54 protein-coding genes and 5 pseudogenes (1 of these 59 only partly in view) are annotated in these 56704 nt (G+C 59.5%); 28 read left to right on the plus strand and 31 right to left on the minus strand.

All coding sequences use genetic code 11. The features are described 5' to 3' along the window. A partial coding sequence (locus GSQ83_RS14175) for a plasmid pRiA4b ORF-3 family protein (protein WP_216850186.1) occupies positions 1 to 266 on the plus strand: 266 nt, incomplete at its 5' end. Positions 267 to 314: 48 nt separating this feature from the next. Here the strand turns inward: GSQ83_RS14175 and GSQ83_RS14180 are convergent. From GSQ83_RS14180 to GSQ83_RS14200, 6 genes are all read right to left on the minus strand, one after another. Then, positions 315 to 470, minus strand: a complete 156-nt coding sequence (locus GSQ83_RS14180) for a hypothetical protein (protein WP_158803532.1) — start codon at positions 468 to 470, stop codon at positions 315 to 317. Then, positions 471 to 1562: a tartrate dehydrogenase gene (locus GSQ83_RS14185; protein WP_158803533.1), complete on the minus strand. Its 1092-nt coding sequence runs from the start codon at positions 1560 to 1562 to the stop codon at positions 471 to 473. It lies immediately after the preceding gene. A 73-nt stretch (positions 1563 to 1635) separates the two neighbouring features. Continuing rightward, positions 1636 to 2532: an NAD(P)-dependent oxidoreductase gene (locus GSQ83_RS14190; protein ID WP_158803534.1), complete on the minus strand. Its 897-nt coding sequence runs from the start codon at positions 2530 to 2532 to the stop codon at positions 1636 to 1638. Positions 2533 to 2540: 8 nt separating this feature from the next. Beyond that, positions 2541 to 2675: a hypothetical protein gene (locus tag GSQ83_RS30895; RefSeq protein WP_256367098.1), complete on the minus strand. Its 135-nt coding sequence runs from the start codon at positions 2673 to 2675 to the stop codon at positions 2541 to 2543. Next, positions 2672 to 3592, minus strand: a complete 921-nt coding sequence (locus GSQ83_RS14195) for a substrate-binding domain-containing protein (protein ID WP_158803535.1) — start codon at positions 3590 to 3592, stop codon at positions 2672 to 2674. Before GSQ83_RS14195 ends, GSQ83_RS30895 begins: the two co-directional genes overlap by 4 nt. A 67-nt stretch (positions 3593 to 3659) precedes the next feature. Further along, positions 3660 to 3857 carry a hypothetical protein gene (locus GSQ83_RS14200; RefSeq protein ID WP_158803536.1) on the minus strand — a complete coding sequence of 66 codons (198 nt, stop codon included), beginning with the start codon at positions 3855 to 3857 and terminating at the stop codon, positions 3660 to 3662. Between GSQ83_RS14200 and GSQ83_RS14205 the strand changes: the two are divergent. Beyond that, positions 3857 to 4069, plus strand: a pseudogene (locus GSQ83_RS14205) (ATP-binding protein); the annotation flags it as partial. The gene GSQ83_RS14200 and the pseudogene GSQ83_RS14205 sit on opposite strands and share 1 nt — an antisense overlap. Positions 4070 to 4271: 202 nt before the next feature. Here GSQ83_RS14205 and GSQ83_RS14210 read toward each other — a convergent pair. The 10 genes from GSQ83_RS14210 to GSQ83_RS14255 form a co-directional block, all read right to left on the minus strand. Continuing rightward, positions 4272 to 4496 carry a hypothetical protein gene (locus GSQ83_RS14210; RefSeq protein WP_158803537.1) on the minus strand — a complete coding sequence of 75 codons (225 nt, stop codon included), beginning with the start codon at positions 4494 to 4496 and terminating at the stop codon, positions 4272 to 4274. Between the two features lie 136 nt (positions 4497 to 4632). Further along, entirely contained in the window at positions 4633 to 4893 is a 261-nt protein-coding gene (locus tag GSQ83_RS14215; RefSeq protein WP_371418024.1) for a GntR family transcriptional regulator, read from the minus strand. 321 nt (positions 4894 to 5214) lie between these two features. After that, positions 5215 to 6162 (minus strand): alpha/beta fold hydrolase, encoded by a 948-nt coding sequence (locus tag GSQ83_RS14220; protein ID WP_158803539.1) that lies wholly within the window; start codon positions 6160 to 6162, stop codon positions 5215 to 5217. Between the two features lie 82 nt (positions 6163 to 6244). Beyond that, complete coding sequence (locus tag GSQ83_RS14225; protein WP_158803540.1) at positions 6245 to 7264, minus strand: alpha/beta fold hydrolase; 1020 nt, start codon at positions 7262 to 7264, stop codon at positions 6245 to 6247. A gap of 718 nt (positions 7265 to 7982) precedes the next feature. Then, on the minus strand, positions 7983 to 8762 hold the full coding sequence (locus GSQ83_RS14230) for an SDR family NAD(P)-dependent oxidoreductase (RefSeq protein WP_158803541.1): 780 nt from the start codon (positions 8760 to 8762) through the stop codon (positions 7983 to 7985). 14 nt (positions 8763 to 8776) lie between these two features. Continuing rightward, positions 8777 to 9799 (minus strand): ABC transporter permease, encoded by a 1023-nt coding sequence (locus tag GSQ83_RS14235; protein WP_158803542.1) that lies wholly within the window; start codon positions 9797 to 9799, stop codon positions 8777 to 8779. Then, a complete protein-coding gene (locus tag GSQ83_RS14240; protein ID WP_158803543.1) occupies positions 9796 to 11343 on the minus strand; it encodes a sugar ABC transporter ATP-binding protein in 1548 nt (515 codons plus the stop codon). Before GSQ83_RS14240 ends, GSQ83_RS14235 begins: the two co-directional genes overlap by 4 nt. Before the next feature lie 63 nt (positions 11344 to 11406). Then, on the minus strand, positions 11407 to 12492 hold the full coding sequence (locus GSQ83_RS14245; RefSeq protein WP_158803544.1) for a sugar ABC transporter substrate-binding protein: 1086 nt from the start codon (positions 12490 to 12492) through the stop codon (positions 11407 to 11409). Positions 12493 to 12571: 79 nt separating this feature from the next. Further along, complete coding sequence (locus GSQ83_RS14250; protein ID WP_158803545.1) at positions 12572 to 13363, minus strand: iron-sulfur cluster assembly protein; 792 nt, start codon at positions 13361 to 13363, stop codon at positions 12572 to 12574. Then, positions 13350 to 14495 (minus strand): amidohydrolase family protein, encoded by a 1146-nt coding sequence (locus GSQ83_RS14255; RefSeq protein ID WP_254065690.1) that lies wholly within the window; start codon positions 14493 to 14495, stop codon positions 13350 to 13352. Before GSQ83_RS14255 ends, GSQ83_RS14250 begins: the two co-directional genes overlap by 14 nt. Positions 14496 to 14538: 43 nt before the next feature. Between GSQ83_RS14255 and GSQ83_RS14260 the strand changes: the two genes are divergently transcribed. After that, the gene (locus GSQ83_RS14260; RefSeq protein WP_216850190.1) at positions 14539 to 15930 is read left to right on the plus strand and encodes an FAD-binding oxidoreductase; all 1392 of its coding nucleotides are present in this window, start codon (positions 14539 to 14541) and stop codon (positions 15928 to 15930) included. Between the two features lie 22 nt (positions 15931 to 15952). Then, on the plus strand, positions 15953 to 16669 hold the full coding sequence (locus tag GSQ83_RS14265) for a FadR/GntR family transcriptional regulator (RefSeq protein ID WP_158803546.1): 717 nt from the start codon (positions 15953 to 15955) through the stop codon (positions 16667 to 16669). Between the two features lie 316 nt (positions 16670 to 16985). Here GSQ83_RS14265 and GSQ83_RS14270 read toward each other — a convergent pair whose 3' ends face one another. Continuing rightward, positions 16986 to 17870: an AraC family transcriptional regulator gene (locus GSQ83_RS14270; RefSeq protein WP_158803547.1), complete on the minus strand. Its 885-nt coding sequence runs from the start codon at positions 17868 to 17870 to the stop codon at positions 16986 to 16988. A gap of 109 nt (positions 17871 to 17979) precedes the next feature. Here GSQ83_RS14270 and GSQ83_RS14275 point away from each other — a divergent pair, with 109 nt between their 5' ends. The 13 genes from GSQ83_RS14275 to GSQ83_RS14335 all read left to right on the plus strand — a co-directional run bounded on the left by GSQ83_RS14275 (position 17980) and on the right by GSQ83_RS14335 (position 33089). After that, positions 17980 to 19404, plus strand: coding sequence for an arabinose isomerase (locus GSQ83_RS14275; RefSeq protein WP_158803548.1), 1425 nt, complete (start codon positions 17980 to 17982; stop codon positions 19402 to 19404). A gap of 37 nt (positions 19405 to 19441) precedes the next feature. Continuing rightward, entirely contained in the window at positions 19442 to 20833 is a 1392-nt protein-coding gene (locus tag GSQ83_RS14280; protein WP_158803549.1) for a sugar isomerase, read from the plus strand. A gap of 65 nt (positions 20834 to 20898) precedes the next feature. Then, complete coding sequence (locus tag GSQ83_RS14285; RefSeq protein ID WP_158803550.1) at positions 20899 to 21924, plus strand: alcohol dehydrogenase catalytic domain-containing protein; 1026 nt, start codon at positions 20899 to 20901, stop codon at positions 21922 to 21924. A gap of 160 nt (positions 21925 to 22084) precedes the next feature. Then, complete coding sequence (locus tag GSQ83_RS14290) at positions 22085 to 23050, plus strand: substrate-binding domain-containing protein (protein ID WP_158803551.1); 966 nt, start codon at positions 22085 to 22087, stop codon at positions 23048 to 23050. A 151-nt stretch (positions 23051 to 23201) separates the two neighbouring features. Beyond that, positions 23202 to 24770: a sugar ABC transporter ATP-binding protein gene (locus GSQ83_RS14295; RefSeq protein ID WP_158803552.1), complete on the plus strand. Its 1569-nt coding sequence runs from the start codon at positions 23202 to 23204 to the stop codon at positions 24768 to 24770. An 11-nt stretch (positions 24771 to 24781) separates the two neighbouring features. Beyond that, a complete protein-coding gene (locus GSQ83_RS14300) occupies positions 24782 to 25771 on the plus strand; it encodes an ABC transporter permease (protein ID WP_158803553.1) in 990 nt (329 codons plus the stop codon). A gap of 36 nt (positions 25772 to 25807) precedes the next feature. Beyond that, positions 25808 to 26866 (plus strand): zinc-binding dehydrogenase, encoded by a 1059-nt coding sequence (locus GSQ83_RS14305; protein WP_158803554.1) that lies wholly within the window; start codon positions 25808 to 25810, stop codon positions 26864 to 26866. A 35-nt stretch (positions 26867 to 26901) separates the two neighbouring features. Continuing rightward, on the plus strand, positions 26902 to 28089 hold the full coding sequence (locus GSQ83_RS14310) for an aldo/keto reductase (RefSeq protein WP_216850192.1): 1188 nt from the start codon (positions 26902 to 26904) through the stop codon (positions 28087 to 28089). After that, complete coding sequence (locus tag GSQ83_RS14315; protein WP_158803556.1) at positions 28086 to 29648, plus strand: sugar ABC transporter ATP-binding protein; 1563 nt, start codon at positions 28086 to 28088, stop codon at positions 29646 to 29648. Before GSQ83_RS14310 ends, GSQ83_RS14315 begins: the two co-directional genes overlap by 4 nt. Beyond that, entirely contained in the window at positions 29645 to 30631 is a 987-nt protein-coding gene (locus tag GSQ83_RS14320) for an ABC transporter permease (RefSeq protein WP_158803557.1), read from the plus strand. The genes GSQ83_RS14315 and GSQ83_RS14320 overlap by 4 nt, the downstream gene beginning before the upstream one ends. Before the next feature lie 80 nt (positions 30632 to 30711). Further along, entirely contained in the window at positions 30712 to 31620 is a 909-nt protein-coding gene (locus GSQ83_RS14325) for an ABC transporter permease (RefSeq protein WP_254065707.1), read from the plus strand. 39 nt (positions 31621 to 31659) lie between these two features. Beyond that, on the plus strand, positions 31660 to 32664 hold the full coding sequence (locus GSQ83_RS14330) for a substrate-binding domain-containing protein (protein ID WP_158803559.1): 1005 nt from the start codon (positions 31660 to 31662) through the stop codon (positions 32662 to 32664). A gap of 191 nt (positions 32665 to 32855) precedes the next feature. After that, on the plus strand, positions 32856 to 33089 hold the full coding sequence (locus GSQ83_RS14335) for a dihydroxy-acid dehydratase (protein WP_158803720.1): 234 nt from the start codon (positions 32856 to 32858) through the stop codon (positions 33087 to 33089). A gap of 48 nt (positions 33090 to 33137) precedes the next feature. Here the strand turns inward: GSQ83_RS14335 and GSQ83_RS14340 are convergent, their stop codons facing one another. The 3 genes from GSQ83_RS14340 to GSQ83_RS14350 form a co-directional block, all read right to left on the minus strand. Further along, entirely contained in the window at positions 33138 to 34076 is a 939-nt protein-coding gene (locus tag GSQ83_RS14340; protein WP_216850196.1) for a Gfo/Idh/MocA family protein, read from the minus strand. 308 nt (positions 34077 to 34384) lie between these two features. Further along, positions 34385 to 35356 (minus strand): substrate-binding domain-containing protein, encoded by a 972-nt coding sequence (locus GSQ83_RS14345; protein ID WP_254065691.1) that lies wholly within the window; start codon positions 35354 to 35356, stop codon positions 34385 to 34387. 163 nt (positions 35357 to 35519) lie between these two features. Then, the gene (locus GSQ83_RS14350; protein ID WP_158803560.1) at positions 35520 to 36614 is read right to left on the minus strand and encodes a fatty acid desaturase; all 1095 of its coding nucleotides are present in this window, start codon (positions 36612 to 36614) and stop codon (positions 35520 to 35522) included. A gap of 157 nt (positions 36615 to 36771) precedes the next feature. Here GSQ83_RS14350 and GSQ83_RS14355 point away from each other — a divergent pair, with 157 nt between their 5' ends. Beyond that, positions 36772 to 37812 (plus strand): LacI family DNA-binding transcriptional regulator, encoded by a 1041-nt coding sequence (locus GSQ83_RS14355; RefSeq protein ID WP_158803561.1) that lies wholly within the window; start codon positions 36772 to 36774, stop codon positions 37810 to 37812. On the opposite strand, the gene GSQ83_RS14360 is transcribed toward GSQ83_RS14355, so the two are convergent. After that, on the minus strand, positions 37809 to 38474 hold the full coding sequence (locus tag GSQ83_RS14360) for a tetratricopeptide repeat protein (protein WP_174246665.1): 666 nt from the start codon (positions 38472 to 38474) through the stop codon (positions 37809 to 37811). The two genes, GSQ83_RS14355 and GSQ83_RS14360, sit on opposite strands and share 4 nt — an antisense overlap. Before the next feature lie 452 nt (positions 38475 to 38926). Continuing rightward, positions 38927 to 39172: pseudogene (locus GSQ83_RS31350) on the minus strand (transcriptional regulator); the annotation flags it as partial. Positions 39173 to 40701: 1529 nt separating this feature from the next. Between GSQ83_RS31350 and GSQ83_RS14370 the strand changes: the two are divergent. The 7 genes and pseudogenes from GSQ83_RS14370 to GSQ83_RS29640 form a co-directional block, all read left to right on the plus strand. Beyond that, positions 40702 to 41091 (plus strand): hypothetical protein, encoded by a 390-nt coding sequence (locus GSQ83_RS14370; protein ID WP_158803564.1) that lies wholly within the window; start codon positions 40702 to 40704, stop codon positions 41089 to 41091. A 522-nt stretch (positions 41092 to 41613) separates the two neighbouring features. Continuing rightward, a complete protein-coding gene (locus tag GSQ83_RS31355; RefSeq protein WP_371418021.1) occupies positions 41614 to 42084 on the plus strand; it encodes an acyl-CoA dehydrogenase N-terminal domain-containing protein in 471 nt (156 codons plus the stop codon). A 13-nt stretch (positions 42085 to 42097) separates the two neighbouring features. After that, positions 42098 to 42361, plus strand: a pseudogene (locus GSQ83_RS31360) (acyl-CoA dehydrogenase family protein); the annotation flags it as partial. 289 nt (positions 42362 to 42650) lie between these two features. Next, positions 42651 to 43391, plus strand: coding sequence for an acyl-CoA dehydrogenase C-terminal domain-containing protein (locus tag GSQ83_RS31365; protein ID WP_371418025.1), 741 nt, complete (start codon positions 42651 to 42653; stop codon positions 43389 to 43391). Positions 43392 to 43454: 63 nt separating this feature from the next. Further along, a complete protein-coding gene (locus tag GSQ83_RS14380) occupies positions 43455 to 45086 on the plus strand; it encodes a long-chain fatty acid--CoA ligase (RefSeq protein WP_371418026.1) in 1632 nt (543 codons plus the stop codon). Positions 45087 to 45739: 653 nt separating this feature from the next. After that, entirely contained in the window at positions 45740 to 46672 is a 933-nt protein-coding gene (locus GSQ83_RS14385; RefSeq protein WP_158803566.1) for a Ku protein, read from the plus strand. A gap of 345 nt (positions 46673 to 47017) precedes the next feature. Continuing rightward, positions 47018 to 47301: pseudogene (locus GSQ83_RS29640) on the plus strand (IS21 family transposase); the annotation flags it as partial. 732 nt (positions 47302 to 48033) lie between these two features. Here the strand turns inward: GSQ83_RS29640 and GSQ83_RS14395 are convergent. Then, positions 48034 to 48249, minus strand: a complete 216-nt coding sequence (locus GSQ83_RS14395; RefSeq protein ID WP_158803568.1) for a hypothetical protein — start codon at positions 48247 to 48249, stop codon at positions 48034 to 48036. Between the two features lie 58 nt (positions 48250 to 48307). Continuing rightward, positions 48308 to 48916, minus strand: coding sequence for a hypothetical protein (locus tag GSQ83_RS14400; RefSeq protein ID WP_158803569.1), 609 nt, complete (start codon positions 48914 to 48916; stop codon positions 48308 to 48310). Positions 48917 to 49444: 528 nt separating this feature from the next. On the opposite strand from GSQ83_RS14400, the pseudogene GSQ83_RS14405 reads away from it, so the two are divergent. Beyond that, positions 49445 to 49630, plus strand: a pseudogene (locus GSQ83_RS14405) (transposase zinc-binding domain-containing protein); the annotation flags it as partial. Here GSQ83_RS14405 and GSQ83_RS14410 read toward each other — a convergent pair. From GSQ83_RS14410 to GSQ83_RS14435, 6 genes are all read right to left on the minus strand, one after another. After that, entirely contained in the window at positions 49624 to 49929 is a 306-nt protein-coding gene (locus GSQ83_RS14410) for a site-specific integrase (RefSeq protein ID WP_158803570.1), read from the minus strand. The pseudogene GSQ83_RS14405 and the gene GSQ83_RS14410 sit on opposite strands and share 7 nt — an antisense overlap. A gap of 314 nt (positions 49930 to 50243) precedes the next feature. Continuing rightward, positions 50244 to 50876: a class I SAM-dependent methyltransferase gene (locus GSQ83_RS14415; RefSeq protein WP_158803571.1), complete on the minus strand. Its 633-nt coding sequence runs from the start codon at positions 50874 to 50876 to the stop codon at positions 50244 to 50246. A gap of 107 nt (positions 50877 to 50983) precedes the next feature. Then, positions 50984 to 51397 (minus strand): nuclear transport factor 2 family protein, encoded by a 414-nt coding sequence (locus GSQ83_RS14420; RefSeq protein ID WP_158803572.1) that lies wholly within the window; start codon positions 51395 to 51397, stop codon positions 50984 to 50986. An 81-nt stretch (positions 51398 to 51478) separates the two neighbouring features. Then, on the minus strand, positions 51479 to 52081 hold the full coding sequence (locus tag GSQ83_RS14425) for an NADPH-dependent F420 reductase (RefSeq protein ID WP_158803573.1): 603 nt from the start codon (positions 52079 to 52081) through the stop codon (positions 51479 to 51481). Between the two features lie 31 nt (positions 52082 to 52112). Beyond that, positions 52113 to 52865: an SDR family NAD(P)-dependent oxidoreductase gene (locus GSQ83_RS14430; protein ID WP_158803574.1), complete on the minus strand. Its 753-nt coding sequence runs from the start codon at positions 52863 to 52865 to the stop codon at positions 52113 to 52115. 51 nt (positions 52866 to 52916) lie between these two features. Then, complete coding sequence (locus GSQ83_RS14435; protein ID WP_158803575.1) at positions 52917 to 53651, minus strand: SDR family NAD(P)-dependent oxidoreductase; 735 nt, start codon at positions 53649 to 53651, stop codon at positions 52917 to 52919. Positions 53652 to 53877: 226 nt separating this feature from the next. Between GSQ83_RS14435 and GSQ83_RS14440 the strand changes: the two genes are divergently transcribed. After that, the gene (locus tag GSQ83_RS14440; RefSeq protein ID WP_158803722.1) at positions 53878 to 54774 is read left to right on the plus strand and encodes a LysR family transcriptional regulator; all 897 of its coding nucleotides are present in this window, start codon (positions 53878 to 53880) and stop codon (positions 54772 to 54774) included. 836 nt (positions 54775 to 55610) lie between these two features. On the opposite strand, the gene GSQ83_RS14445 is transcribed toward GSQ83_RS14440, so the two are convergent. Next, positions 55611 to 55871 (minus strand): hypothetical protein, encoded by a 261-nt coding sequence (locus GSQ83_RS14445; protein WP_158803576.1) that lies wholly within the window; start codon positions 55869 to 55871, stop codon positions 55611 to 55613. Between the two features lie 601 nt (positions 55872 to 56472). On the opposite strand from GSQ83_RS14445, the gene GSQ83_RS14450 reads away from it, so the two are divergent. Further along, positions 56473 to 56704, plus strand: partial view of an SDR family oxidoreductase gene (locus GSQ83_RS14450; protein ID WP_158803577.1) — the beginning only. The gene runs 782 nt beyond the window's last position; the window shows 232 of its 1014 coding nt (coding positions 1–232); it begins with the start codon at positions 56473 to 56475; the stop codon falls past the right edge of the window.

Here is a 56704-nt window from a genome sequence, read left to right on the forward strand (position 1 = left end):
GACACCCAGGCCTGACTTCTCCATTTCTGGTCGACGCCGTCGGACGATGCCCTCCCGAAGACGTCGGTGGCCCTTCAGGCTACGAGGATTTCCTCGAGATCATGAGCAACACGGCGCACGACAGCTACGAAGAAACGCGGCGATGGATCGGCAACGACTTCGATCCCAGAACCGCCGATCTCACCCAGCTCTCGCACGCCGTTGACGCGCTTGCGACAAAATGGAGCCGAACGGCAACCAGCAGAAAGACCCGGTCTCGTATCTGATCCGCGGCGCTCGCCGAATGCATACCTCTCACCGACAAATGACCCATGCTATTTAAGCCGGTGCGAACCCCATTGCTCGGTAGGTTCGATCAACGCAGCAAACAGCGCGATGTCGCAAATCTCAGCCGTCGCCGAGCCAATGTCGCGGCGTTCAAGCTCGTTCGCACCCCGACAGATCGCCTTAGGCATGCCCAAGCCCAGCAATCATATCTCTCCTTGAGAGGCTTGATTGCGGCCAGCAATCGCCTGACAGACCGCAACTTTGACTTGCGCGGTGGTGGCCGTACCGCCGAGATCCGGCGTGACGATACCAGCCTGCGTTACCGCTTCTATGGCGGTCATCAGCCGGGAAGCGGCGGCCGGCTCCCCCAGATGCTCCAGCATCTGCACGGCGGTCCAGAAAGTGCCGATCGGATTGGCGATGCCCTTGCCGACGATGTCGAAGGCCGAGCCATGGATCGGCTCGAACATCGACGGATAGCGCCGCTCGGGATTGATGTTCGCCGTGGGAGCGACGCCGATCGACCCCGCAAGCGCGGCCGCGAGATCGGACAGGATGTCGGCGTGCAGATTGGTCGCGACGACCGTATCGATGCCAGCCGGCTGCAGCACCATGCGGGCGGCCATCGCATCGACCAGCATCTTCTCCCAAGTAACGCTGGGGAAAGAGCGGGCGACGGCAGCCGCGACCTCGTCCCACAGGACCATGCCGTGGCGTTGGGCGTTCGACTTAGTGACGACCGTGAGATGCCTTCGCGGTCGAGCTTCGGCTACCGCAAAGGCGAATCGCATGATCCGCTCGATGCCGCTTCGCGTGAAGATTGCAACCTCGGTCGCGACTTCCTCCGGATGTCCGCGATGGGTACGGCCGCCGTTTCCGGCGTATTCGCCTTCGCTGTTTTCGCGGACGATCACCCAGTCAAGCTCGCCGGGCGAACAATCGCGAAGCGGCGAGCGTAACCCGGCGAGAACGCGGGTGGGGCGGACATTCGCGTATTGGTCGAACCCCTGACAGATGGCGAGCCGCAGGCCCCAAAGCGTGACATGGTCGGGGATGGCCGAATCACCCACCGCGCCGAAATAGATCGCATCGAGGTCGCGCAGCCGATCCAGACCATCTGCGGGCATCATCACCCCGTGGCGACGGTAATAGTCCGACCCCCAATCGAAGGATGTAACCTCGACTTGGAAATTGCCATCGCGCGCGGCGATTGCTTGCAACACCTCAAGCCCGGCACCGATCACTTCAGGTCCGATGCCGTCACCGGGGATCGCGGCGATACGATGGGTCTTCATGGGAGCATCCCAAGGGTTCTCGGCAACAAGATGATGGCGCCTCTCCGGCTTGGGGACGTCGGGGGCGCGACGCCTATGTGCTGGGCTTGACGTATTTGCGCCAGTTTTGGGCTTCGCTGAAGCCGAGGACTTCGCGAGTTTTACGGTTCGACAAAAGCCCCTCGAACTCTCCCAGTTTTCCTCTTACCGCGACATTCGGGTAGTAGCGGCGCAACAATTCCGCCGTCGGCAGGTCCGATGAGGTGTCGTTGTTGACGGCATTGAAGACTTGGTAGCCGAGACCATCCTTTTCGATGCCGAGACGTATGATCTGTCCGAGATCGCGCGCGTCGATATAGCTCCATGCGATGCGGCGGCGGAAGTCGGGCTTGGCGAACCAGCCTGGGAAGAGCGCGTATTCATGCGGCTCGATGACATTGCCGATGCGGATCGCATAGATATCGGTGTCGGTGCGGCGGGCGAAGGCCTGGGCGGTCTTTTCGTTGACGATCTTCGACAGTGCATAGCTGTCCATAGGATCGACCGGATATTCCTCGTCGAGCGGGAAATATTCCGGATCACGATAGCCGTTGGCGAAGACGATACCGTAGGTGGTCTCGCTCGATGCGATGATGACCTTTGGGATGCCGAGCTTCACCGCCGCTTCGACGATATTGTACGTGCCCATGACGTTGACACGGTAGACCTCGTTATCCGGCGTGATCATGATGCGCGGAATCGCCGCGAAATGGACCACGGCGTCGATTTTCTCGGGGCGCAGGTCTGAGTCGAATTCGTGCAGGCCGGTGTAGCTCGACAAGGCGTTGAAGACCTGGCCGGAATCGGTGATGTCGGTAATGAGCGTGCGGACCTGGGGATTGGCGAGCGGCTTGGTATCCAGGTTGAGCACCCGATAGCCATGCTCGACCAGATGCTGCACCACATGACGGCCGGCCTTGCCGCTGCCGCCCGTAAAGATCACGCGCTTCATGCTCAATCCTAATTGCTGTGACACCGGGTGTTCCGGACACGCCGGAACACCCAGGCTTGGAGATAGTCTTTGAAGTGGTAGTTGTCGATGTTCTCGGCGTTGAAGATCAGCGGCTCGCTGAAGATAATTACGCCGTCGTTCACTTTGAACTCACCAAGGTCCCCGGCGTGAAGGTGGCATTGCGGGGCATGGCGCTATTGGCGGCGAGGCGCGCGACATACATGACGAGCTCGCCTTCCTTCACCTCATCCCAAAGCGGCGTCTCCTTGATCACACCGGCCTTGACGTATTGCCGGATCGCATCTGGGTCCGAGCAGCCGCCGACGATGACCTTGCCGGTCAGGCCGAGTTTCTGCACGGCGGCAGCGGCGCCGACGAGGGCCGCGGCGTCCGGGCCGATGATGCCCGTAACCTCGGGATGCGCTTGCAGAATGTTCAAGCCGGCGGTGAGGGACTGCGACACGCTGGACTGGCCGTATTGCGTGGTGACGATGGTCATCTTCGGATAGGCCGTCGCCATATAGGCCTTTAGAGCCTTGATCCACTCATTCTGGATCGTGGCGTCGGGCGTGGAAGACAGGATCGCGATCTTCGCAGCCGGCTGGATGTATTTCGCGACCGAATCCACGAGCGCCTTGCCGAACGCCGGATAGGCCGTGTTCTGGATGAAGAAGTCGCGGGCATTGGGCGCGACATCGCTGTCATAGGACACGACTTTGATGCCCTGCTTCATCGCGCGGCGCAGGCTGGGCGCAAGCTCGGTCGGGTTGTTGGACGTCGTGGTGATGACGTTGAAGCGCCGGGCGATCAGGCTGTTGAAGACATCGACCTGACCCTGCGCCGAGGCCGTCACTGGACCCGCGTAGAGAAAATCGATGTTGAGCTTGGCGGCGGCGGCCTTGGCGCCTTTCTCATTCGCCTTGAACACCGAGATCCCGATCAGCTTCGGAACCATGGCGACGTGAATGCGCTTGGAGATATCGATTTCCGCGGCAGGTGCGCTGAACGCCAGCCCGAGGAGAGCCGCCGCCAAGAAGCCAGTCGATCTTAAGTTTCTCATCGTCATTCCCTGAAGACATTGATTTTGATTGCCAAAAGTCCGGCTGACCGTGCGCGAGCTTCGTCCGTCACTCGGGGGCCTCCGTCATCTTGTCCCGGCCGGCACCCCGGATGCGCCGCAGCAGCAGCGCCAGGCCCGTTCCACGGCCGGACAGAAGATTGCGGATCGTGATGGCGGCCAGCAGGATGGCGCCGGTCACCATGGTCGTCACCATGTCGAAAAAGCCCGCGATCAGCATGCCCTGGCGGAGGAAGCCGAGGAACACGTCACGACTTGCTGGAGATCCTCGAAGAGCGTTACGGCCGGCGCTTCACGATCGTGACCAGCCAGGTCCCCGTGGAAAACTGGCATCAGCTTATTGGGGATCCGACCTACGCGGACGCCATTCTCGATCGGCTAGTACACAATGCGACACGTATCGATCTGGACGGGGAGAGCATGCGGAAAAAGCGCGGCGGTCGCGCACAAACGGCTTGACCATCAAGGGCGTCACGGAGCACGAGTTTTAAGGCCACAGTGGCTCAGGACTGGGCGACATCATCTCGGAATAGTGGGCGAGATCAAATCGGAACGATGGGCGACATCAATCCTGAATCCTGGGCGACTTCATCGGAATGCGCAGATAGGGCATTCGCGGCGCGTGGCATGGCTTGCCTCCAGGAGAACGGCTCTGCCTTACCTACGTGCGACTAATGCTTTTGGATGAGCTTTCGCCATGAAGCGGTTCGGCGCCGCCCTTGATCCTGCCAACGTGGCGGATGCCCTCCCACACTTCAGCCGTCTCTTGCGGTGCTAAAGACAGCGCGACCACCTCACGCGCGGAAGCATCATTGGCGCACGCGACTTCCCCGGTGCTCACAAGCTCGCCAGCTTCAGCAAGACGGTAAAAGCTATACACGGCCATTGAGTGACACCCCTGTATCAACGGGCGGGGTAGAGCGGGTAAATCTGTCCCTCCTGCGGCCCTTCCGGGGCAACTGTGTGAATGTCAGACAACCTTCGCGCGGCCTCGCCACGTTGTGGTCTAGCCAGCCGACAGCTCAGCTAGGCCGGCCTCCCAAAGCGCCTGCCGCGCGCGCAACAAAGGTGCCGCGGCCGACGGTTGCCGTGAGCAGCCCATTGCGATTTGCCTCGGCATAGCCGTGACTTACGGTCACCCCATCGATGGTGAGGTGCCGCGCGACGGCGCGATGCGTCGGCAGCCGATCTCCTGGCAGCAGTTGCCCGTCCCGCACAGCAGCTGCGATGGCGTTCGCCAGCTCTTGGTAGATCGGTCCGGTGCGGCCAAACAGATCTGGCAGCCAATGGGGGGCGTATCCGTTGAACTTAGTTTAGTGGGCGCCATACAGTATCAGTTCTGTTCGGATGTTGTCGGCGTAGTCCAAGCAAGAGACGCGCCGGGCAGGATGAAGTGCCGAGGCAGGTGTCTGGCGAGGAGCGTGGAACGGCCGTTTCCTCGCTCGACCCGCGCGACGCGCAGCTGTTTAAGCCGTTACGGCCACACATCTATCGAGTTTTTCACACGCGAGATGCCCACTTCTCCCGCGTTGTGATCTTACGAGAGCAAGCCATAAGTCGCAGTTGAAACTAGCTCATGCATCGAGGCATCATTCCAACCACGCTTAGGTGGGATGCACGGCTAGCAGGAACTTGACGAGTTGTTCACAAACCTCGGCAGATGCCTCGTGCTGCACCCAGTGGCCCACATTTTTGATTTCGAGGGTTCCCACCAGACCGGGGAGACCGGTGCGGAGTTGCGCTACGGGGGGATAAAGTGCCATCAAGCCATCCTCCTTTCCAACGACAAAGAAGGATGGTTGACTGATTTTCGCTCCTTTCCAGGCGCCGGACAGGTAGAAATACGGTTCAGCGGCGCGGTAGTAGTTCAAGGCACCATGAAAACCGGTACGCTGGAACTCAGCGATGTTGTGCGCGACGTAGTCGGGTCCCGCCCAAGTCGGCAATGGCCCTGGCGCCGGACGATGAAGGCTTCGAGCCGGATCTATCGGGTTCCATCCCTCGCCGGTTGGAGCAGAGCCCGATGCCCAATATAAAGCCCCAGGGATGGTGACCGCTGCGTCAGCCCAAATGTGATCGGCGTCCGGTCGAATCTGCTCGAACATGTAGAACTTGTCTTGATGACCGGACTTCCGCATGCGCTCGAAGACGCTGACGTCACCACGGGGAAAGTACGGCACGCTCAGGCAAAACACCGCCGTGAACCGATCCGGACGCATCATTGCGGCGTTCCAAGCATGCGTGGCGCCCCAGTCATGACCGACGAGGGCAGCACTGGGAATATCCAGCGCATCGAGCAGACCAACGAGGTCACCAGCCGTGTGCAGCGGCGTGTAGACGCTCGCGTCCGCTGGAGCTGAGCTGCGCCCATAGCCGCGCATATCTGGAGCGATCGCTCGATACCCAACCGACGCGATCGCTTTCATCTGCCGGCGCCATGTGTAGGAAGTATCTGGGAAGCCGTGGCAGAATACGACTGCGGGCCCTTCACCCTCCTCGATGAGGTGAAGAGAGATTCCGTTTGCCTCTATGTCGCGGTGCCTCATCGTCATTGCTCCAGGGTAGCCAGACGCTTCTGAATTGCGCGCATGATGGACTCTCGTAGTGAAGTCGCACCAGCAACAGCGAGCTTACCTACTTCAGCCTCCTCGTTTGCAGCCAAGAACGAATGGCTTGGGCGACTTCGTTCTTGCGCTCAAGAGGGAGCCAGTGGCCGCCCGCGAGATGCGTCACAGAAAGATCCCGGCAGGCGAGGCGCATTGGCTCGCCAAGGCGGCTACGATTGATGTCGCAGATAGCGTCCCACTCGCCGTTAATGAAGAGCACGGGCTGCTGTAGGGCGCCCCCACTGGGTGCGGCACGGGCGTAGGCGATGTTGGCCGCGTCGTTCAGATACCAAGCGTTGGCTGGGCGAAAGCCGTGTGCAAGGAACGCCGCACACAAAGCATCGAAATCAGTGGGCGGCCAGAGCGCGGAATCGGGCGGAGTTGCAGGCGCTCGGTGTGCCGAACCATATCGGCCTCCATTGAGGGTTAACAAGGCCGACGGAGACACCTTGCCCGCAGAGGCTGGGCTCCCACTCCGATAGATAGACGCGAGGGTGGCAGGGATGTCCGCATCGCAGTCGCTGACCGTCTGGTCGAAATGCGTGAGGTAGAAGCGGTAGTAGTCCCACTGCCCGTCCGGATACTGGTCGGCTGGATAGAGCTGACGATCAACGAGGGCTACGAGCTTCGGCAACGCGAAGCCCTCCGGCAAATAAGGGACCGACACCAGCACCAGCCCGCGGCAGCGTGCGGCGTGGTGAGCGGCCAGCGCACTTGCCACGGGACATCCCAGATCATGCCCGATCCAGATGGCCGGGTGGGCGCCCAGATGGTCGTGGAGCTCGACCATGTCCTCGACAATCTCACTTACAGCATAGGCCTCATGGGCGGTTGGTGCCGACGAGTCGCCGTAGCCACGCATATCCGGTGCGATACATCGCCAGCCATCGGACGCGAACGCCTCGATCTGCTTACGCCACATCAGGCCAATTCCCGGCCACCCGTGCAGGAAGATCATCAAAGGCCCCTCGGGCGGCCCGGCATCCCAATAGTGCATTGCGTGGCGGGACGAGCTGGAGGTGCGACCGGTCAGGGCGGAGGGCTTCATCGGCGTCTAGTCCTAAACCATTCGAGTAAGAGTCTCGGTCTTCACTCTATCCGGGCTGGGCCGGGCCTACCGCGCTTCAACTTGGCCCTCATCGAATACTTGGATCGCCCTCTGACGAAACGAGAACTCGCAGATATCGATACTCTCGGCAACCTGCATGGGAAGTTCCTGCCCCTGCAGGTCTGTTCAAATCTCGATCAACATGCCTTCGCAAGGTGTGGGAGGTCGACGCTTTGGAAGAGCCGTTCAGTCACGCGCACCTTTAAGCATTACCTGAACCGCCTGTTGCTCACCGCCTTAAGTCAACACGCGCGAAAAGGACAGTTATCGCGGGTTGATTCCATTGCGCCGGAGCATAGTTTGGTCGGGCTAATGAGCATCCCGGCGAGACGCAGGAGGTGGCGGTCAAGAACCTGGGTTTTCGAGTCTGGATCTTAGCTCATTCGGCGCCTGAATCTGCTTCAGGCAATCGTCAGCATCGCGCAAGCATTCAGCAGCGAATGCGATACATCGCCACCGGGGTCAAACCAAGATCCAGGGCCGTCGAGGGTCCGTGCTGGCTATCCAGCACGAGGGCCCTTGAGAACCGACTGAGCACAAAGGACGATGGAAAATAATAGCGCGCGCCATGCTGGGTCGAACAGCGGGCCGCGCAATGGTGGTGCGGTATGTTGCCTCCATCCGGGATGACGCCAAAAGTCTCGATCTTCCGCCGTCGCTACCAGCAGACGTAGCCGCCATCGACCAGAACGATCGAGCCGGTCATCAGACTGGACGCGTCACTGGCGAGAAACAGGATGGCGGAGGCTATCTCATCAGGCCGGCCGATGCGTCCCATGGGCGTCCCGGCCAACCATGTGTCAAAGACTATCTTATTCCCGGTGACTACGCTGCTCACGAGATCGGTGTCGATATAGGTCGGGGCTACGGCGTTGACCCGCACGCCGCGGCTGGCCCACTCGGCTGCAAGCGATCTTGTAAGATGATGCACCGCTGCCTTTGATGCATTGTAATGCGCCTGTTCCTGCGGCTTGTTGACGATGAAGCCGGACATAGAACCCAGATTGACGATACTACCTCTCCCTGCCGCCAGCATTGCCTGTCCGAAGGCGCGGGCGCACCAGAAGACCCCATTGAGATTGACGTCGAGAACCTTCAACCAGCGTTCGCCGGTCATTTCCTCCGCCGGGGTACTACTGAGGGCGATCCCGGCGTTATTGACTAGAATATCGACGGCGCCATGGTCCTTCAGGACATCGTCGCGCAGAGCTTCAACGGCCATCTGATCCGTCACGTCCAGGCGTGCCGTCTTGACGCGATAACCCTGCGCCGCGAGCACTGCGGCGGAACCTCGGACGGCGCCGTCGTCGATATCCGTCATCACCACAAGCGCTCCCGCCTGGCACAACGCTTCTGTGCTGGCGAGACCGATTCCGCGCGCGGCGCCTGTGACCACCGCCGTCCGCCCCGATAAGTTGTACTTTCCGAGATAATCCACGGTCGTTCCTTACTCTAGTGATCGCCGAGGACATTTACACGCAAGGCATCAACGGCAACCGCGATGAAGATCAGCACGCCGCCGATCATGGTGACGTAGAAGGACGGCACATAAACAATCGCGAGCCCGACATGGATGACCGTGAGCAGCAGCACGCCGCCCAGGATACCGAGCGTGCCGCCGCGCCCGCCGAAAACGCTGACACCACCGATGATCGGCGCGGCAATGGCGTAGAGCAGGAAGCCATTACCCTGGTCCGAGGTAATCGCCCCTTGCCAAGCAGCCAAAAGATAGCCCGCGATGCCCGAGATGAAGCCCGAGAGAGTGAAGGCGATAATCTTGATGCGCTGCACGCGGATTCCGGCCACAAGAGCGGCCGCGGCATTGCCACCCGTGGCATAGAGGCTGCGGCCCAGGATCGTGCGCCGCAACATGAACCCCATCGCGATGAAACCGGCGAGCAGCACCACGGGCATTAGGGGCCAGCCACCGAGAGTTGCCTGGCCGATCCAGTTGTAGCTGCCGGGCATATCCGTAATCGTGTTGCCCTGGCTGATGGCCAAAAGGCCCCCTTGCAGCGTGATCATCATGCCGAGGCTTTCGATCAGCGAGACCATCTTCAGGCGTGTGACGCAAAGACCGTTGATGAAGCCGATCATTGTCGCGACGCCGATGCCGATGATAATGCCCAGGCCGACCGGAAGCCCGAGACGCTGGATGGCGAGCGCGCCAATGGCCGAAGAAATACCCGTCACCGCACCGATTGAAAGATCAATCTCCCCAACCAGAAGCACCAAAGATTGCGCGAGACCGAGCAAACCGAGCACCGTGGCCTGAACAAGAATGTTCTGCAGGTTAGAGGTCGTCAGAAAGAAAGGATTCAAGATGCCGAAAATCAGGATCAGGCCCGCGAGCCAGATCCAGACGACATTCTGCAACACGACCTGCGCGCGCACCGCAACCGAGCGCTGGCGCTTCACCGCGAGAACGGGCGCCGCTATGCTCCCGTCCGCCGTGCGATCGGACTGTGCGGTCATGATACTATCGCTCCCTGCTCGGCCGGCACAGCCGGTGTTACAAGGTGTGGAGATGACGAGTAGGCAATTCTCAATACATCCTCCTTGGTGAGGGATGTCGCTGCCCGGTCATCGACGACCACGCCATTGACGAAAAGTAATACCCGGTCGACAGCCCGGAGCATTTCATCGAGATCGGAGGTCACGATAATGACGCTAACGCCATCACGCGTCAGGCTGGCCACAATACGGTGGACCTCTTCCTTGACGCCGACGTCGATGCCGCGCGTCGGCTCGTTGAGGATGAGCAGCCTCGGCTTGGTGGCGAGCAGCCGAGAAAGCAGGACCTTCTGCTGATTGCCGCCGCTGAGCTGGCCAACCGGCTGTGAGGCATCCCGCGCCCTGATCGACATCCGCTTGAAGAAGTCCGCAACCAAATCGCGTTCGCGCGCCAAAGAAATAACGCCTCCAGACGATATCGCGCCGAGGCTGGATAAGGTGATGTTCTTGGCAATCGAATGGATCGCAACGATACCGTCCCGGAGCCGATCGTCGGACAGGAAAGCGATGCCCTTTGCCAAGGCTTCAGCCGGATCAGCCGGTAGCGATCCGGTCAGGCCTGCGTGTTCAACCGTGCCCTCCGCTGGCACTAGCCCGTAGATGGCGCGGGCAACCTCCTGCGCACCGGCCCCCGGCAGGCCGGCGAGCCCGATGACCTCACCGGGAGCGATATCCAGATGGTCAACCCGGAAATTCGACCCGCGTAGTCCGCGGAACTGCCAGTTCGGCGGCGGGGCTTGCGCCGCCTCCGGCCCCGCACGTCCGCGCGTAAAGAGGTGAAGGCCGCGCCCCAGCACCATCTCGCTCAAGGCGCTGGAATTGACCGACGCGACCGGCTGATTATCCGTCACGAGGGCGCCGTCCCGCAGCACCGAGACGGAGTCGCAGATTTCGAGGATTTCCTCATTGTAGTGCGAGATGAACATGAAGGTGACGCCCTCGCGCTTCAGTTTCCTCATGAAGCCGAATAGGATTTGGCGGTCGGCCATTGTCAACGCGGTTGTTGGCTCATCCAAAATGATCAACCGGCCACCGCTGTGCAGGGCGCGCAGGATGTTTAGCTTGCGTCGGTCGACGGCGGAGAGGCGCCCGGCTATGGCGTGCGGATCGAGACCCGTCCCGTCTAGGTAATTAGTTGCGAGCCGGTTCATGGCCCGCACATCGACCCAGACTCCGCGGTGTGGCCAGCGACCTAGCACCAGATTCTCCGCGACCGACAGTGAACTAACGATCGCCGGCTCTTGCGTGACGAGAAAGACCCCGAGCCCTTCCATGCGTTTGACGTCCGCAGGGCCGGTTTCCTTGCCGTCGAGATGGATCTCGCCCTCTGTTGGCGTCTGCAAGCCGGACACGATCTTGACCAGCGTCGATTTGCCGGCGCCGTTCTCGCCAAGCAGGCCATGCACGGTGCCGCTGTCAACCGAGAGCGACACACCCTTAAGGGCGCTTACGCCGCCATACCGCTTGGTAAGCTCTATAGTTTGGAGCAGCCTCGTCGTGGCCATGGCGCTCGACCTTCAAATGCAGGCCGGCGCGCGCAAACGCACCGGCCTGGCACGTTTTTGAGGCTACTTGTACTTCAGGCCCCAATCGTTGTAGGTCACGTTACCCCACATGCGCTTGTCGCCAGCGTTGGAGGCGTCGATCAGGAACGGCGGAATGACGAGGCTGGGGCCGGAGGCCGAGTTGGTGATGACGCCTGACTTCCAGAAGTAGTTGTCATTCTCGTAGGGCCCGAGTGGCACGGCTTTCCCGTTCAAGGAGTATTTGGCTAACATCTCAACGGTGATCTGGCCATACGCGACAGGGTCCTGCGATATCACGCCATCCATGTAGCCCTCCTTGATCCATTGTAGGGCAATCGGCTCGCCGTCGATGTTGACGAAAATCACATGGCCGGGGTCACCGACCTTCTTCCATTTACCCTTCTGCTGCAACGCAGTGACGATTCCACGTGACGGCGTATCACTCGGCGCATGAACGGCATCAAGGTTGGGATACTCCGAGAGGGTCTCAACCGTCACGCTCAGCATGGTCTTCAACTCACCCTCAGTTGGGCGATCGAGCAATTTTATGTCCGGATATTTCTTGAAGGTCGCGTCCATGCCTTCCTTGCGCAGCCTCCAGGCGACGCTTTGGAGAGCGCCGTAGCAGTTCAAGACCGTACCCTTCGGGCTGCCATATTTTTTCTTCAGACAAGCGACGATTGCCTCGGCCGCCATGACGCCGCCTTGATAGTTGTCGAAATCGACCGTGATGGCGACATTTCCGCCAGTGGCTGGGGTGTCGATGATGCCGACCGGAATGCTTTTGGCATTGTATTTCTTGATGACACTGACGATGGCTTGGCTGTCAATGGGATCGGAGATGATCGCCGAAGGGCCGTTGAGAAGGATCGATTCCCACTGTTGCAGCTGCGTGGTGTTGTCAAAGCTGGCATTGACTGCCTGGAAGCGCCACCCCTGCGCTTCGACCGCACGCTGCACCGCTTCCTGCTGCGCGACGAAGAAGTAATAATCCAAGCTCTTGTTACTATAGGGCACAAATTTCTTGGCCGCCGCGAAGGCCGGCGCGCGACCAGCCAAAGCTGCGGCAGCAGCTCCAACCCCGGCGCCCAGAAAGCTACGACGATTCAAAGGAAGCAGGTTCTTCAAGGCGTGTCCTCCTGATTTGAGTCTTTTGTTCTTGAGCCGATCATTGTGCCGAGGCTGCCGCCGCTACTCTATCCGCTTGTTACGGCTCCGCCTCTTGCTCACGATCCTCGGGGCGGCATCCCGGCGCGGGATGGGACTTCCGCGCGGAGAGGTACATCCGGCACATCTCCGCATTCGCTTCCGCCGCGCTGCGGACCCGTCTTGCCGCGCGCAGGTGGTCGGCGTACGTCGCGGAAGACACCGGTAAACCGGAGAGGGTCGTAAAAGCGCGGGCATCATCCTGCACCGATCCACCATCATGCAGGCGCATGCCGAGATAGCGCAGGGCCAGTGATCGGATTTCCTGGTCGTCATGGTCCAGAAGTCTACGAAGGCCGCCCATCGACAGCTTTAGTGCGTCCTCAATGCCCCCTCGCTCAGCTAGTAGGCGCAGCAGGCGCTCCTGCCGGCCCAGAAACGCCTTCTGACCGAAGACCCTGCGGATATCGTCGAGACCGGTTTGTGCCTCGCCGACGAAAACTTCTGAGAAGCCCTTTCGCGCCGAAACGCCTTGATTGATCTTCTTGGAAGCGAAGTGATCGACAAGCGTGATGGTGGCTCCCCGCACCCAGTGAAGATGTTCCAGCGCGGCCTTCATGTCCGTTGCCATCAGGAAGGCAAAATTCGCTGAGCACCAGTAGGTGGGAAGGCGAAGTACCACCTCAACGTCATCCGTGCGGAGCGTGACACTTTCGATGAAACCCATATCAGTGACGGGTTCATCTAATTCCGGATCAAGCACATCACCTAGCGCCGCGATGACCTCAGCGTGACGTTCTTCCCCCAGGTCAGGCACGAGTTCCGCAGTTTCGCGCGGCTCAAGCGCTTGCACGGATTGCGCCCCCCGGCTGAACGTCGGATTGACCGAGCAAAACCTCGCCATCTTCATGGTGGGACGCGGCCATGCTCGGCAAGCGGCACTCCAACGGCACATCGAGGTCGTAGAGCCTGGCAGCGTTCAGCCCCAGGACCTTCCGCTTAACATCCAGAGTCAGCTGGGTTTTCGCCTCCTGCGCCATGTCATCAGGAAATTCATAGGCCATGAACTTCTCAACGATCCACTTGGGACTTGTGATTCCGTAGTCGGATCCAAAGAGGAGCCGATCGGGGCCCAGGAAAAAGAGTAGGTCCGCCATCATCTGCGCGAAATACTTTGGCCGCGCGTGAATGAAGGACGGAATGAGCGCCAAGCCGCCATAGACGTTAGGCTCCTGGCCTGCGATCCAGCAGAAGTCATCGATGCGCGGCATGCCGCAGTGATCGACAATGAAATTCAGATCTGGAAAGGCCGTTGCAACATAATCGACATCGCGGACATCGAAAGCGTCGAGGTTGAGCGGATGAATGGTCGGACCCTTGTGGATGTGAACATTCTTGATGCCGAGTTTCAAGCATTTTTCCATATACGGGGCAACAATATCGTCACGCAACGTATAGCCTTTGGACTCGCCGTTCCATTCTGCGGTATAAAGTTTTACACCCTTAAGGCGATACTTCTCAAAATCTGCCTCCAATGCGTCCAGGCCTTTCTGCCCGTCGCGTGGATCAAAACGGCCATTGAGGACCACTTTTTCGGGATAAGCGTTCTTGAACGCCGAGCACTGCTCGATCGTGTTGAATCCCTCGACGTAGAAGTCGCGAAGGTTCGTCGGCAGCATAATGGCCGCGTCAACGTAGCCGTCCACGAACAGATCCTTGGCCGCGCCCTCTATCCCGTAATAGCAGAAGCGATCGAAGTTCCAGCGCTGCTCGTCCGGTGTCATCCCGACATGGGAACCCCAGAAGCTTTCGATGAAGGTCAGGCCATAGCGATTGCGGCGGTTCTCAGGACGCGCATCCCAAAGATGGATGTGCCCGTCGACCACGAAGACCTTCTGACCCGATTCGGTGACATACATTTCGCTCTCCCGGCGGTCGGCCGAACCTTTTTGGCTCTTCGTTCTTGATTCAACATGCCATGCCATCCTAATGTCCTACAACTAAAAAATCCCGGAGAGGGCAAACACCGTGGATGCGCTGACAGGCCTACTGGGTGATGAGGCCACTGTCGTTCCGATCGCCGATCGTGCGCGGTATCTCGCGGATTGGTCGCGCGACCTCAAAGGATTAGCGCGTACGGTTATCCGTCCTCGGTCGGCGGCCGAGGTCGCTCTCGTGGTCCAAGAATGTTTGGCGCGGGGCCTTCCAATCGTGCCCCAAGGCGGCCATACGGGCCTCGTCGGCGGCGCGACGCCCTCGGGCGATGGAACCGAGGTCGTGATAAGCCTAGAACGCTTGAATGCGATCCGGGAAATCGACGCAGTCAATTTCTCTATGATCGCGGAAGCGGGATGTATTCTCCAAAACATCCACGCCGCGGCTTTGGCGAGGGACTGTCTGTTTCCGCTCCAGCTTGGCGCTCAGGGCTCATGCCAGATCGGCGGTAACATTGCCACCAATGCCGGTGGCATCAATGTTATCCGCTATGGCATGACCCGCGATCTTGTCCTGGGGCTGGAAGTTGTGCTGCCGGATGGCCGCATCTGGAACGGACTTCGCAAGCTGCGCAAGAACAACACGGGCTACGATCTCAAGCAAATATTCTTGGGCTCCGAAGGAACGTTGGGCATTGTGACAGCAGCATGCCTCAAGCTGTTTCCGAAGCCCAACCAGACTGAGACTGCCTTAGTTGCGGTCGGATCACCGCAGGCAGCCATCGCGTTGTTAGGGCGCGCCAGGCGCGACCTCAGCGACCTTCTCTCAGCCTTCGAGCTTTTGCCGCGCCGCGGGGTCGAATTAGCACTCGGCGTAATGCCGGGTTTGCGCGATCCGCTCCGCACACCATCACCCTACTACATACTGATGGAAACCTCGGCCAGTGGCCTAGTGGATCTGAGATCCCTGATCGAGCAGTTTCTCGGAGGCGCCATGGCGAGTGATCTTGTCAGCGATGGCACGATCGCGGCGAATGTTGCCCAAGCCTCCGAGTTCTGGCGCATCCGCGAGGGCATGATCGAGGCGCAGGTGCAGCGCGGCCGCCACCTGCGGACGGATGTCTCGGTTCCGATCTCGTCTATAGCTGCTTTCCTTGAGACGGCAGATGCAGACCTGCGTCGGATCGGGCCTGATGTCATACCCATCGCCTTCGGGCACCTCGGCGACGGCAACATCCACTTCAACGTCATCCCGCCTGCGACGCTAGATGAAAGCGCCAAGACCACGCTTCTGCGTAGTTGTGAGAACATCATTTTCGAGATCGTCGACCAGCTGGGCGGGTCGATTAGTGCAGAGCACGGGATCGGCCGGGTCAAGCGTGACGCTTTTCTCAGCCGCTCGACGGCGCTCGACACCACCCTGTTGCGTGGCATCAAGAAGGTCTTCGATCCAAGCGGCCTGATGAACCCAGGTCGAATGGTGTGACCGAGGCCGAGACAAAAAATCCATGAAACTCGACACGCTTGACCGCAGGCCCTACCTACCCTCGCGTGTCGTACAGGCGATCCAGCGTGAGATTATCGAGGGCCGCCTCAAGCTCGGCGATCGGCTGCCGGGAGAGCAAGTCCTCGCCGGCAGTTTCGGCGTCAGCCGCAACGTAATTCGTGAGGCCATCGCACGGCTAAGATCGGACGGCGTCGTTGAATCGCGCCAGGGTGTCGGCGCCTTTGTTGTTCGCGATGCGGCAATTCCGAGTTTGCATATTGATCCTGAGATTATCAACGATCGAGCGCTCTTTAATGACGTCTTCGAGCTGCGCGGCATGCTCGAAACTCGCGCGGCGGGTCTGGCGGCTAAACGCGGTTCACCCCAGCAGCACGCCGCGATCACCATCGCCCTTGACCACATGCGAAAGGAATGGAACGGCGATCTAGGGGTGGATGCCGACCTCGAGTTTCATCGAGCCGTCGCGTCTGCGACCGGCAATGACTATATCGCAAAGGTGGTCAGCTTCGTCTCCGAGCACATGCGCGAAAGCATATTCGCTACCCGCAGGAGGCCGGGCGCTGAGGTGGAAGCGATCATCCGGATAACAATCGCCGAGCATGAAAAGATTCACGACGCGATCCTTGGACAATCTCCCGCAGAGGCGCGCGAAGCCATGGCCCGGCACATCATGAATGCGGCGGCAAGGGTCGGCCTGACGCTTGTCCTAGATGAATGATGGAGATCGCAAACCCCTCGCGGCCTGCATCGGCTTGGCCACGAACGCCTCTTTTACAATGATAAGAGCCTCGGGATCCAGCACGGCCAGATTGGTTCTCTCTACTGCCCCACACAAGCTGGGCCGATTTCCGGGACGTACGTCCTGTCCAATACTTAAGGACAGCGAGACCCTGCCATCGGCTCTCGCCTGACGGAAACGGTTCTTGGGAAGCCCTGCCACCGGACATCCGGATTAAACGCCGATAAACGCTCTTTAGAAGCTTCGGCTTGATCAGGTCGAGCTCGCTAGCTCGCGGCGGCCCTCGCAGCTCTGCTCACGACCCGGCGGGATGTAGATGCGCACGCCAATTTCGAGGAGACGTGCCGTACAGCTCATTGAACTGCCGAGAAAAATGGAACGCCGAGTTAAAACCTAAAATGGCGGCGATTTCCTTAATTGACTTGTTGGTATTTGCCAGAAGATCCTGAGCACGCTGCATTCGAATAGTGATTTGATAACGCTTTGGACTGATTCCCGTGTGCTCTTTGAACATTTGACGAAAGTGTGAGTAGCTGAGGTTCAGTTCGCGCGCCAAAGTCTCCGGTCTCTCGGGGTCCGAGCACCGAGAATGCATATTCCGGGTGACTTTTTGGATCAGAAAGGAGTTGTTTCGGGCGGACGACTCGGCGCTTTTAGCTAGATGAGCAAGAAGCTGAAGACCGAGGGTCGCGAGAACCGGCTGGTTCGCATTTGCGTCTGCCCGGGCGAGATGATGGATTGTCTCAAATGCGCCGTCTATATCGGCATTTGAGCGATAGACTGGGTCAGGTCCAACAAGACCGGCCTGGGCTGCAAAGTCGAATGCTGAGCCTCGACACTCGATCCAATGCTCAGTCCATCCAGTTCGGTCGTCGGGTGAGTACCGGTGCCAAATCCCTGGCATCAACAGCATGATGCTCCCCGCCGAGATTTCCATCACGGAGTGTGCGGGTCCATATTGCAGGCGTCCACGCCCCGCGCTCACCAAAATTATCTGGTATGCCTGCAAGATGCGGCCTCGTTCCCAATCGAAATGATGATCATCTGGATGACGAACTGGCGGATAGACCATGCCCGGCTTGATCTCGGTGTAACCGGAGGACGACGCGGTGCAGCCCCAGGCCGCGCAGAGCCGATTCTCCGAGAGATAAACGAAATAGTCTTTCCCCTCTGCACCCATAGCCGCCTACCTGGCAATTTTTATATGTTTCGCGCTAACTTCTATATGTAAACGGGCTATTCCCCCAGAGATTAATCAGCATATTATGGATGAAAATTGGAGGAGCGTCATGCAGCCGACGCGCATTGGCCTGTTCGGGATTGGACTTGATACCTATTGGCCGCAGTTTTCCGGTCTAAAAGATCGCCTGGACGGGTACTTGCGGCAAGTTGCTGGGATACTGGAACGGCCGGGGATCGAGATCGTCAATTTAGGATTGGTCGACAATCCCGAAAGGGCAGTCGAGGCTGGCCACCAGTTCCGGCAGGCTGATGTCGATATCATCTTTCTACACGCCACAACCTATGCACTCTCCTCTACCGTGCTGCCTGTTGTGCGCCGCGCCCGAGTGCCGATAATCATCTTGAACCTATCTCCAGAGAGCTCGATCGACTACACGAGCTTCAACGCGCTGGGGGATCGCTCCGCTATGACTGGGGAGTGGCTTGCGCACTGCGGCGCATGTCCCGTGCCAGAAATCGCTAACGTCTTCCTACGCGCCGGCATCCCCTTTTACCAAGTCACCGGAAAATTGCACGATGATCCCGCATGCTGGCAGGAGGTCGATGACTGGATTGAAGCCGCTCGTGTTGCTTCGGTCATGTCCCACAACCGGCTAGGCCTCCTCGGTCACTACTATAGCGGGATGCTCGACATCTACTCCGACGTCACATTGCAGTCTATCGTCTTTGGCACTCATATTGAGTTTCTCGAGGTAGAGGAGCTGACAGCACTCAGACGCACGGTGAGCTCATCGGACATACAGGACCGTCTCGCAGTTTTTGCGCAAGAATTCGATTTACAACCAGATTGTTCGCCTTCTGATCTCGAGGCTGCTGCGCGCACCTCCATTGCCCTTGACTGTTTAGTAGACCGTTACTCCCTCGGATCCCTCGCCTACTACTACGAAGGAACTGGCAATCCAGAGAATGAAACTGCGATCGCCTCGATTATCCTCGGCAACTCCTTGTTAACGGCAAAAGGCGTTCCTGTTGCCGGCGAGTATGAGGTAAAAAATGCCCAGGCCATGAAAATCATGGATAGCTTCGGTGCGGGCGGCTCATTCACAGAATACTACGCCGTCGATTGGGATGCCGATGCCGTCCTGATGGGGCATGATGGACCTGGACATATCGCCATTGCGGAGGGTCGCACAAAGGTACGACCGCTCTCAGTTTTTCATGGGAAGGTAGGGAAGGGATTGTCGGTCGAAATGTCTGTCAGGAGCGGTCCCGTGACCCTTCTGTCGATCGCTGAAACGCCTCAAGGTCGGTTGAAGTTTGTGGTGGCCGAAGGCGAATCAGTCGATGGCCCAAAGTTGGAGATCGGCAACACCAACAGCCGGTATCGGTTCCCTCGCGGCGCTCGCAATTTCATCGAGAGTTGGAATGCCCAAGGTCCGGCACATCATTGCGCCGTCGGGGTCGGTCGCCTCGCTTCAAAAATCGAAAAACTAGGCAAACTCATCGGCGTGGAGACTGCTCAGGTTTGTTAGTCGAAATCACAGGCCCAATAATGGTGGCGGAGGTGTCATGAGCCCAAATATCGGACTCTTTGCGGTAGGACTCGCCGCCTATTGGCCGCAATTCCCAGGCATGCGGGATACACTTCTACAACACCACGAGCTTCTGGCCGCGAAAATGCCGGAGGGCGCGGTCGTGCGCGGCGGCATGATCGACACAATCGAACATGCCGGCGCCACTGCCGCAGTATTCTCCCAGCACAGGATCGATCTCCTGATCTGCCACCTTTCAACCTATGCGAGTTCGGATTGCCTGCTCCATCTCCTACAAACCATGCAGGGCGTTCCCGTCCTGCTCATCAACGCACAAGCCGTCCCCGCTCTTCTGCTAGCCGAGGTGAAGGGCATTCAGGACTGGTTAGGCGCCGGCTGCACTTGCGCCGGACTTCCCGAGTTTACGGCGGTGTTACGACGTTGCGCGCAGCCGTTCGCGCTTCTTACCGGCTATCTTGACGGAGATACTGCATTCGATGTTGAACTGCGGGAGTGGTGCATGGCAGCGGTCGCCAAGGCTCGACTCATGTCTGGGCAGATCGGCATGCTGGGCCGGCCCTACCCAGGTATGATGGATCTCAACCTTGACGAGACTCGCCTGCTACGCCGGTTCGGCTCACAAGTGCTCCATTTAACGTGGGAGGACATCGAGCAACGCCTTCGAGGAGATCTGACTACAGATGCTTTAGCGTCGGCAGGTGACCGGATCCACGACATCTTTGAGGTAAACCCTGCCGATGACGTTCGAGAGGTCGCGACGGTTTTGCTCGCAGTGGAGAGCCTCATTTACACGCGGCAGCTGATCGCCCTCGCTAGCCATTTCGAAACGACGCCGTCCGGCGACCTCGCGCGAATACTGAGAGTGTCAAACCCCGTGTTCTCGGTGCTTATGCGGGATGGCATCGCATGCCCCGTGGAGGCAGATGTCAAAACTGCTATCGCCATGACGCTGCTCAAGTCAATCGGGGGTAGCGCCACTCTTGCCGAGCTCTATAGCATGGACTTCAATGATGATGTCTGCCTCATCGGCCATAGCGGGGCTGCCGACCCCGCTATCTCGGAGAGCAAAGCGCGGTTGAAACAGGTCTCGGTCTTTCATGGCAAGCCAGGCAGCGGATACGTCGCCCAGTTCGATGTGCGACCAGGCCCCGTAACGCTTCTTTCGCTCACCGAACGTGAAGCTGGTTGCTATATCTTTGTCGCTGCGGAGGGAGAAGTCGAGGCCGGGCCGACGTTGCAGCTCGGCGATACTAATGCCCGCGTTCGCTTCAAACAAGGGGTGCGGCATTTTGTAAACGAGTGGTCGGCGACCGGACCGACCCACCATGCTGCTCTCGGCTTAGGTCACCACGTATCCGCATTGCGCAAGATGACCACCCTGTTCGGGGTGGAGATCGAGGTCATATAGCCTTGGTTGTCGCAATTTATGATGTGCCTTTCGGAGCGAGTTAGGGAAGACAATTGGAGGTCTAGATGCGGCGCAATAGCGAGACAATTCCTAAGACTATGCGTGCCCTCATACTCAAGCGCAGGGAGCACTTCGAGTTCGCCGAACGCATGGTCCCGGTGCCGAAGGCTGGAGAAGTGCTACTGAAGATCGGTGCGGTGGGGATCTGCGGTTCGGACAAGCACTTTTATTTTGATGGTCGGTGCGGCAGCGAGATTGTTACTTCCCCGGTGGTGCTCGGGCACGAATTTGGCGGTCGGATTGTGGCGGTTGGCGACGGCGTGGACGCCCAGCGGCTGGATGATCGTGTGGCAGTCGAGCCGCTCATGCCGACCCCGGGCGACCCCTTTGTTCTCGAAGGAAATTACAATATATGCCCTACTCAGAAATTCTTTGGCGTTCCCGGAACCGATGGTGCGATGCAGCAGTATCTCTGCGTTCCATCGCAAAATGCCTTCAAAATTCCCGATAGCGTGAGCGACAACGCAGCGGCCATGGTAGAGACCATCTCCGTCGCCCTGGCAGGTGCGGAGAAGGGTGCTATTCATCTCGGATCGCGCGTATTGGTGACCGGCGGCGGCCCAGTCGGACAGTTCGCGGTTCAAGTCGCACGAGCCGCAGGCGCGACAGAAATTGTTGTGGTCGAGCCCCATACAGGGCGCCGCCAACTCGCAGGAACCTTTGGCGCTCGGACCACGAGCAACCTGGCCGATGTGGATGAGCAATTCGATGTTCTTATGGAATGCTCCGGAGTAGAATCCGTCCGCCACGACGGCTGTCTGAAAGTTAGATCAGGGGGCCGCGCCGTATTGATCGGCGTCGGCGCGCAGGTCGCGAGCCTTCCCATGTCTGCGATCATCGAGCGTGAAGTGACTATCCATGGTGTAATGCGGTATAAGTTCACATGGCCTACAGTCATCGCGGCGATAAAAAACGGGCAGATCGATGCGGACTCGCTCGTCAGTCGAGTGTTGCCCCTTTCCGATGCCCTAGACGGCTGGCTCAAGCCGCTACCGGATGAGATCAAGACCATGATTTGCATGAATCCTTAGCCGAATGCTGGGGCATGGCGCGTTGTTCTACCAAGCCATGCCCGCATACCGAAGCAGAGCAGCCGCTGAGGAGCAGGGCTCATTCGACGAGCCGTTTGTCTCTTTGAGGTAAGGAACATGTTTGAAGCGGCAAAACCGCCAACAAGTAGGGAGCAGTGTTATGAATCGTCTTATTCCAACAGTGGCGTTGGGGTTTCTAGCGATATCAACATGTATCGCTCAGGCAGCCGAGACCAAGATCGGGGCGATCTACCTCGACTCGCAGGGATTCTATGCGGGGGTCCGAAAAGGAGTCCAGGATGAAGCCGCAAGCCAAGGTCAAAAGATTGATCTCCTGGAAACAAATGCGGGTGGCGATGTTTCAAAAGAGAGCGCCTTCGTTGACACGCTCATAGCGGCTAACGTGAAAGCCATCATCCTCTCCGCCGTTTCGGCGGATGGATCTGTGCAAGCTGTCCGTCGGGCGTCTCGCGCTGGTATTCCGGTGGTTTGCTACAATACCTGCATCGAACCGAACGCTATGAAGAAATATGTTGCGGCGTATGCGGTGGGTGATCCATTCACGTTTGGAGAGCGCTTGGGCGGTGCTGCCGCGGATTACTTCGAGAGCGCCGGGAACAAAAACCCCACCTTCGCCGTGCTCAACTGTGAATTCGTCGAGGTTTGCGTGCAACGCCGCAAGGGCTTTGAGAAAGCCCTGATGGGGCGGCTGTCGGGGGCGAAGATCGTTTCGAACCAGGAGGGTACCGTTCTCGACAAGGCAATGTCGGTGGGCCAGACCGTGCTTACGGCTAACCCCAATCTTGATGCATTCTTTGGCGAATCCGGTGGCGCGACGCTCGGCGCTGTTAAGGCGGTCCGGAGTCAGGGTCGTGTTGGGAAAACGGTCGTCTTCGGGAGCGATATGACTTCGGATATTGCTCGGGAATTGGTCAGCCACGAAGTCCTGAAAGGTGAGGTTGACGTTTCGGGTAAAACTATTGGGCGCGCTGCATTTAAGGCGGCTCTGCTGGCCCTGCAGGGGAAAGAGGGCGCCGCAACCCTAATTCCCGTACCAATTGATCTTTATACGACGCCTGCCGAAGCTACGGCTTGGCTCGAAAGCCACAAAGATGGCTTGCCATAAGAGGACACCGACGCTCGGTATGGCCGATTTTGTTCGTTTGCCCGGATGATCATGCCTGCGGTGAAAGGGCTGTATTGCTCGCAACCCAATGGATGTTTCGCCGGGACCGGCGCCCACAGCGCAGCATTGTAACCGGAGTGGAATACGGCCCATGACCGGAGCCCAGTTGCCAGTTGCTGAACTTCGCTCGGCAACCAAACGATATCCTGGCGTGATCGCGCTAGACGAGGTCGATTTCTCCGTGATGCCCGGGGAAGTCCGCGCCGTTCTTGGGAAAAACGGTGCGGGAAAATCGACGCTCATCCGCCTGCTCACGGGTGCCGAGTCCGCGGACTCTGGCGAGGTCTTGCTCAGCGGCAAGCCTTTTGTCGAGTTTGGTCAAAGGCGGACCCGGGAAGCGGCGGAGCGCGGGCTTCGAGCCGTCTACCAAGAACTCAGCCTCGTTCCGAGCATGACCATAGCGGAGAACATGTTCCTTGGTAATTGGCCGCGGCGTCGGCGCGTGCTCGATCATCGGGCGATGGCCGAGCAGGCGCGAGAAGCCCTGCGCCGGCTGGGCTTGTCGCTCGATCCCCGGCTACTCACCGGCACCTTAGCCCCAGCGGCGCGACAGATGGTGGAGATCGCCCGGGCCTTTTTGGGTGTCCCTCGTCTGGTCATTCTCGACGAGCCGACGAGTTCGCTCGCCGCCGCTGAGGTCGATCAGGTCTGCAACGCGGTGCGTGAGGCGGCCGCCGCTGGCGCTGCGGTTCTCTACGTGAGCCACCGCATGAGCGAGATCCGCCGTCTGGCCGATACAGCAACAGTGATGCGGGACGGGCGCGTCGCATCAACCCTGTCCGTTGCGGGGGCGAGAACTCTGGCCGATACAGCAACAGTGATGCGGGACGGGCGCGTCGCATCAACCCTGTCCGTTGCGGGGGCGAGAACTGAGGATATCATACAGATGATGTTGGGCCGCGTCGAGCAGGCGCGGCCGGCGCATACTTCTGCCATTGGCAAAACGACGCTTTCTGTCGAAGGGATCGCAATGCCGCCAAAGCTGCGCAACATTACCTTCGATCTGCACGCGGGCGAGGTGCTAGGGATTGCCGGCCTGCTCGGCTCTGGGCGCACCGAGCTCCTTGAGATCGTCATGGGACTACGGCTCCCGAGTGCAGGCAGCGTCCGGGTCCGCGATGAGAAGATCGCCAAACCCAGTTACAAGGGTATGATGCAGCGCGGGTTCGGCTATACTCCAGAAAGCCGCAAGGAGGACGGCATTGTCCCCCTTCTCGGCGTCGATGAGAACATTGTGTTGACCGACTTTTCCCGCGTGACCCGAGGCGGCGTCCTGTCCTCAGCCGCAGTCGAGAGCGCGGCGCGGACAGTGGTCGAACGTCTTCACGTCAAGACTGCTCGTCTGGAAACGCCAATCGTCACACTTTCAGGCGGCAACCAACAAAAAGTAGTGATAGGGCGCTGGATCCACGCCGGCTCACGTATCCTGTTGCTCGATGAGCCGACGCGCGGCGTGGACATTGAAGCTAAGGCTCAGATCTACGATATCATCCGCGCGCTCGCAGCGGAGGGGCGCGCCGTCCTGTTCGTGTCGAGTGAAATCGAGGAACTCGACCAGGTCTGCGACCGTGTCCTGGTGCTGCGCGACGGTGTGATGGCCGAGGAACACATCGCTCCGTCGATCGATGCGGAGCGGTTGCTTGCCGCATGCATCGGCTGAGAGAAATAACGATGAGTGTACCGACTGTATCCCCGAGGGGCGTCGCCGAAACGCGGCGGATGTTAGCGGGACATATGAACGAGCTGGGCTTGCTCGCAATCATCGTAATTCTCTATGGCGTGTTTGGCGCCCTGTCCCCAGGCTTCTTGAGCGCCAACAACCAGGTGAACATCCTGCGTGACGGCGCGACCATCGGCATCGCCGCTTGGGCGCAGACCTTGGTGATCGTCGCGGGCGAGATAGATATCAGTGTCGGACCCATGGTTGCATTTATAGCGGTCATCATGGCGTTTCTGATGAAAGTGCCTGTGCCGCTGCCTTTTGCCTTGATCGGCGGTGTCGTTCTCGGTCTATGTCTCGGCAGTCTGGCAGGCGTGTTACGCGCGATCTTCAGCGTGCCGTCCTTTGTGGCGACGCTGGGATTGTGGAGTGCGCTGCGTGGCCTCGCACTGTTCATGACAAATGCGCTTCCCGTAACCTTCGACGACAACGACACGCTGGACTGGATCGGCGACAACGTCTTCGGCCTACCGGTCTCCGCAGTTGTCATGGTGATCTTATTCGGAGTCTTCGTGTTTGTCTCTCGGAAGACTGCTTTCGGCCGTTCCGTCTATGCGGTTGGCGGGAATGCCAACGCGGCACATCTATGCGGCATCAACGTAACGCGTATTCGTATCCTCGTCTTCGCGATCTCGGGGTTGATGGCCGCGATCACGGCCATCATGCTGCTGGCGCGGCTGGGCAGCGGAAATGCGGGGGCGGCGTCCGGCCTGGAGTTTGACGTGATTGCGGCCGTTGTCGTGGGGGGCACATCCCTTTCGGGCGGCCGCGGTTCAATGCTGGGCACCCTGCTCGGCGTCCTAACAATTACAGTGATTGGCGACGGGCTAGTGCTGTATGGCATAAATTCATTCGTGCAGGACGTTGTGCGCGGCGTCATCATCGTGGTCGCCGTACTTCTTAACGTCGCGGCCTCGCGCCGCTCTGGTCGGCATGTCTGAATTGGATTCGCCGATGCAAGATAAGGGCTGACGCTGATGAGCAAGATGCTCGCTGCCTACCTTCCTGGCAATTCGACCGTTCAGCTAAGGGAGATCATGATCCCTCAGCCTGGAATCGGCCAAGTGCTGCTCCGCATGCGTGCTTCGGGAATTTGCGGCAGCGACATTCACTATATCTACCACGAGCATAAGGGTGGCGAGGCTGCCGCCGCCTATCGTGGCGTCGTCGCTGGCCACGAGCCAAGTGGCGAGGTCATCGATTTGGGTCCCGGCTGCCGCCATTTCAAACACCACGATCGCGTGGCAGTGTATCACATCAGCGGCTGCGGGTTCTGTCGGAATTGCCGCAAGGGCTTCCAGATCAGTTGCACGGATCCACAGCGGGCAGCCTATGGCTGGCAGCGCGACGGCGGCCATGCGGAGTATCTCTTGGCCGACGAGCGTGACTTAGTTCATCTGCCGCCCAGTCTGACTTACGAGGACGGCTGTTTCATTTCCTGCGGCGTCGGGACCGCCTACGAAGGCATCCTCCGTGGTGGCGTCTCAGGAAGCGATCGTGTGCTCGTCGTCGGGCTGGGTCCGGTCGGTATGGCGGCACTGCTGCTGGCAGGCGGACGTGGCGCAAAGCTCCGCATCGGAGTCGATATCGAGGCGGAGCGCATCGCCACGGCGAAACGGCTCGGCATAATCGATCACGGCTTTATCGCCGGCGCCGACACGCTGGCGCGGATCCGCGAAGTCACGCATGGGGGAGCGAATGTCAGTCTCGATTGTTCAGGAAGCTCGCTCGGCCGGCTGCTCGCGTTACAGGCGACGCATGAATGGGGCCGCTGCGTCTATATCGGCGAAATGGGAGATGTGCATTTCAACGTCAGCGAGGACTTGATGCATATGCAGCGCACGCTGATCGGGTCCTGGGTCACCAGCTTGCACAACATGGACCAATGCTGCGAGGACCTAGATGACTGGGGTCTCCAGCCGCATCGTATAATCACCGACCGTTTCCCCCTTTCTCAGGCTGCCGAGGCCTACGCACTAACCGCGAGCGGCCGCGCCGGCAAAGTCATTATCCAGTTCGATGATTTTAGCGCTTAAACGGTAGCCGGGATTTTTTTCTGGTTGAGAGCTGATTGCCGCATCTCCCACTCGCACACAGCCGCAGCGACTTCATCTGGCTCCAATTCTCCACGACTAAGCCGCTTGAATCTTGCCAAACAGGTCTCTGTCTGACAACCTGCAAAGCCACGCGACCTAAGGTTCAATTAGAAAAGTCAATCAGTTCCGAGGGAGTTGACCTTATGCCGCTGGATTTCGAGCGTCGCCGCATTGGCAAGACGTCCCTCTCGGTTCCGGTCCTCGGCTTTGGCTCGGCACATCTGGGAGAGTTGTATGGTCTTGTAACCGAAGCGGACTCGCTAGCGACGATCGACGCAGCTTGGAATTCGGGCATTCGGCTGTTTGACACGGCACCCTTTTATGGGCTCGGCCTTGCGGAACACCGTCTTGGCTTCGGGCTGCGGCATCGGCCACGCCGTGACTATGTGTTGACCACCAAGGTCGGGCGCGTACTAGAACGCCCTTTTGACCCGCCCGCCTTCAAGTCCGCGATGTGGAAGGGTGGCCTGCCGTTCCAACACCGCTTCGACTACAGCTATGATGGCTTCATGCGTTCGTACGAGCAAAGCCTGATGCGGCTAGGCATAAACACAGTTGACGCGCTGGTCATCCACGACCTTGACAGCCTGTTTCATCAAGAGGAAATCGGCCACCATAAGCGCAGTCTCGTCACCTCCGGAATCAAGGCCCTTGAGGAGCTGAAGCGGCGGGGAGAGATCAGCGCGATTGGGATGGGCGTCAATACTAAGGAAGCGTTCGAGACGATCGCTCCTATCGTGGACCTCGATTTCGTTCTGGTCGCTATGCCCTATACGCTGATCGATCAGGCGAGCCTTCATACCGGGATGGCTGAATGCGTGAAACGTGGCGTCAGCGTATTGATTGGTTCGCCTTTCGCATCGGGCATTCTTGTCAGTGATTCCGGCGCTGCCGCGAAATATGCCTATGCCGACGCGCCGGAAGATGTGCGAAGAAGAGTCAGAGAAATAGAGGCGGCCTGCCGAACCCACAACGTGAAGCTCCCCGCTGCGGCATTGCAGTTTGTTCTCGCACACCCGGCCGTCGTTGCCGAGATTCCCGGAGCGGTAAAACCCAGCGAGGTCGAACAGAATGTCGCGTCCTTTATGGCGCCAATCCCGGCCGACTTTTGGGTGGATCTCAAATTGCAAGGGCTCATCGATAGCGACGCGCCGGTCCCATGAGCGCCTCTACTCAATCAATCGGTGGCCAAAGCGCCGCCGACCGAGCCATTCTCCTATCGGCGCGCGGCATCACCAAACAGTTCGCCGGTGTGGAGGTGCTTCGCGACGTCGATCTAGACCTGTATGCGGGCGAGATCCACGCCCTTCTTGGGGAGAACGGTGCGGGCAAATCGACCTTTGCCAAAATCGTCGCCGGCGTTCACCGTCCCAGCCGGGGCGTTCTGCTCCTCAACAATGCGAGGATTGAGGTGCTTAGCCCGCTGGCGGCACAGAAGCTCGGCATTACCCTCATACACCAGGAGCCGATTTCGTTTCCGGACTTGTCCATATCGGAAAATCTTGCCCTCGGTAGGGACGACGGCAAGCCACTCGGCCGCGTGCGATGGGCCGAACTGAAGCGCGAGGCCAACAGTTTGATGGCGCAGCTCGGAATCATGATTGACGTTACCAGGCCAATGCGGGGACTTTCAATCGCCGACCAACAGATGGTGGAAATCGCGCGAGCGCTGGCCAGCGAAAGCAAGCTCATCATCATGGATGAGCCTACGGCGCCGCTGACCCCAAAGGAGGTCGAGACCCTTTTCGGCATCTCTCGGCAACTTAGAAATGAGGGCCGCTCGATCGTCTTCATTAGCCATCGGTTGGAGGAAGTGCGAGCGCTCTGCGACCGCGTTACGATCTTTCGCGACGGCAATAAGATCGCCACTGAGGAGACGAAGAATCTTACGGACGCTGAGATCATCAGGCTGATGATCGGTCGCGAGGTGAAGGGTTACATTCCCAAGCACAAAACGACGGTTGGCGAGGTTGCGCTCGCGGTCGAGGGGCTGACACTGCCCGGTCGGTTCGAAAATATCAGCTTTGAGATTCGCAAAGGTGAAATCGTCGGCCTCGGCGGACTGGTCGGCGCCGGGCGGACAGATGTCGCACGGGCGATCTTCGGGGTCGCGCCGGCTGCCTCTGGAACCATCGCTGTTAACGGTCAAGTGGTGGAAATCAGGGAGCCAGCGGATGCGGTGGCACAGGGATTGGCCTTTGTCCCCGAAGATCGGGCCGTAGCGGGCATATTCCGCACGCTGCCCGTCTCGCAAAACATCACGGCCGCGGTGCCTGAAATGATTGCGCCAAAGGGTTTCATACGACACGGGTTGGAACGCACGATCGCCCTGGACTCGGTCAAGAAAATGATGATCCGTCTTGTTTCTCCTCGTCAACCCATCGGTGAACTTTCGGGTGGAAATCAGCAAAAGGCGATTCTCGCACGTTGGCTGCTGACGGACCCGAAGATACTGATTCTGGATGAGCCGACGCGCGGTGTCGATATCGGCGTCAAGGCTGAGTTCTACGAGATGATCGGCGCGCTGGCGGCGTCGGGGCGAGCGATCCTCCTCATCTCCTCGGAATTGCCCGAGCTGCTTGCACTGAGCGATCGGGTTCTGGTGATGTCGGAGGGCCAGCTCACCGGCGATTTTGCCCGCGGTGACGCAACCGAGGAGAGCGTGATGCATGCGGCCGTGCCTCGCCGCAAAGTTGTAGGCGACGCCCAGGCAGCCGCATGACGATTATCGCTCTCCTAAGGCGTCGCGAAGCCGGCATAATTGTAATGATCGTCATATTTTCGCTGTTCGTTGGGGTGCTTCAGCCGCGCTTTCTTACCTCCGAGACGCTGAGGATCGTTTTACTCGCTGTGCCGCTGGTCATGATCGCGGCGATGGGTGAGATGATGGTGATTGTCGCCCGGCATGTCGATCTCTCCATCGGTTCTATTCTCGGCTTTTCCTCGATCGTCGCGGGCATGTTGTGGCGCGATCACCCCGGTTTGCCAGTCCTTCTTGGCGTCGTTGCGGCACTGGCAACGGGCTCTGCCCTAGGACTCGTAAACGGGCTGGTGGTGACGATCTTCCGGTTGCCGTCGATCATCGTGACACTGGGAACGCTCAGCCTCTACCGGGGACTACTATTCTTCTACTCGGATTCAAGACAGGTGGATCCGCAATATATCCCACGCGACATTATCGGAATGAGCCAAACCTCTCCGATATTTGGAATTCCTTGGATCATCATCGTCGCCTGCGTCATTGCGTTGGCAACCTATTTCTTTCTGGATCACACACGCCTCGGCCGACAGATCTATGCTATCGGGTCCAACCCAACCGCGGCGCCGCTGCGCGGCATTCGTGCTGCTCCCGTTACCATATTGGTTTTCGTCATCTCTGGTGCACTGGCCGGGGTCGCGGGAGTACTGTACGCGTCACGCTTCGGCTACGTGAATCCGGGCATCACTGGTGTCGGTTTCGAGTTCACGGTCATTGCTCCTATCGTCATCGGCGGCGTATCGATAAATGGGGGCGTCGGTTCCGTCGGGGGCACGGCCCTCGGCGTACTTCTGCTCGGTGCGGTAAGCGTGGCATTGCCCGTCCTGGGAGTGTCGGGGTTTTGGCAGAACGCCATCTATGGCGCGGTGATTCTCTTCGCGCTCGTGATTGACCGTAGCGTTCGCCAGGGCGGGCTCAAGGGTTTGCTGGCGAGGGACGCCGCATGACTACTAACCTGCCTCCCTCAGCGTCTTCACAGGATGCGTCCAAGCCACTCTGGCGCGCTACTCTCATGCGTCCAGAGACTATGACTTTGGTCCTCCTGGTCGCGGCTATTATCGTCGGTTCGCTGTTGTCACGGTTCTTCGACTCACTGAGCTTCATTCTTGAGAGTGCGACCTATTATTCCGAATTCTCGATCGTCGCATTGGTTCTAACCCTTGTGATCATATCCGGCGAGATCGATCTATCGCCGGCCGCTATGATGGCGCTATCTGCTTGTCTGTTCGGGTCGGCCTTTCAGGCGGGCGTGCCAATTGGCTTGGCGATGGTTATTAGCATCGTCTCTGGCGTCGTCATGGGCGCTTTCAACGGCTTTATGGTGCTTTGGCTAAGACTGCCATCTCTTATGGTGACCATCGGCACGCTCACCATGTATCGGGGCCTCGCCCAGATTCTTGCCGGTGACAGGTCGATCAGCAAATTCCCGACCTGGTTCGTCGGTGTAGATTACCGCGAGCTCTATGGCGTGCCAATACCGGTGCTCATTTTCATCTTCGCCTCGATTGTCCTTGCGGTGGTCCTCGGCACGACAATCTTGGGTCGCCAAATCTATCAGATCGGCACGAGCGAGGTCGCCGCGCGTTATGCCGGCATCAAGGTAAGGCGGATAAAGTTCATGCTGTTTGTGAGCATGGGCGTCGTGAGCGCGATCTGCGGGCTTATCGCCACATCGCGGCTTGCGTCTGTTCGGTACGATCTGGCCTCAGGCGGCGAGCTTCAAATGGTCTTGATCGTAATGCTCGGTGGGACTTATATCTTCGGCGGGCGCGGCACGATTCTTGGAACGTTCATAGCCTCCTGGCTGCTTGTTATCATAGCGACTGGTATGACAGTCGCCGATATTCCGGTGACCTACCAACTGACCGTGATGGGCTTATTGCTGATCGTGTCAATCATCTCTACTAATTTGATCTACTCTCGCAACCAAGCATAGCGGGCGCTGCCGGGGCTCAGCATGTAACAGGAGGGACTTATGTTCAAAAGATTAACGCAGCTCGGACTTTCGCTGGGACTCGCGGTAGCGGGCGCGGCTGTTGCTCACGCTGCTGATAAGGTTTCCATCGTCTACATCCCAAAGAACACTGGCAATCCATACTTCGATTCGCTCGAGAAGGGCTTTCAGGACGGTTGTGCCAAGCTTGGCTGCACTTTCGACGCTCAGGCCCCCGCTACGGCTGATGCGACTTCCCAGATCCCGTTCATCACAGCGCAGACGCAGCGCGGCGTCAGCGTGATCGCGATCTCGCCAAACAGCCCGGACGCCCTCAACCAAGTGCTCGACCGCGCACGGGAGCGCGGCATTCTTGTACTCGCAGTCAATGGCGATCTTGTTGGAAACCTTCAACATCGCGATGCCGGTATTCTTCCGGTCGACTTCACCAAGACGGGCCCTGGGCAAGTGGAGCTGCTTGGTTCTGAGATCGGCTATAAGGGGGACATCGCCATTCTCTCAGCCACGACCGATGCGCCCGACCAAAATACCTGGATCGCGGCGATGAAGGATGTGCTCGCCCATAATCCTAAATACGCTAAGATGAAACTGCTGACGATCGCTTACGGTGATGACGATCCGCAGAAGTCGACCACCGAGATGGAAGCGCTGATTCAGAAGTATCCGACTTTGAAAGGAGTAATCTCGCCTACGACTGTGGGAGTGGCGGCTGCGGCGCAAGTCATTGAGACCGCCGGCAAAGCGAAGCAGATCACGTTAACCGGCCTTGGGACACCGAATCAGATGCGCCCCTTCATCAAGGACGGTACGGTGCACGCGATCCAGCTCTGGAGCCCTTACAACGAAGGACTTCTCACGGCTTATTTCGCCGTAGGCGTGAAGAGCGGCGCGATCAAGAACTCGCCGGGCACGACATTTGAGGTCCCCGGCCTTGGCACGGTTACCATCGGGCCGGATCATATCATCAACACCCAAGCCGAACTTACGACATTCGACGAAAGCAATATTGACAAGTATAATTTCTAATAAGTGGAGGTGGGGTCGTCACGAAGCTAGTTATCTAATGGAGCCAGATCATCACGGGCGACGTCGAAAAGCCGCCGCCGGCCCAGCCACGGCCGGTCCGGCGAAGCGCGATTACGATTGGCGATTTATCATCCTTGGATGATCTCGCCAATCGCATCGACCATCCGGATCTCGGCGCGTGCGCCGACGATATGCTCGTGTTGAAGAATATCGGGTCACGCGGTGAGTCCGGCATGCCGGAAGCGGCTTATTGCCGATCCCAAAAACTCCCGCGCGCCAGGGTCAAAGACATGCTGAGGATCTGCGATGGCCGCATCAGCGGCACGGCGTTCGGACCGATCGGGCCGCATAATACAACAAATTCGTCGCGCACGCTGCCCTCAGTTAGACTTAGATGGAGACGACACGCGCCTCAGCCGCACTGACGCGTGCGGCGTCGAGGACGGCGATGGTGGCAATCGCTTCCTCGGCACTTACCGGCGGCGGCCCCCTTCCCGGACCGCTTCGGCAAACGCTTCGTAATAGTCGTGATAGCGGCCTTGCTCGGATGGTATCCGCTCGTTCCCCGCGGCGGTTCGCAACGTGCCCCAAAGTTCGGGTTTCTCGAATCCCCAGCCCGCGAGGTCATCCGCCGGACGACGGCCCGCAAAGATCGCCTGCGCCTGCACGTCCGTTCCCGATGACACGTAACTACCCGCCTCGCCATAAGCGCGGAACTCGCGGACTGCGAGGTGGTTGAGCTTGCTGCACGACAAGTGGGACCGGACGCCGCTTTCATGCTGGAGCGCCAGCACGAACCCTGCGTCGGTCGGTCCCTCCGGGCGGTCGACAACGTCCAGCAGAGCGTAGACGGAGGTCGCACGCCCGAGCAGCCACAGGATCTGGTCAACGAGATGGCTCCCGACGTCGCGGAGTAAGCCGCCAAATGGCCCCGCCTCCAAGGTGTTCGGGTCGTCGAGATCGAAGCGTGAATGAATGCGCCAGATTGCGCCGAGACGCCCTCCGTCCAACACCTTGCGCAGCGTTTGGACATCGGCGTCGAGCCGCCGGTTATGGAACACGCTGAGGACCACGCCCTTGGCTTTCGCGGCCGCGTCGAGCTCCCGGCCGATTGCCGCATCGGGGGCAAAAGGCTTGTCGGCGATGACCGGCACACCCGCCGCGATCGCCTCCAGCACCAAGGCCCGTCTTGTTTGGGGCGGCGTTCTGATCGTGACCGCATCGACGCCGGCGTCGAGCATCGCCGTGAGACTTGGATAGATGCTCACGCCCGGCAGGTCGCTCTTCGCTCGTTCGACCGTGGCCGGCGCCCGCGCCACAATGCCGGCAAGTTCGACCCCTCTGGCCGCCTGGATGAAGGGCACATGAAAATGCCGCCCCCCGGTGCCGTATCCGACAACCCCGATCCGCATCGCGCTTCCCTCTGGTTTCGATAGGCGCTTCCCTCGCCGCTTAAATTCTCGGGGAAACCGAGCCCATCGCATGATCATTGGTCAACAGCTACTCCAACGTTCTGGCTCCAGCGCTTCCTAGCGGGGCTTGCTATCATTGTCGGCATGCTGAACGCGCGTCCGCGAATTCGACCGTCATCAGAGAAGAAGACTGTCGCCGGTCTCGCGCCCGGATCATGATAGACTCTCCCGGCCTGCAGCTATCCTAGGAATAGACGCCCTTCGATCCATCCGGCGGCCATGTGCATCTTCCTTTAGGCTACAGGATGTCAGCGGGTTCCTTGCTTGGCAAATTGCCCGATCTGTGCCGCGTTTTCCTTTGTCACGAAGGTCGGCCCCGTCAGCAGTGGACCACCGCCGCCGATCACATTACCATTGGTTTTGTAGAGCCAAAGCGAATCGATGGACTCGTAGCCCTGAACAAAAGGTTGGATATCAATCGCCCATTGCAGCTTACCTTGCTCGATAAGTGTGATCGCACGCGGGTCTAAGCCGAATGTGCCAACCTGAGCTTTGCTGTTGGCGATTTTGATCGCCTGGAGCGCGGGTGGCACGAAGTCGGCTCCGAGAGTGACGACAAAACCGACCGCTGGATCCTGTTGAAGTTTTGCCGTTATCCGGGACTGCGCGCTCGCCATATCGTAGCCGGGCACATAGACGGTCGATAGCTTGCCCTTAAATGTCTTCTGAATTCCGTCGCAGCGATCTTCCAGTTGGATGGCTCCCTGCTCTTGATCAATGCAAAGTGCCGCTGTGACACCGGCCGCGTTCAGCCGGTCGCCGACAGCCATGCCACTACTCGTCTCATCGGTGCCGATATAGGACATCACGCCCATCTGCTTCCAGTTGTCTCCGGCCGCGTTGAAGGCGACGACCGGGACATTCTGCGAGACCGCCTGTTTGACCGCTGTGGACATCGCCAGAGGAAAAGCGAGCGTGAGGGCGATGCCATCCACATGCTGCTGCAGAACATTGGTGACCAATTGCGACTCCCCTGATCCAGTCGGATTGGCAAGGTAGATCAACTTGACGTTGTCCTTTAGGGCGGCGGCCTGCGCTCCTTTGCGGATAACGTCCCAGAACGTGTCGCCAGGCTGGCCGTGGGTTATAATCGCAAAGGTATATCTCGGTGGACCCGACGCCGAACTGGCCGTTGGAAGCGCAGCGGTGGCCGCCGAAACAGTAACAGCAGAAATGAAAAGGAGAGCTTTCTTCAAACACTTCATTTTCTTGGTTCCCATTGTCGTCCTCGTTCGGTGAGCACCGGAGGACGGATTTTGATTGAACTAAGGCACAGCCAGGTCAGACATCTTTGCTAACCCAACTCTATGCACATCATTCAGCCGTCACTGCTGCCTATCCACTGACCATCATGAAGCGGATTCAAGCTACGTGGCCCGAGTATCACGCGGCGAGATGTCGCCCAGAGTCATTTGCCACGTTCAAAGGGCGATCCTCCTCGGGGAGAGCACGCAGGACAAAAAAGGATGGATCGCTAACCTGCCGTCTAACCGCCGGGATGATCTCCTGATAGGTCGTCCAGAGACTGGAATACGTCACCGGACATTGGTCTTTGATCATCTCATGCAGCTGCGGGAGATTGTAGAACGGCACCATCGGAAACATATGATGCTCGATATGATAGTTCATGTTCATGTACAGGAAGCGGAAAGCGGGGTTCATGTAGAAGGACCTCGTGTTCAGGCGGTGATCACGAATATCCTCGGCCAGGCCAGCATGCTGTGTGATGTTGAAAAGCTGCGCTAGAAATCCTCCATAAAATCGCGGCAGGAACACGAACATCGCTGGCAGAATACTGTGGGTGACGATGCAAAGAACGATTACCGCCAGGAAGATGGCGACATAGAGCCGCGAGAGCCAGAGGACTTTGCCACGCTCCAGCTCCGGCACGAAATGCTTGCCATCCTCCGACAAGCGTCCCATCGCATGGTTCAAAATGTAACGGAGCTGAGTAAAGCCGCTTTTGATGTAGAAGACATCGAGTAGCATGCCAGCTATGTCTGGCGGCCGGGGAACGGCGATCTCCGGGTCTTTGCCAACTTGCAGCGTATCGGTGTGATGCCGTGCGTGGCTCCAGCGCCAGTAAACACCCTCGTGCAGCGTCATGAACGCAGAGAGGTGGTACAGGGCCTCATTCAGCCAGCGTGTTTTGAACGGCGTGCCGTGGGACAGCTCGTGGGCACTATGGTCGGAGGCTGCATAGAGCACGCCGTAGAGCGCGAATGCTGGCACGCACCAGACCGTGCCCCAGGTGAGGAATGCGACGGTGCCCGAAAATGCGAGAAATCCCAGCCACGTTACGAAATGCCGGAGGGATTCCTTGTCGGACCGTCGCATCAGGGCCTTGAGGGCCTTGCGGTCAACCTTTGCCGAGAACCATGCCTCCTCGACACGCGCCTCGAACCCTCCGTCACGAAGGTCTTCCGTTTCCGCAACCGGACTGGCGAGCTTGTATCGTCCCGCGAGAGCGTGGCCCATTATGCCTCCCAATCCTTGAAACAATTCGCGCGTATTTTAAGCGGAGGCCCTTTGAGGGCAATTTGTTTCCGTTGCCTAACGCTATCGCTCTGGCCTATGGACGTCCACGCAAATGGTGGTGGTTTCCCATCATTGCCATGGCAGCGGGGCGCGGCTGATGAAGCGGCATGAGAACGCCAAGTTCGACCGGAAGCGGGCGACGATGGAGGATGTGGCGGCTCTCGCTGAGGTCGGTGTGGCTACCGTCGACCGGGTGCTTAACGAACGCGGCGGTGTCCGCTCGGAAACCGCACAGGTCGTGCTGAAGGCGGCCAGGCGGCTTGGTCTGAAGCGTATTTTGCCTCCGTCACATCACATGGGACTTCGCATCGAGGTCCTGCTCAATCGGCGCGAGCTGCCCCTCATAGCTAGGATGGCTGAAGCCTTCGAACACATCGGCCGGAGCCTCGACCGTTCGATCATTGTGCAACGAACATTGCTCGCGGATGACGAGCCTGCTCATATCGCGGCTAGGCTGAAGGCCACGACCTGCAACGCGGTCGTTATCTACGCGCCCGAAGACGAGATCGTTGTTGAGGCCGTCAACGCGGTCACTGCGGCGGGCGTGGCAGTCGTCACGGTTATCTCGGATCTGCCGTCCTCCAGGCGTTTGGCTTACGCCGGGATAGACCACTTCATGGCGGGCGAAACGGCTGGCTTCTTCTTGTGCCAGATGATCCGGCAGCAGGGCCCGATCCTTGTTCTGTGTCACAACTTCCGGATCCAATCGCATTCCGAGCGGATCCGCGGCCTGCGGACTATCCTGGAGAGGGAGAATCCTGGCATACACATCGCTGACATCGTCCAAGGACAAGACAGCGTAGCGCTGTCGGGCCGCCTGCTTTCGGAAGCAGTTCGCCGGCATCCGGATATAGTCGGGATCTACAATGCGGGGGCCGCCCATGAAGCCATCCGAAAGGTATTGCACGAGGTTTCGGGGCAGTCTGTGCCGATCTTCGTGGGCCACGAGCTTACAACAGAGACGCGCGGCATGTTGCGAGATAGGACAATGACGTTGGTCATCGATCAGAATCCATTTCAGCAAGCCCAGAAAGCGATCGATCGTCTTCTTCAGCATTACGGCTACCGCGAGACAGAGGTGGCGCCACCCGATCGCCAGGGCGTGCAATTCACATTGCATGGTCCGTTCAACATCTAGCAGCGACTTAGCCCAGCACCACATCGGCCGAACCTGGAACGGGTATTCCGATGTTTTCCGAGAACCACGCGCAAACAACGACGTGATTGCCAAGAAGGCCCGAAATACGGGTCAATGCGCCGGGCATCGCGCATGGACTCAAGCCCCTCTTCCGCGCGGCCTATCCGGGTAAGGAGTATACCGAGATCGGCCTTGCTCGCCGGGTTGGCCGGATTAATCTCATTGGCGCGCTCCATATGGCGCAGCGCCGTATCGAAGCAACGTCTTTCCAGGTACAGATGGCCCAGCGCCGCGTGGCTCGTGCCTTCACCATCAGAGAGTTCGACCTCTCGCTTCGCCAGTGCGAACGCGCGATCAAGGACTTCCGGCGGCCATGCGAGCGCCCGGCTAAACTCGCGTTGCAGGATCATCGCCAATAGGCTGTGAGGGAGTCCGTATCCGGAGTCGAGTTCGATCGCCTGCTCAAGGGCGCGCTTAGCTTCGGCCCGTGCCAAGGGTTGGTCCCATACCAGCCAGTTGGCCCGCATCTTAAGGTCGTAAGCGGCCGGACTGGACGGTGGCCTACGACGCAAATGTTCTGCCGTGCTCACATACACCCGGCCGACCAGGGTTCCCGCAATTGTTCGAACCAGTTCGTCCTGCAGGGCGAAGAGATCTCGCATCGGACGATCGTAGCGTTCGGCCCAGACGTGATGGCCAGCCTGGCGTCGATCAACTGAGCCGTGATCCTGACGCGCTCTCCGAGCCGGCGGACACTGCCCTCTGCCAGGTAACGCACGCCAAGCTCGCGCCCCACCGCCTGGATGTCAACGCGATGACCCTTGAAGCGGAAGGTGGCCTTGCTCGAGGCAACCGCCAGCAATTGCCAGCGTGATAGATCAGTTATGACGTCCTCGGTGATCCCATCTGAGAAATACTCTTGCTCGCGATCCGAAGACATGTTGACGAATGGCAGCACGGCGATGGAGACCCTGACGCGCCCGCCGAGGTTTCCGCCGTCAGAGGCGCTCGCTGCACCCGCCTTGGTCGAGCCATGGCCGCACCCGGGCCGCCCAGGCTCCCCCGAAGCTCGCTGCTGGGCGGCGGCGGCGGGTAGCACCAGCCAGTAGCCGCGTTTCGGCGCGGTTTTTAACACCAGGCGGTCGGTATCCTGGAATGCACGGCGGATTTCGTGCACGCACTGCACAAGGTTGTCATCGGTTACGATGCGGCCGGCCCACAACGCATCCATAAGTTCGTCCTTGGTGACGAGCCGGCTGGCATGCTCAGCCAAGTAGCGCAGGACAGCGAACGCTTGTGGCCGCAGGGCGACTGAATGCCCCGAAGTAGTACTCAACGTCTCGCTGCGCGAAATCGGCAATCACATCATTGACGGCAAGCTTCCGACCCTGAACGTCCATCGGGCCCTCCGAAATAACGGGCCTCGGCACCCCGAGACCCCTTATAGCACATTCCGACGGGGTTGCCGCCTCAGCCTGCACCGTGCTGCGTCGAGAAATCATGCAAAAATTCGGCGGCCGATCGGATCGCCTTCGTTACGCAGGAACCGGAGCGACCTATGATGTGTAATCTGATTCGGCGCTTCGACCGTAACCACGTCCCGCTCGTTCCGGGCCATGGATGTCGCGTTGGGCAAGGCGAAGATGTCCGACAATGACATACTGACGTACGGAGGGTATTTCCCATCTATTTGACTCGAGGAGATCGAACTAACCCACCTACTGTTCGAACCGTCGAAGGAGCGGACTTTAATCAAGTGCACTCTGGTGAGTATCACGTTTTGTCTTTCGTTGGTCGCGGGACGCGCGGCAGCGCAGACTCCGTCTTTCCTGTGCACTCCGGAACAAACAGTGGGGTTTCTTTACCAACTTCACTCCGAACACTGGGTTCCGCAGACAATCCTCCAAGACCATCAGTATGTGGTGCGCCCATTTGACTTCTCTGGAAAGGACAACAGTCTTTAAGCCTTTGTCGAAGGAGATTCATTTAAGCCAACATTTGGAGTCTTTGATAAAGCAGAGGATAATTTGTTGTCACTGTGTAGGATGACGCACTCCGGCGTCACCCCAGAATGCATCCCCTATTTAGACGACGTTACCTTTAATCTAAAATGATCGATTTCAGATTTATTCCGCCGGAGAGTATTTGACATCGGGTTGGCATTTCTCCCCTGAGCCGCCGATGCTCGCAATTGGCCGTCGCCAGCCTTACGACGACACAGCGAGGTTCGAGAAACCACCAGCGCAAATCTTGAAACGGGGGAACCGTCCCGACGCCTCGAGCTTGGGCTCGACTGGCGAACAGTCCGCGATCTCTGCACTCGCCAGATTCAGAGGACTGGCCTCAACCAATGCGAACTTGCAGGCGTCCAGTGAGCTCACGAACCGTGCACGGCACGCCTTGATGTCCGAGGAGAGCGTTCTCCCACGGTCGATCGGGTGTTGCCGGTCCTCCTAATGTATGATGAGCTTTAGAGCTCAGCGAAGCATGCAGAAGGACGCCGGCGAATGATTGGGAGGCCATCCGACATTTGGTGGCCGTGCATCTCGGCCTCCTTGTTGAGCGATGGCATGACGCTACTCGCTTTGTCGAAGACCCGGGACTCGACAGCTTCAAACTGCTAACCCGCCCATGAGGTTTGAGTTCGACTGGACCATCGATTTTGAACAGACGCCACATCTGCCGCCCTCGGACGGTTGATTGACGCTGTGGAAGCGCGGCGACCTTGGCGAGCGAGCGAAGTGGTTCCTTCTCACCAAGGCAGCGGCAAGGCCCTGAAGGCGCCCGGGGGCGGCCAAGTCCCACTTTCCCGCTTTCCGTGCGTTATACAACCCAGAGTAGTTAGATTGCGACTGCGCCGACAAGGTTGGCGTCCCAGTAGAGCCACGGTTGCAGAAAAACATTGACATCAACCGGCGCGGCGTAAGCATGGTTATCTTGAAAAGCGAGTTGATACCGACCGCTTCAGCAGCGCGCCGGGCTTTTCTTTCCGACTATCATGCCGTTGGGCGGGCCCACAATGTGATCGACGCTGTTGTTCACTCGGAGGAAGAAGACTCGAATTTCGGGGCGTTTCGTTTCGAGACGCTGCCTGTTCCTGGGGATCGCATCAAGGTTGGCGACATCCGCGGAACCCCGGGGGTCCTCGTTGTCCTCTATGTCGAACACCATCCCGTAATGCTGCCAGTACCGGCTGCGGCCAATCAGGACCCGAGCGTCGCCATCTGTGCGCGTTTCATTCAAGATTTGTCGGAGGACGAATTCGAGGCAGAGAATTAGCTGTCAGCCGCTTTCGGGAGGGAGCGATGGACGACGGAAAGGAACCCATTTGGCTCCGCATGACAATTGCCGCAGTGTTCTGCTTCGCAGTGGTCTCCGTCGCCATCTTGGGAGCTGCTGTCGTGCACGCTTTCCTGTCGCCTTGAGTGTCCGCAACGAGACCGTTTAAGACCCTCGAAGCTCCCAAACACCGAGAACCAATGCCCCAATCACTTGAGCCTCTTCGAGTCAATAGCAGTCATATTGCTTCGCAGCTCACGCTCGCGACGCAGTTCTCGATCCGCCGTCGACCATCCGTCGATTTGGCCTGTTCAGCAAGCTGCATCGGACGAAGCCGTCTAATAACAAGTCGACCTTCCTCGGTGATCTCACGCAGGATCTCGGTTGCTGGCTCAAGCCGCGATACCCGCGGCGCGACTATTGGGCAAGACGGACCAACGTCTTGCCCCCACGAGGTGTCTCTGAGACGGATCATCATCTCGTGGAGCGTCCAGACTAATTAACCGGCCGAGAGAGCTGACGATGCCTGCCTATTCTGCTCCCGTCACCGACATGCTCTACGTGCTGGGCGAGTTGCTCAGTGTCGAGAGCGTGCTGTCCGAGCTACCCGGTCATGCCGACGCATCTCTGCCGCTTATGGGAGAGGTGCTGCGGGAGGCTGCCCGGTTTTGCTCGGAGATAGTCTTCCCGCTCAACCGGCTTGGTGATCAGGAAGGCTGTACGCTGGACAACGGCGTAGTGCGCACGCCGAAAGGTTTCCCCGAGGCTTATGCCGCCTTCGTTGCCAGTGGGTGGGCCGGATTGTCGCATGACGCAAACCACGGTGGCCAAGGACTGCCGCGAGCGCTGCAAGTACTCTTCGACGAGATGCTCTCATCGGCGAATTTCTCTTTTGGGCTTGTCACGAGCCTAACCTGTGCCGCGGTGAAGGCAATTTCTGCCCACGCCGGCAGATCTACAGGCCGTCTATCTGCCTCGTATGGTCAGCGGTGAATGGACCGGAGCCATGGCGCTTACGGAAGCCCACGCCGGCACTGACCTTGGCCTGCTCCGCAGCAAGGCCGAGGCGGCGGCGGATGGCAGCTACCGTGTGACTGGCACCAAAATGTTCATTACCGCGGCCGATCACGACATGGCGGAGAACATTATCCACCTCGTGCTGGCACGTCTGCCGGATGCACCACCGGGCATCAAGGGAATCAGCCTATTCCTGGTCCCGAAATACCTTCCAGGTAAGGATGCACCGGTTGGGCTGCGCAATAGCGTGACCACCGGTTCTCTCGAGCACAAGATGGGCATCAAGGCCTCGCCAACCTACGTGATGAACTACGACGGCGCGACTGGCTGGCTGGTTGGCCAACCACATCGTGGACTGCAGGCCATGTTCACGATGATGAACGCGGAACGGCTATTCGTCGGCATCCAGGGCCTGGGGATTGCGGAGGCGGCGTATCAGGGCGCCAGCGCGTATGCCCGCGAGCGCCTGCAGGGCCGTGCGCCCGGAGTGGCAGACGGACCAACCACCCGCTTCCATCCTAGTCCACCCCGACGTACGCCGCATGTTGCTGACGATCAGGGCCTTTACAGAAGGCGGCAGGGCGCTAGCCGTGTGGCTGGCGTTGGAGATGGACAAGGCTGCGCTGCATCCCGACACATCGGTGCGTTCGGCGGCGGATGGACTGGCGGCGTTGCTCACGCCCGTGATCAAGGCAGCCTTCACCGACATGGGATTCGAGAGCGCGGTGCTGGGCCAGCAAGTACTGGGCGGCCATGGCTACATATGCGAATGGGGTATGGAGCAGCTCGTCCGTGACGCTCGTATCGCGCAAATCTATGAGGGCACCAATGGCGTACAGGCGCTGGACCTGGTCGGCCGGAAGCTCGTCCTGGAGGATGGCGCGCTGCCAGGCCACTTCTTCGCCCTGGTGCGAGCGACTATCACCGACGGAGCCGGCATACCCGGCGCTACCGAGTTCACGCTCCCGCTCGCCGCGGCGCTGGACCGGCTAGAAGCGGCAACCGTAAGGCTTGTCAACCGCATGCGGCGAGATCCAGCGGAAGCCGGCGCCGCATCGGTGGATTACCTCCGCTTCATGGCGCTGGTGGCGCTCGGCTGGATGTGGACGCGCATGGCGCTCTTCGCCTTGACCCGCGGTGCGGCAATGGAAGACCATCATCGCAGCAAGCTCAGCGTAGCCCGATTCTTCATGGCACGGCTCCTACCGCAGACCCTCGCACTGGATGCGTCGGTAGCCGCGGGGGCAGCGTCGCTTATGGCTATGACCCAGGACGAGTTCTAAATCCGGCGTGTCAAACGACCCAAATAATCAGAAGGAAATGGGAATCCGATGCGAGCCATGATGATGGATGTCCCGCTCTCGGTCTCGTCGATCCTCCTTCACGCAGCGCAGTATCATGGGCAGGCGGAGGTAGTTTCACGCAGCTTGGATGGCACGATCCACCGGACAACCTACGCCGATCTCGGCCGGCGTTGCGCCCGTTTGGCGAACGCCTTGTCACGTCTGGGCATCAAAGCCGGTGAACGGGTCGGCACGCTCGCCTGGAACGGCTACCGGCACCTGGAAGTCTACTATGGCGCCGCCAGCGCCGGCCTGGTCTGCCACACGATCAATCCGCGGCTGTTCCCCGACCAGATCGAATTCATCGTGAATCATGCCAGCGACCGGGTCCTGTTCACCGACCTGGATTTCCTGCCGTTAATCGCGCTTGTCGCAACCCGCCTGACCCAGCTCGAGACGGTCGTCGTCATGACGGATGCCTTGCAAATGCCCGCCAAGTCGCTCGGCTCGTTCTCGATGCTTTGCTACGAGGACCTACTGGAGGCAGAGTCCGACAGCTTCAGCTGGCCAGTGCTGGACGAAAACACTGCAGCCGCCTTGTGCTACACCTCCGGAACCACGGGCTACCCTAAAGGCGTGCTCTACAGCCACCGGTCGATCGTGCTGCACGCCATGATGGCCTGCACGCCGGATGCATTCGCATTGTCGGCTCGATCGGTGATCATGCCCGCCGTGCCGATGTTCCACGTCAACGCCTGGGGACTACCCTATGCGGCTGCCATAGTCGGAGCCAAGCTGGTTCTGCCAGGGTCAAAGCTCGACGGTGCGAGCCTTCACGGACTGATTTCGGCAGAGCGCGTCACGTTCACCGCAGGCGTCCCGACCGTTTGGATGGCTCTGCTGGATTGGGTCATGAAAAATGGGCTCAGTCTTGAGCCGCTCGAACGAGTAGCCATTGGCGGGTCGACCTGTCCTCCGGTCATGCACGAGCGTTTTCGCAACCTTGGTGTAACGCCGTTGCATGTTTGGGGAATGACTGAGACCAGCCCGGTTGGTTTGACCAATACACCGAAAGCCGGCATGCCGCCCAAGGCGCCGGAGGAGGAAGCCCGCTTTGCGGCCAAGCAGGGCCGCCCAGTGTTTCCCATGCAGTTCCGCGTCATGGACGCCACAGGTGCCGAGATTGCCTGTAACGGAACCGCCTTTGGCGATATGCAGGTTCGCGGGCCATGGGTGGCATCCAGCTATTATGGCGACGAGCCCAATTCCTCCCACGCCGGACCGGGCTGGTTATCGACCGGAGACGTGGTGACCATGGATGCGGACGGATACTTTCAGGTGGTCGATCGCAGCAAAGATGTCATCAAATCCGGTGGCGAGTGGATCAGCTCAATCGAACTTGAGAATATTGCCCTGTCTCACCCGGCTGTGCAGGAGGCGGCCTGCGTTGCCCGTCCGGATGCGCACTGGGGTGAGCGTCCGTTACTGGTCGTCGTCGCAAGGCCGGACGCCGCGACGACAGAAGAGGAAATTCTGTCGCATTTTTCCGGGCGGGTACCACGATGGCGTATCCCGGATAGTGTTGTTTTCGCGCCGGAGCTACCTCACACGGCTACGGGAAAGCTGCTGAAGACCAAGATACGCGAGCTCTACTGCATGGCACCGAAAAGCCGCGAGTTTGGGATGCTTCGCTGAAGGTCATTTTCGATTCCAGAGTTGTGGGGGAATCTCGTCGTTGGTGGAATGAGGAGCTCATTTGCTATGGCCAAGCCTAAAATCTCGATCGACTACTCCAGCAGGGGCCCTCACGCGAGCCGCACAGACACTTGAGCCCCTTTTGATTGTTCAAGAGGGCCGTCGCCACGCATTTCAACAATGCGACAGCGGTTCAAGTTCGCGAATAACTAGCCTTGCGTCGATGAATATGCCCCGCCGCGGGCTGGAGCAACACGATCCTTAGATGGTCCCAGCGCCAGTCGCGGCGGGGCACACAATATCGGAGACCCATCCATGCGTTTCAGGGTCTATGCTGACCCTGCCCTATACTTCGTGTTACGCGAACTGGAGAGGAGGATGCGGCTGGCCCGGAAATTGTGAATAGAGTCTTATTCTTCCCTTATCGGCGTTTTGTGAAGCTGAGAAAGTTTCTCTGCTCTGAGCAAGCTGCTGCACCTCACGAAGTTGTGTAGTGACATCGCGAGATCGACCGTCTCGTCGCATCTGCGGATTCGCAAGATGATGCGACCATCTTCTGTGATCCTGGATGAGCGCGGCCGTAAATACACTCTTACCTGGCAGCGCTCACCACCGCATCCTTAGGGCACTAGAAACTTTCCGGTGGCTTGACTATGGCATCACGACCCATCTGGCGCGGGCATCTGCGCCTCGCGCTCGTTTCCTGTCCCGTCGCCCTCTATAACGCGAGGCACGACCGGGCTGCGATCCGCTTCAATATGATCAACCCCGACACCGGCAACCGCATCAAAACCGTCACGCAGGATAGCGTGACCGGCGAGCCGCTGGAACGCGGCAAGACCGTCAAGGGATACGAGTTCGACAAGAACAGGTATCTCATCCTGAGCGACGAAGATTTTGAGAGCGTGAAAGTCGAAAGCTCCTCCATCATGTCGGTGGAGAAGTTCGTTGATGCAGGGTCTATCGATCCAATGTATTATGACGCCAGCTACTTCCTGGCGCCCGACGGCAAGGCCGGTGAGGACGTTTACGCGGTTCTCCGTGAAGCGATTGCGAAGACCGGCAAAACAGCGCTGACGCGCGTCGTCATCTCTCAGAGGGAGCGGACAATCGCCTTGCGCCCGATAGGCATAGGCTTGATGGCCCACACACTTTACGAAGACCGCGATCTCAACAGCTCGGATGACCTCTTCGAAAAGGCCGCGCAGCTCAAGACCGATCCTGAGATGGTCGATCTTGCCACGCAGCTGATCCAGCGGCAGTCCGGCAAATACGATCCCGCCGATCTCGAAGACCATTACGAGATCCGGCTCCGGGCCCTGATAGACGCGAAATTGGCGGGTGGCGGACTGGTAACGGAGCCGGAAAGGCCCATTGAACGCGGAAATGTCATTGACCTTGTGGCGGCGCTCAAGAGAAGCCTCGCGCAGGCGAACACCGTGGACGAACAGCCGAAACCAACGAAGGTGCGTAAAGAGCCGGATCGTCGTCAGACGGGTCTCAAGCTGCCGATAACGGGTGGCAAGAGTAAGGCGGCCGAGCCCGAAGCCCAGCCGGTCCCGAGCAGGACGAAACGGAAAGCGTAGCCGTTCATCACCACAACGGTTCGGTCCGTTTCTGCTCTCGAAACGAGGGGGCTTGAGTGCAGGCTAATCCGTTTCGTTCTTTGCCGACGGCACTTCGGCGGCACCGACGTAGACCCAGCCGCCGGTCGTCACGTCATCGGCGTGAATGCCGACGGCTTGGTAGAAGAGCCAGTGGTCCATTGGGGACATCGGTCCCGGCTTTTTTATCTGACCTGGCCCAGGAGGTTGATCGATGGCCGACGACATCAGTCGCGTATGACGTGAGGTTTCCGTCAGACGAAGTGAGAATGCGACCCCCTGACGAATTGGAGAACTGACCTCCTCGAGATTTAGAAGGAAGAACAGATGGAGAGTGGGGTTCCAGAATTTCCTGCATTGGCGAGGACAATGCAGGGAGAGGAGATGCTTCAGCCTGAAGAGGGCACGGCGATGATGCAGCTCCATGGGCTTGGGTGGGGAGCCAAACGATTGTCGAGCGAGTTTGGCTGCGCACGGAGTACGGTGCGGCGTTACCTTCGGGCTGCGGCATTATCACGTTCCATAAGCCTGAGCGGCGATCGGCATTCGATGGGCAAGGCGACTGGCTGCGTGAACGCTTTTTCCGGCACGATGGCAATGCCGATGTGATTACTATCCTGGGAGACAGCTATCGCCTTCGCGAGAAGCGCAGATCCGGCCTTCTGCAGAAGGCGGGATCTGCGCTCGATACCGCCGAAATCAGTGCACAATGAGTGGGGGTCAATTCTTCAGTTCGCCCCGGGGTTAGTTCTCTGATTCGTTTGACAACATGCGCAACTGGAAGCCTCGGCATGGCGCACCGAGCCCGGGTGACGAAGCCGTCGTGCTGACGCCCGAGGAGTTGGCAGCGATAGAGGGAGCACGTAAGCAACGCAGAAGACGCGAACCGACGCGCCGGCGCGGCCTCCAAGGCGCGTCTGAGGGCGAAGCGCGAGGTGGAGGAGGACGCCGCGACTGATCCTCGGGGATTGCCGTAAGAGCCCGTCATTCACCCGCCCCTCCCCAGCGACGCGGCGGCCCGCGCACCGTGTTTCCCGTGCGCCGAATCTGAACCTCGACCGAAGAATCGCCGACTATCCTATCCACAAAATCGACGATCTGCTGCCCTGGCAATGGAAATCATAGACCTGGGGCAGATTTGCTCAAACACCCCATCCCGCGGCCGTTGGCTGACGCTTACTTCACGGCCTCCATCATCGGCATATCACCGCGCTACTGCATGAGAAGCTTAATCGACGCCACGGTGCTCCGCTTAAAGACCGGGCATTGCGCGCCTCGATGAAGCATTCGGGCCAATCCGAGAGGAGGTGCACGAGGCTGAATTCGGGCGGGTGCACCGGCCGCTATTCGCAAGCAGCGCGATGTCCCTGGAGGATGACGTAGTTCGCTCCCTGGATGGCGCGCACGACCTCCGCGGCGAGATGGGCCGCAGCGATCCTGTCAGCCGGATGCACCGACCGCCGGCCCATGCTTTCGAGCCTTGTCTGAACGAGCCGGGTGAGTTCCGCGTCATCAACTGGCTGAAGGTCCGAGGGGATGAGCCTGACCTGGTCGTTCATGGATCGCCCTCCCCCATCGCGAAATAACAAAGCGCGAACAAGACGGCGAGCGGGGGATTCAATCCGGCGCGCAGTAGGTTACCGCGGCAGCCGGCTGCTGGTTGATCGCCAGCTCAACCTCATCGCCGTGAGTCCAGGTCATGTCCCGAACCGACCCGAAGTCGCTGTCCTTCTGTGGCTTCCCCAGCTTCGCGATAAGGTTCTCAGTCAGCGGCCGCACATCGTCGCCCGTTGCATTGTACAGAACGCACTTCAGGCGGTGGGTCTCGGTGTCGAACATGAAGCCCATCTGATACGCCAGGGGGCCTTCGCGGTAATGGCCCTTGACGCTCAGCTCCCAGTGTAATTCGTCATAGCGTGTTCGCTCGTTCGGCGGCAGGACGTGTGCGGCGCCCCCCGACGCTGCTACGACCTCCTCGGGCGTCATGCCCCAATGAGTGAACGCCCAATTCGCCCGTGCCGACGTAGCGATGCCGCAGACTGCGAATGCGAGGATGGCCGGCAGCAACCTGACGCGTCGGGGCATCACTACTTTTTGGGCTGGCATACGTGTCTCCACTGAGGCCGCCACCGATTCTGATGAATGATCGCCCGATTGCTGATCAGGCGCAAATAGCAGCTGCCAGAATCTTCCCCAGGACTCGCGCATCTGGTGGCGCATCGCCATGTTGATCGCCGTGACCTAGTTGCTGGTGAAGGGGGTGCCGCCGATGCTTGGGCGATCCTCCCAGCCTAAACCTCGCTGATAGTCGAGAAACCTAACTCCAAAATGTTTGCGCGGGCTGTTTCCGGTAAGGGCCAACTTCGGGCCGGCGAAGTCTTCCGAGCGCCTTTCAGACAAGCATAAGGGGGCGCACTCGCTAAGAGACCCGTTGCGGTCTGGGGCAAACCAGGCTCATCGATCGGAAGGCGAACTCGGCCACGAGAACCGGTGTTTGGATCGCGCAAGGCGGAATAAAAAATCACGGCGACTGAGCTCCAATCTGCTCGACTGGCTGATGTGACTCTGGCCAAGCCTGCCAAGGTATGTACCTCGGTTGATACCTCGGCAGCAGTGAAAAACCTCACATTAGGGTGGCAAAATCTCATGACTGCGGTGGGCAGTCGGCGCATGGCTGAGCAATCAGTCCGTGCCCAGCCTCGAGTTCGATGCCGAGGGGTATGGCTCAGACTGATCGCTGGGCCGGGTAGGAGAATGCCCATTCAAGGCGCGTCGCTTTCCACCGTGCAGCGCCACGCGATGCGAGCGATCGGGCTGTGCCGCACCGCAGCCCTCGGCGGGCATGTCGAGCGCTGCGACGGCTGCGGTCATCAACGCATCGCCTACAACTCTTGTCGCAATCGCAACTGTCCTAAGTGCCAGTCACACGACCGTCAGGCCAACAAAGACAGTGAAGCAGGTTGAATAGGACCTGGAACCGACGGTCCAGTCGCGCTTGAGGGTGGTTTGTAGAGGAACCGCAGCGCCGTGACCGCGACGGCCATCGAACTGGGCGATAGGTGCGGCTCCTGGGTCAGATAGAGTTGAAAGGCTCGGATCTTGGCAGGCCCGAGGAGTTCTGGCGATTTGTGGAAGTATTGTGCGAATATGGCGACGTATTGGACGTAGGCACGTTGCGTATGTCGCGAGAAGCCGCGAAGCTTCATGTCCTCGGTCATGCGTTGGCGAAGCGGGGTCATCGATTGCTCCTATGCAGGTGTGGCGTGCCACGGTCCTGCAAACGGGGCAGTCAGATGAACAACGAACGATTACCGGCCTCGCGGAAGACTACGCCGGATTGCTCAACCTATCGCGCGCGACCACGCGACTCCCGCGCAGCGGGTTAGTCCAACAGAGCTTCTCGCGTGTTAATATGTTGTTTACGTGCCCTGCGGCAATCTTCTCCAAGCTGGTCGGCTCGACCTTTCGCTACACGGCCGACACCAGCTCGTGGTCGAAGATGCGGCCGTAGAAAGCCGAACTCCTGAAATCGCTTGGGAGTGCCCGAGACCTGTCAGGGCTTCACGAACCGATAGGCGAGGCGATCGGTCTCGCCCTTGATCCCGGGTTCAAAAACCTTGATCGAGTGCGAATCATCCTTGTTCACGAGCAAGGTGCTTTGTGCATCCAGCACGAAGCCGGCCGCCTCCACCTCATCGCGGACGGCCGCAGGGTCGATCCGATGCAGAGACTGGGTGTCGCTCGTGCCTGAGCCTGCGGCGGCGGCATGGTCTACGATGACATAGTACCCGCCGGGCTTCAGCAGCTTGTAGACAGCTCGATTGAAGTCGGCCGCCGTCGCGCCTCTGGCCTGGATCAGCGCGGTGTGGAGATCGTGGTAGAAGAGGTGCAGCCAAAGGACGTCCGCCGGCTGTGTGACCTCCGGCATCGCCACGATGTCCGCTGAGACAACCACGACGTTCTCTCGGCCCGGCTCCTTCGCAAGCGTCCGCATGCTGCCGACCGGATCGTTCTTGAAATGGGCGACTTCGGCCGGCACGAAGCTGTAGACCCAACCTCCGAGCCCCACGATGTCGGAGAAGAGGCGGGTCCAGTTGCCGTCGCCCGGGTAAACGTCAATGACAGTGGAGCCCGCATCGACGCGCGAGAACCGGATCAACTCAGATTGTTTGGATTGGTCGTACATCAAGATCTCCATTACAAGTCGGCATTTGAAGAAGGCGCAGCGTGCGGGGGCGCGATCCGCGGCTCATTCACCGTCGACCCTGAGTCGATGGCCGCAGATGGCCAGCGCTACGCCGGCCCGGACGCATCTACCTCGGCCGCCCGCGCCAATGCCTGGGTGTCGACATATTCCCGAATGCTCGTCAGTCTGCCGTCCCGGACCGTGATGGCGAAGATCCAGTCGTCCTCGAACGTCTTGTTCGTGGCTTTGATCTTTCCCCTCGCGAAGCCGATGACCAGGACCCGGTCTCCTTGCGCTACGAACTCCCGGGGTTCCGTGGACGTTTCTATCGACTTGGACGCTGTCCCAAGCAAATTCGCCAGCCCTGCGTGCCCGCGATACGTTCCGGCCAGCGGCCAGGCCTCGCCCGGAATGATCCACTCGATGTCTTCGGCGACCAGCGCCAGCAGCGCCTCCCTGTCGCCACGGCCGAGTGCGGCGAAGAAGTCCTTCACGGTCTGGATGTTCTTCTCAATGCTCATGGGAATGCCTCCACTTCGTTTGGATCGGATCGCGCTCGATTCGATCCCTGCATCGTGGCCCTGCCGGTGCGCACGTCGTCTTCATCCGTCGACTTTGACCAGGTCCTTAAAGATCAGCCGACCCCAACTATTTCCGCGCGCCTGCACAAGCAGTCCGCCTTCCGAAAGCCCGCCAAGTTCGATCGGCGCGAAACCGAGATTTTCCGCAAGCGCACCAATCTCCGCCGCGGCAGCGTTATCGTCGCTCGCCAGGAACACGACTCTCCTGCCCCCATGTGCGGCCGGATCTTGGTCGAGGACGGCCGCGGCCAGATGATTGAATCCCTTGACCAGTCTTGCGCCAGTAAAGGCCTGCGCGATGAACTTGGAAGAAGGCTGTCCTCCCAGTTCCTCGGGCGGCACGCCGTAGGCATTGGTTACGTCGATGATTGTCTTCCCCTGCCAGGTGGGGAGCGCCTTCGCGACATCCGGGTGCGCCTCGAAACGGACAGCCAAAAAGATGATGTCCGCCTTGACCGCTTCCGCCAGTGTTTGGGGAATGACCGTGGGTCCGATCGCGGCCGCATCGGACGCGAAGCTTTCCGGGTCGCGTGTGGTTGCGACGGACACTTCGATGCCGTTGCGGGCAAACGCCTTGGCAAGAGCGCGACCGATCTTACCAAAGCCGATAATCGCGTAGCTCATAATGCCTCTCCGATCTTGTGTTAGCGCCGGATCAGACCTGCGCCATGCCTCCATCGACGGCCAGATCCACGCCGGTGATGTAAGAGCTTTCATCGGAGGCAAGGAACGTGACGGCAGCCGCGATTTCCTCTGGCCTGCCCCGTCGACCCATTGGGACCTGTGACGCAAACTGGGCGGCCGCTTGCTCGGCTTGCTCAGGGGTAAGGCCCGTCGTTGTCTCCAAGGCAGGGGTCTCGGTTGGACCGGGGCTCATCGCATTCACGCGGATTTTGCGATCTTTCAGCTCCAGTGTCCAAGCGCGCGCAAAGCTACGGACAGCCGCCTTACTCGCGGCGTAGGCACTGAATCCTGGCAGGCCCAACACATTCGACACCGAAGAGTTCAGGATAATCGAACCGCCGTCCTTGAAGAGGGGAAGGGCCTTCTGCACCGTAAAGAACAGACCCTTCACGTTCACATCGAAGGTCTGATCAAAATGGGCCTCAGTAGCTACCGCGAGCGGTCCGATTGTGCCCGCGCCCGCGTTCGCGAAGAGAATGTCGATGTGGCCGTGCTTCTCTTTCACGACGGCATAAAGGCGGTCCAAATCTTCCAAGCGCGACACGTCGCCCACGACCGTCGTAACGTTTCTCTCGGTGAAAGTTGCGGCTTCCTTCAGCTCCTTCTCTCGTCGACCCGTGATCACGACGTGCGCACCTTCGCCCACGAAACGTTTGGCTGTGGCCAACCCAATCCCGCTGCTTCCGCCCGTGATGACTGCGATCTTGCCTTCGAGTGTTTTCATAATACTGTTCCCCTGGTGCTACGTGGGCCCGGCATGGGAACCGCGCCGGGGTCAGAGTTGCGCCAGGCCGCCGTCAACGGCGACCTCGCTGGCGGTCATGAAGCTGCTGTCCGATGATGCGAGAAAGGCGGCCACGGCCCCGATTTCCGCCGGATCGGCCATGCGCTGGAGCGGCGTCATCGCGGCGTAGGCCTTCTGGCCCTCCTCGCCGAGCGCCGCCTTCGCGAGTTCGGTCGCCGTCGCCCCGGGGGACAGCACGTTCACCCGAATGCCAGTGCCCTTTAGGTCCTCCGCCCAGGTGCGCGCGAGGTTGCGCACAGCCGCCTTGCTCGCGCTGTAGGCGGTCATTCCGGGGGCGCCGGTGGTGCCGGCGCTCGAACCGGTCAAGATGATCGAACCGCCCTTGCCCATCAGCGGCAGCGCCTTCTGGACCGTGAAGATCGTGCCCTTCACATTGGTGTCGAAGGTTTCGTCAATGTGCTCGGCGGTGATCTCGCCAAGCTTGGCCACGCTTCCCGCCCCGGCGTTCGCGAAGACGATGTCGAGGGTCCCGCGCTCGGCCTTGACCGCGGTGTAAAGCCGGTCGAGGTCGGCCAGATCGGACACCGAGCCCATTACGGCACGGGCATTGGGTCCGAGTTCTGCGACGGCGGCGTCGAGCGCTTCTTGTCGACGGCCGAAGATGAAGACGAAAGCGCCCTCCTCGATGAAGCGCTTTGCTGCGGCGAGGCCGATGCCGGTGGCTCCGCCCGTGATGACAGCGGTTTTTCCACTCAATCGGGTCATGTCGTGCATCCTTCGTTTCGCTATCTCGGGTTTTCGACGGAGGGGTGATGTCTCCCGAGGGCCTCAACATAGCTTGCCGGAAGCTGGCGATGAGTGCGGAATCGCGCACATCGGTGGTGCGAAATCGATCCGGCGGGATGGTTGAACGGCGCGGCAATTGCGCGCGCTGCGGCTCGATGTGGTAGAACGGGCTCGGAGGGCGCAGCTGGCGGCGCGAGAATGCACCATGATCGACTGGGATGACGTTCGCTACTTTCTTGCCGCGGCGCGCGGAGGCTCAGTGCGGGCTGCCGCCGGGCGCCTGGGTGTCAACCACTCGACCGTGCTGCGACGCATCGCCCAGCTCGAGGAACGCCTTGGGGCGCAGATGTTCGAAAAGCTACCTTCAGGATACCGCCTGACGGCTGCGGGCGAGGAGGTCCTTGAGCTCGCCATCCAGATGGAAGCGTCGTCGCACCAGCTGGAGACGCGCGTCTTCGGGCGCGACCAGAGCGTGCGCGGGCTTCTGCGGGTGACGCTAACGCCGCCCCTTGCGACACACCTGCTGATGCCGGACTTCGCCGATTTCGCGCGTCTGCATCCGGACATCGAAATGGAAATCTTGTCGTCAGGTGAGCTGGCAAATCTGACCAACCGAGAGGCCGATGTCGCGATCCGCGTCGTTTACGACCGCAAAACCCTGCCGCTCAATCTTCACGGCCTGAAGGGACCGGAGCTGCTCGGCGGCGTCTACATGTCTCGCGATCGACTCGCCGCGTGGCGGGCAAGCGCACCGGATTCCATCCGGTGGATCGTCATCAGCATGCATGGAATTCCGGACTGGGCCAGCGAGGGCGAGGTTCGCACCACAGGGGTCCCATTCAGGACCACGGATGCTGAGGCACAAATCGCTGCAGTAAGGCAAGGGCTCGGGATGACGACACTGCCGTGCTTCATTGGCGATGCCGATCCCCTACTGGTGAGGGTGCCGGGCACCGATCTGCACATGTACGGAACGGTTTGGCTTCTCACACAGGGGGAGACACGCAAGACGAAGCGCGTGCGACTCTTCACGGAGTTCGTGTCCAGCAGGCTCGCCGCCTACGCGCCGCTTCTCGCGGGGCTGTCAATACCGCGCGACTGACGCTCGGAAGGTATCTGTCGACGCTTGCAGCGGACAAGTGTCTGCAAGCGGACATCCCTAGCGTATACCTTGTCCGTAGCGCGGCCCGCCTTCCGCGGTCCGGACTTCAGGGGGAGCTGTTGCGCCAGACATCGTCGCACCCCTTCCTTCCCTCCTTCCCTCCATCAAGGTAACGATCGACATCACCTTTGACGTCGATGCTCCAGATCTCAGCCCGCTGAGTGTTTGCATCGTCGATCTTGATCCGAACTGTAGCGAGGCAAGGCTCGTCTTCACGTATGGTCCTCGGCCGACCGCGCCGTCCACGCTTTTCGCTGACCTCGCGGTCGGCGAGGATTTGACGATCTATCGTTCAACCTTGTTTCGGGCATTGGATAGCCGCGTGTCCGCCCACGCAGCATTGCTGGAGGCGGTCGATCCCAATGACCTGCTCAATCGAAAGTCGTTTGAGCCGAAAACGCATTGCGCTAGTCAGAGGGAGCTTCAACAACGCACAGCGAGGCCTCGACGACGACACACATCGCGAGCGAGACGTTCGGGCAAGTCGTGGAGGTGCTCTTTCAATCGGCTCTCACCGATCCCGTCGATCCCGCGAAGCGGACGACGGCCGAGCAGCTCAAAGGCGGCTGGTGAGCAAATTCCGGGCGGCCTGCATCCAGGCTTCTACGCCAAACTCACTTCGCTCCTGCCGACGTTCGACTTGTTCGGCTACCCCGGCCACTGATCCCACCCTTATTTAGCGCCGCCAACTGGACTGAGCGCTGAAGCGTCACCTCAAGATGCTCCCTGCGTCGAAACTGTAGTTCGCATTTCACGTCGCGATAATCGCGTGCCATTCAGACGCGACGGACATAGTCATATCGGTGATTGAGCCACTCCGTGCCGGTGCCGTCCGCCATCGTGAAATACTGCTCGTTTGTGTCGTGATCGGGGCCTTGCGTAGCGAGTTCCTGCCGCATCCGTAGAAACTGGCCGGTCGATATTGTGCCGCCGACGACGGCTATGGGTGCGAAGCTTAATGCGATCCGGTCGAGGTTGCCGGTCCAGGCTCCAGGCCGGCATAAAACCGACCGGATCCCTTCTGTCGAAGGACACATAGTCCCAGCGGCCATCTAGTCGGTTGTAGCAGAGCAGGTCGGTTCGTTTGACGGCCGAGTGGGTAGTATCCCCCGGCAGACGGATGAACTCCTGAATCAACGTGCCGATCATCACACGTTCGCCGACCAAGCCAGTGCTTATAACTGGAGCGGCATGAGGAGCGGGCCAAACTGTTTCCGTGACATCCCAAATGCCTGCGCGCAGGCTGAGGAAGCGCGCTTCCGGTCCTGGCTCATTGAGTGGCTCGCTCATCGCCGTTCCGGCAGCTGGGGCGGTTTGACTTGAACTTTGCGCTAGGCGCTGTCACGAAACCGCAACTTCAGCTCGCGATTTGCTCGTCTTACTCAATCCGCGAGATCGGAGAGTCGGAGACCCTAACGTCTTTCCGAGGTGGCGAGGGCGTTACCGGATCACCAGCCAAATGTCGGGATGGCAACGCGTTAAGGCGCGAAGGTGAAGAGGCACACCAGGCGGGGCCACCCGCTCACACGTTCTCTTGGCAACTCCAGGTTTTCCTCGAAACTCGAACGCCAGGCTCCATATCGCAGCGGGAGCATGCAAGTCCGCGGATACCGCTGCTCCATTTCGGGAGGCTGCCTCATGGCAATTAGCGACGAAAAGGCGATTTCGCGGCGCAACGTGGTCGGTGGAGCTGGCATCGGACTGGCTGCTGTCGCGGCGGCGGTGCGGCCGGCTCTCGGCCAACAGACATCGTCACCGCCCTCGCCGTCGCGGCCGTTGCAAGACCCGACCCACAAATACCCACGACCGCCTTTTAAGAAGCAGTTGCAAGCCTGGCCGGGTTTGGTCAGCAAAATGGAGCCCCGCCCTA

Source organism: Acidisoma sp. L85 (assembly GCF_009765865.1).
In the GTDB taxonomy this organism is placed as follows: domain Bacteria; phylum Pseudomonadota; class Alphaproteobacteria; order Acetobacterales; family Acetobacteraceae; genus Acidisoma.

Excerpts from the sequence above, each read along its gene's own strand:
- GSQ83_RS14420 (WP_158803572.1), bottom strand. The coding sequence starts at position 51,397 with ATGAGCATTGAGAAGAACATCCAGACCGTGAAGGACTTCTTCGCCGCA.
- GSQ83_RS14210 (WP_158803537.1), bottom strand. The coding sequence starts at position 4,496 with ATGGCCGTGTATAGCTTTTACCGTCTTGCTGAAGCTGGCGAGCTTGTG.
- GSQ83_RS31365 (WP_371418025.1), top strand. The coding sequence starts at position 42,651 with ATGTTGCTGACGATCAGGGCCTTTACAGAAGGCGGCAGGGCGCTAGCC.
- GSQ83_RS14410 (WP_158803570.1), bottom strand. The coding sequence starts at position 49,929 with ATGACCCCGCTTCGCCAACGCATGACCGAGGACATGAAGCTTCGCGGC.
- GSQ83_RS14355 (WP_158803561.1), top strand. The coding sequence starts at position 36,772 with ATGAAGCGGCATGAGAACGCCAAGTTCGACCGGAAGCGGGCGACGATG.
- GSQ83_RS14335 (WP_158803720.1), top strand. The coding sequence starts at position 32,856 with ATGCTCGTGTTGAAGAATATCGGGTCACGCGGTGAGTCCGGCATGCCG.
- GSQ83_RS14275 (WP_158803548.1), top strand. The coding sequence starts at position 17,980 with ATGCAGCCGACGCGCATTGGCCTGTTCGGGATTGGACTTGATACCTAT.
- GSQ83_RS14300 (WP_158803553.1), top strand. The coding sequence starts at position 24,782 with ATGAGTGTACCGACTGTATCCCCGAGGGGCGTCGCCGAAACGCGGCGG.
- GSQ83_RS14385 (WP_158803566.1), top strand. The coding sequence starts at position 45,740 with ATGGCATCACGACCCATCTGGCGCGGGCATCTGCGCCTCGCGCTCGTT.
- GSQ83_RS14295 (WP_158803552.1), top strand. The coding sequence starts at position 23,202 with ATGACCGGAGCCCAGTTGCCAGTTGCTGAACTTCGCTCGGCAACCAAA.
- GSQ83_RS14235 (WP_158803542.1), bottom strand. The coding sequence starts at position 9,799 with ATGACCGCACAGTCCGATCGCACGGCGGACGGGAGCATAGCGGCGCCC.
- GSQ83_RS14315 (WP_158803556.1), top strand. The coding sequence starts at position 28,086 with ATGAGCGCCTCTACTCAATCAATCGGTGGCCAAAGCGCCGCCGACCGA.
- GSQ83_RS14360 (WP_174246665.1), bottom strand. The coding sequence starts at position 38,474 with ATGCGAGATCTCTTCGCCCTGCAGGACGAACTGGTTCGAACAATTGCG.
- GSQ83_RS14400 (WP_158803569.1), bottom strand. The coding sequence starts at position 48,916 with ATGGCGATGCGCCACCAGATGCGCGAGTCCTGGGGAAGATTCTGGCAG.
- GSQ83_RS14305 (WP_158803554.1), top strand. The coding sequence starts at position 25,808 with ATGAGCAAGATGCTCGCTGCCTACCTTCCTGGCAATTCGACCGTTCAG.
- GSQ83_RS14185 (WP_158803533.1), bottom strand. The coding sequence starts at position 1,562 with ATGAAGACCCATCGTATCGCCGCGATCCCCGGTGACGGCATCGGACCT.
- GSQ83_RS14330 (WP_158803559.1), top strand. The coding sequence starts at position 31,660 with ATGTTCAAAAGATTAACGCAGCTCGGACTTTCGCTGGGACTCGCGGTA.
- GSQ83_RS14425 (WP_158803573.1), bottom strand. The coding sequence starts at position 52,081 with ATGAGCTACGCGATTATCGGCTTTGGTAAGATCGGTCGCGCTCTTGCC.
- GSQ83_RS14265 (WP_158803546.1), top strand. The coding sequence starts at position 15,953 with ATGAAACTCGACACGCTTGACCGCAGGCCCTACCTACCCTCGCGTGTC.
- GSQ83_RS14290 (WP_158803551.1), top strand. The coding sequence starts at position 22,085 with ATGAATCGTCTTATTCCAACAGTGGCGTTGGGGTTTCTAGCGATATCA.
- GSQ83_RS14380 (WP_371418026.1), top strand. The coding sequence starts at position 43,455 with ATGGATGTCCCGCTCTCGGTCTCGTCGATCCTCCTTCACGCAGCGCAG.
- GSQ83_RS14445 (WP_158803576.1), bottom strand. The coding sequence starts at position 55,871 with ATGTGTCCTTCGACAGAAGGGATCCGGTCGGTTTTATGCCGGCCTGGA.
- GSQ83_RS14240 (WP_158803543.1), bottom strand. The coding sequence starts at position 11,343 with ATGGCCACGACGAGGCTGCTCCAAACTATAGAGCTTACCAAGCGGTAT.
- GSQ83_RS14430 (WP_158803574.1), bottom strand. The coding sequence starts at position 52,865 with ATGAAAACACTCGAAGGCAAGATCGCAGTCATCACGGGCGGAAGCAGC.
- GSQ83_RS14220 (WP_158803539.1), bottom strand. The coding sequence starts at position 6,162 with ATGACGATGAGGCACCGCGACATAGAGGCAAACGGAATCTCTCTTCAC.
- GSQ83_RS14190 (WP_158803534.1), bottom strand. The coding sequence starts at position 2,532 with ATGAAGCGCGTGATCTTTACGGGCGGCAGCGGCAAGGCCGGCCGTCAT.
- GSQ83_RS14255 (WP_254065690.1), bottom strand. The coding sequence starts at position 14,495 with ATGGCATGGCATGTTGAATCAAGAACGAAGAGCCAAAAAGGTTCGGCC.
- GSQ83_RS14320 (WP_158803557.1), top strand. The coding sequence starts at position 29,645 with ATGACGATTATCGCTCTCCTAAGGCGTCGCGAAGCCGGCATAATTGTA.
- GSQ83_RS14280 (WP_158803549.1), top strand. The coding sequence starts at position 19,442 with ATGAGCCCAAATATCGGACTCTTTGCGGTAGGACTCGCCGCCTATTGG.
- GSQ83_RS14345 (WP_254065691.1), bottom strand. The coding sequence starts at position 35,356 with ATGGGAACCAAGAAAATGAAGTGTTTGAAGAAAGCTCTCCTTTTCATT.
- GSQ83_RS14415 (WP_158803571.1), bottom strand. The coding sequence starts at position 50,876 with ATGTACGACCAATCCAAACAATCTGAGTTGATCCGGTTCTCGCGCGTC.
- GSQ83_RS14440 (WP_158803722.1), top strand. The coding sequence starts at position 53,878 with ATGATCGACTGGGATGACGTTCGCTACTTTCTTGCCGCGGCGCGCGGA.
- GSQ83_RS14350 (WP_158803560.1), bottom strand. The coding sequence starts at position 36,614 with ATGGGCCACGCTCTCGCGGGACGATACAAGCTCGCCAGTCCGGTTGCG.
- GSQ83_RS14395 (WP_158803568.1), bottom strand. The coding sequence starts at position 48,249 with ATGAACGACCAGGTCAGGCTCATCCCCTCGGACCTTCAGCCAGTTGAT.
- GSQ83_RS14325 (WP_254065707.1), top strand. The coding sequence starts at position 30,712 with ATGACTTTGGTCCTCCTGGTCGCGGCTATTATCGTCGGTTCGCTGTTG.
- GSQ83_RS14285 (WP_158803550.1), top strand. The coding sequence starts at position 20,899 with ATGCGGCGCAATAGCGAGACAATTCCTAAGACTATGCGTGCCCTCATA.
- GSQ83_RS31355 (WP_371418021.1), top strand. The coding sequence starts at position 41,614 with ATGCCTGCCTATTCTGCTCCCGTCACCGACATGCTCTACGTGCTGGGC.
- GSQ83_RS14270 (WP_158803547.1), bottom strand. The coding sequence starts at position 17,870 with ATGGGTGCAGAGGGGAAAGACTATTTCGTTTATCTCTCGGAGAATCGG.
- GSQ83_RS14340 (WP_216850196.1), bottom strand. The coding sequence starts at position 34,076 with ATGCGGATCGGGGTTGTCGGATACGGCACCGGGGGGCGGCATTTTCAT.
- GSQ83_RS14195 (WP_158803535.1), bottom strand. The coding sequence starts at position 3,592 with ATGAGAAACTTAAGATCGACTGGCTTCTTGGCGGCGGCTCTCCTCGGG.
- GSQ83_RS14435 (WP_158803575.1), bottom strand. The coding sequence starts at position 53,651 with ATGACCCGATTGAGTGGAAAAACCGCTGTCATCACGGGCGGAGCCACC.
- GSQ83_RS14225 (WP_158803540.1), bottom strand. The coding sequence starts at position 7,264 with ATGAAGCCCTCCGCCCTGACCGGTCGCACCTCCAGCTCGTCCCGCCAC.